Source organism: Sphingomonas metalli, from assembly GCF_014641735.1.
GTDB classification, from domain to species: Bacteria; Pseudomonadota; Alphaproteobacteria; order Sphingomonadales; family Sphingomonadaceae; genus Sphingomonas; species Sphingomonas metalli.
This window is the reverse complement of sequence record NZ_BMIH01000002.1, coordinates 790617-848088: the sequence shown is the minus strand read 5'-3', so window position 1 is coordinate 848088 and position 57472 is coordinate 790617. Positions and strand designations below refer to the sequence as shown.

Here is a 57472-nt window from a genome sequence, read left to right as displayed (position 1 = left end):
GTCCGCGGGCGGAACTCTTGGGGAGACGCCCCACCCCAACCCCTCCCCTGAAGGGGAGGGGCTTAGATGGAGGTTGCTATGGCGCACTGGCTGGCGCGGGCGCGGGGCGGGCAGGAGGCGGGGTTCGTCTCGCGGTTCGATCCGACGCTGTGGACGGTCAATTTTCCGCGGCCGATGATGGCGGCGGTCACGACGACGGCAGCGGATGCGCTGCGGGTGGATGGCGTCTTCTACCGGCGCGACGATCTGGCGGGGCTGATCTGGGAGTCGGCGGACCGGTTCGACCATGTCCTGCTCGCCTATGAGACGGCGCGGGACTATCGCGATTGCCGGCTGCGGTTCCGCTGGCGCTCGCACGGGATCGTGCCGCTCGACGCGGTGAACGGCCCGGTGCTGACGATCGAGGGGCGCGACGCCGGCGGGCAGCCGCGCGCCTGGTATGTGCGGCTTTGGAACTATGCGAGCGGCAGTCCCGAGGACGCGCTGATCGCACTCGACTTCGCCGATCTGGCGGGCGGCTTCCTGCACCCGGCCGAGGCGGATCCGGTCTGGGCGGGCGATGTCGACCGGATGTTCGTGTCGCTGGTGCCGCCCGGCCACGATGCGGGCGGCGGTGCGCTGCCGGCGCCGGTCGAGGGCTGGGCGGAGATGAGCGGCATCGCGTGCGAGGGGCCGGGCAGCGTGCTCGAGCGGGGCGATGTGGTGGTGCCCGCGCATCCGCTGGGGATCGCGGGCGGCTATGACGACAGCTATCACCTGACGCCGGCGCGGCTGCTGCGCAACGCGCTGCAGCTCGGCTATCGCGGGCCGATCGTCCATTATGTCGGGATGAGCCATTACTTCCGGCTCGATGCCGCCGGCCTCGCGACGGTGACGGGCGGGGCGCTCAACATCGCCTGCGCGGCGTGGCACCGGGACTTTGCGGCGCGGGCGAAGATGCTGGGCTATGACCTGATCTGGTCGCTGTCCTACGAGCTGTTCGATGCGCATTGCCCGGCGGCGTGGAAGCAGCGTCGGGCGGACGGCGCGGCGGCGCTGACCGGCTGGTCGCCGCCCTCGACCCTGCTGAGCCCCGCCAATGGCGAGGCGATGGCCTATCTGGCGGCGGTGGCGCGGGCGCTGCTGGCGATCGGGACGGCGGCAGGGCTGGCCCCGCGCTTCCAGATCGGCGAGCCGTGGTGGTGGATCGATCCGGCCAGCCAGGCGCCATGCCTGTATGACGCCGCGGCGGTGCAGGCCTTTGCGCCCGTTCCGATTTCCAGCATCCGCGCGGTCGAGAGCGACGCCCAGCGGGCGACGCTCGACCGGGCGGGGGCGTGTTTGGCCGCCTCCACCGCGGCGCTGACGGCGGCGGTGCGCGCGGCGGCCCCGGGCTGTGTCGTGCATCTGCTGGCCTATTTGCCCACGGTCCTCGATCCGCTTGCGCCCGAGGCGCGGCGGGCGAACCTGCCGGTCGGCTGGGCGAGCCCCGCCTTCGACGTGCTGCAGGTCGAGGATTATGACTGGGCCGCCGCGGGCGACCGGGCGGCGACCGCGGCCGGCGTGGCGGCGGTGACGGCGCGGCTCGGCTATCCGGCCGACAGGCAGCATTATCTCAGCGGCTTCGTGCTGCGCGCCGAGGATGCCGGGCAATGGGCCGCGATCGACCGGGCGGCGGCGGATGCGCGGAGGCGGGGCGTGGCGGCGACGATCCTGTGGGCGCTGCCCCAGGTGATGCGCGACGGCTTCGTGCATTTCGATACGGACGAGGAGGAGGCGATGCAGGCGTTCGACGACGTGGCCTTTCCGCTGGCGCTGGGCCGCGAGGCGGAGGTGGCGCCGGGCTTCTCGACCCAGATCGTCACCGCGGCGAGCGGGGCGGAGCAGCGCAATGCGAGCTGGGCCGAGGCGCGCTGCCGCTATGACGTCGGGCCGGGCGTGCGGTCGGAGGCGGATATCGCGACGCTGCTGGCCTTCTTCCGGGCACGGATGGGGCCGGCGCGCGGGTTTCGCCTGCGCGATCCCTTCGACTGGCAGGGGATCGACGAGCATCTGGGCACCGGCGACGGGCAGACCCGGCGCTTCGCGCTGGTCCGCCGCTATGGCGAGGCGGTGCGGCGGGTGACGCGGCCGGTGGCGGGCAGCGTGAGCGTCGCGGTCGACGGGGTCGCGGCGGCCTTCGCGGTCGCGCCGGGCGGGTGGGTGACGCTGGACCGCGCGCCCGCGGCCGGAACGACGGTGACGGCGAGCTTCGCCTTCGACGTGCCGGTGCGCTTCGCCGAGGACAGGCTGACGGTCAGCCGGTCGACCTTCCAGGCGGGGGTCGCCGCGTCGGTGCCGCTGATCGAACTGCGCGAGGCGGCTCCATGACCTGGCTGGAGAGCGAGGCGACCACGATCGCGCTGTGCTGGCGGATCGAACGGCGCGACGGGGTGACGATCGGGCTGACCGCGCACGATCACGACCTGACGGTCGACGGGCTGGTCCATCGCGCGGTGCCGGGCATGACCCCCTCCGCCGCGACGCGCGGCACGGGGCTGGACGCGGATACGATGGAGGTCGCCGGGGCGGTGTCGGCGGCGGCGATCGCCGGCGCGGACCTGCTGGCGGGGCGCTTCGACGGCGCGCGGGTGCAGCTGTTCGCGATCGACTGGAGCGGCGCGAGCGATGGTCGGGTGGCGCTGGGCGAGGGGACGATCGGCACGGTCGAGATGCATGACGGGCGATTCTCGGCCGAATTGCAGGGACCGGGCGCGCTGCTGGGGCGGAGCGTGTGCGAGGAGACCTCGCCCGGCTGCCGCGCGAGCCTGGGCGACAGGCGCTGCCGGGTGCCGATGGCGGGACGGCGGCGGTTCGCGCGGGTGACGGCGGCGGCGGGAGCGGTGCTGACGCTCGACAGCGCAGAGCCGGTAGCGGGCGCCTATGGCGGGGGGAGCGTGCGATGGATGGACGGCGGCAATGGCGGGCTGCGCCAGACGATCGCGGTGTCCGCGGGCGCGACGGTGACGCTCGAGGCGGCGCCGGTCGCGCCGGTGATGCCGGGCGCGCTGGTCGAACTGATCGAGGGCTGCGACCGGACGCTGGCGACCTGCGCGGCGCGGTTCGGCAATGCGGCGAACTTCCGCGGCGAGCCGCATCTGCCGGGGATGGACCTGATCACCCGCTGGATCTGAGTTCCGCGATCGTCGCGCGGGCGCGGGGAGCGATCGGGGTGCCGTTCCGGCTGCACGGCCGCGACCGGGCGGGGCTCGACTGTGTGGGGCTGGCGGCGCTGGCGTTGGACCTGCGCCCGGTGCCGACCGGCTATCCGCTGCGCGGGCATGGCGGGGCGGCGGCGTGGCTGGATGCCCGACTGACCGGCGTGGCGGCGGCCGCGGCGGGCGATGTGCTGCTGCTGTCGACCGGGCCGGGCCAGCTGCATCTGGGGATCTGGACGGGCGGCGGGCTGGTCCATGCCGATCTGGGATTGGGACGGGTGGTCGAGCGGTCGGGCGCGCCGCCCTGGCCGATCCTCGGCACATGGCGGAGGGAGCGATAGATGGCGACGCTGGTGCTGACCGCGGTGGGAAGCGCGCTGGGCGGGCCGGTCGGCGGTGCGATCGGCGGGCTGATCGGGAACGGGCTGGACCACCGGCTGCTCGGCCGCCGGCGCGACGGGCCGCGCCTGACCGAACTGGCGGTGCAGACCTCGTCCTACGGTACGGCGATCCCGCTGGTCTTCGGGACGATGCGGGTCGCCGGGACGGTGATCTGGTCGACCGATCTGAAGGAGGCGCGGAGCGGCGGCGGCAAGGGGCAGGGGACGCGCTACGGCTATTCCGCCTCGTTCGCGGTGCTGCTGTCGGGGCGGCCGATACGGCGGATCGGGCGGATCTGGGCGGACGGCCGGCTGGTGCGCGGCGCGGCGGGCGACCTGAAGGTGAAGGCGGGCCTGTGCCTTCATGCCGGCGGCGAGGACCAGCCGGTCGACCCGCTGATCGCGAGCGCGCGAGGCACGACGCCCGCCTATCGCGGCATGGCCTATCTGGTGTGGGAAGATCTGCCGCTGGCCGATTTCGGCAACCGGATTCCGCAGATGACGGTGGAGGTGATCGCCGACGATGCGGCTGTCGCGGCGGGCGCGATCGCGCGGGCGGTGGCGGCCGAGGTGACGGCCGGCGAGGGGATGGCGCTGGCCGGCTTCGCCGCGACGGGCAGCGTGCGCGGCGTGCTGGAGGTGCTGGCCCAGGCGGCCGGCGGCTGGTGGTCGCCGGCAGGCGGCGGCCTGGCCCTGTGCCTCGATGCCGGCGCGCCGGGCGTGGTGACCGATGACGGCGTCGCGACCCAGGGCGTGAGCGGCGCCGCGCGGAGCCGGCGGACCGCCCCGATCGAGACGGTGCCGCGCGCGATCGCGGTCAGCCACTACGACCCGGCGCGCGACTATCAGGCGGGCGTGCAACGCGCCGCCCGCATCGGGCCCGGAACCGGCGAGGAGCGGATCGAGATGCCCGCCGCCCTGTCGGCCGGCGCCGCACGGAGCCTGGCCGCGCAGCTGCTGGCGCAGGCGGCGGCGGCGCGCGTACGGCGGACGGTGACGCTGGGCTTCGCCGGCATGACGGTGGCGGCGGGGCGGGTGGTGCGGATCGGCGAGGAGCCAGGCCGCTGGCGGGTCGCCGAGGCGAGCGTCGAGGGCCTCGCCACCCGGCTGACGCTCGAGCCGCTGGCGGGGGCGGTCGCGGTGCCGGCAGGGGCGTCGAGCGGCAGCGTGGCGGCCGCGCCGGACGTGCCGCTCGGCACCACCGTGCTGCGTGCCGCGGAGATTCCGGCGCTCGACGACGATCTCGCCGGCACGCCGCGGCTGACGGTGGTGGCGAACGGGACCGGCGCAGGCTGGCGGCGCGCGACGCTGCTGTGGAGCGCCGACGACGGCGCGAGCTGGACCGACGCGGGGGAAACCGGGGCGCCGGGCGTGGTCGGCTCGGTCGAGGCGGTGACCGATTTCGCCACCGCCTGCCTGTTCGATCTGGCCGGATCGCTGACGGTGCGGCTGGCGCGGGGCGACATGATGCTGGCGGATGCCGACGATGCGGCGCTCGATCGCGGGGCGAACCTGGCGATGGCGGCGGGCGAACTGATCCAGTTCGGCCGGGCCGAGATGCTGGGGGCGGGACGCTGGCGGCTGACGCGGCTGCTGCGCGGACGGCGCGGAACCGAGGCGGTGCCGGCGCGGGCGGGCGACGGCTTCGCGCTGCTCTCCGCCGACAGCGTGCGGACGATCGCGCTGCCGCTGGCGCTGCTCGGGCGCGAGATTCGCGTCGCGGCCGCGGGCGCCGGAGACGCGGCGCCGGTCGAGGTGCGGGTGCTGCTGGACGGCGCCTCGGTCCGTCCGCCCGCGCCGGCGGCGCTGATCCGGAGCGGCGCGGGCCTCGTCTGGACGCGGCGGAGCCGGGCGGGCTGGGGCTGGCGCGACGGCGGCGACGCGCCGCTGGGCGAGGAGGCGGAACGCTACCGCCTGACGCTGACCGCGGCCGACGGTTCGTCGACGACGGTCGAGACGGAGGCGCCCGCCTGGCCCGGGCCGGTCGCGCCGGGGACGCGTGTGGCCCTGCGCCAGCGCGGGACCTGGGCCGATTCGCTGCCGCTGACGGCGGATGTGTAGGGAGGGAGACGAACATGGCGAACAGGACGGCGCGGCTGGGGCTGCCGCTGATCGAACCCGATCAGGCGCAGAAGGAGTTGACGCACAACGAGGCGCTGGTGATCCTCGACACGGTCACCTGCCTGGCCGTCGGGGGCGCACCCCGCGACGAGCCGCCGGGCGACCCGGCCGCCGGCCAGTGCTGGATCGTCGGCCCGGCGCCGCGCGGCGCCTGGGCGGGCCGCACCGACCAGGTCGCGGCCTGGACGAGCGGCGGGTGGCGGTTCGTCGCACCGCAGGAAGCGATGGTCGCATGGGACGTGCAGAACAGGATTATACTGCGTTATCAGTCCGGTGCGTGGAAGGCTCCGGCGTCCGTGACGATCCCGGCGGCGACCGGCGGCGGTGACGGCGAAGCGCGGCAGGCGATCGCGGGGCTGGCGGGCGCCCTCCGCGCCCAGGGCCTGCTGGCCGGATAAAAGCGTTGCATCCGCGCAACACCGATCAAGTTTGTCGACTTGCCTGGAAACCAACCCCTCTATAGTGGGTTTGCGCTGTCCGTAGTGACAACCAGGAAAGGGGACTATTATGCGGAAGCTTGCCGTCGTTCTGGCACTTGCCTCCACCGCTCTGGCCTCGCCCTCGCTCGCCCGTGACAAGGCGTGGTATGTGGGCGTCGAGGGTGGCGCGATGATCGTCGAGGACATCGACTGGAACATCAAGAACGCTGCCGGGACGTCGATCGGCACCTCCACCACCGACCATGACTATGGCTACGATGTCGATGGCATCGTGGGCTATGACTTCGGTGGGTTCCGGGTCGAGACCGAGGTCGGCTATCGCCGCGCGACCGTCGACGGCTTCTCGTCGACCGCCGCCACCCCGACCGGCATCGGTTCGGGCACGGTCGCTGCCAATTCGTACGACTATGCCGGCGGCTCTTCGTCGGCGCTCAGCTTCATGCTGAACGGCCTGCTCGACTTCGGTCCGGACGATGGCGTCCAGGGCTTCGTCGGCGGCGGTGTCGGCGTGGCGCGCGTCAAGGCGAACTACAAGCTGAACAACACGGCGTCGTTCCTCGACGACAGCGACACGGGCTTCGCGTGGCAGGTGCTGGCGGGGATCCGCGCGCCGCTGACCGAGAATCTCGACGTCAGCGTCAAGTATCGCTTCTTCAACGCCGAAGACGTGAAGCTGGTCAACGTCGCCAACCAGACGCTGGACGGGCGCTATCGCTCGCACAGCATCCTCGGTGGCCTGATCTACAACTTCGGCGAGCCGGCCGCTCCGCCGCCGCCGCCGCCCCCGCCGCCGCCGCCTCCCCCGCCGCCCCCGCCGCCGCCCCCGGCTCCGGAGCCGGTGGTCTGCTCGCCGGGACCGTTCATCGTGTTCTTCGAGTGGGACAAGTCGGACATCACGCCGGAGGCCGCGTCGATCCTCGACAACGCCGTCACCCAGTACCAGAACTGCGGCAATGCGCAGGTCATGCTGGGCGGCTACACCGACACCTCGGGTACCGCGAAGTACAACCAGGGTCTGTCGCAGCGTCGCGCGGATGCGGTGAAGGCCTATATGACCTCGCGTTCGATCCCGGATGCGAACATCACCACCCAGGCGTTCGGCGAGACGAACCTGCGCGTGCAGACTGCCGACGGCGTCCGCGAAGTGCAGAACCGTCGCGTGGAGATCACCTACGGCCCGGGTTCGGGTCAGTAATCTCCCACGCCTCGGCGCTGAAAAAAGAGGGAGGTCGGCGAAAGCCGGCCTCCTTTTTTGTGCGTCGGGGGGGGAGCCATCAGCGCTCCTCGTCCGGAGCCCTGAGCGCTTCCACGAGGGGGATGTCACCCCGGACCTGTTCCGGGGGCTACCGTGCCGCGAGAGCAACGGCCTGAACATAGGCGGATCCGTGGTCGCCGGAGCGGGTCCGGCATGACGGAAGGGTTGTAGGTGGCGACCGCGACCAACCGGCGGCGACCGCAACCTTGCCCGAATCAGTCTATCGCGAGTGCGTCCTCGAGCCAGTCCGGTCGCAGCGCATCGCCCAGCGCCTCGACGCGGCGGTGTTCGATCATCAGGCCGAGCTCCGGATAGGCCGCGCGCGTCCGCTCGCCCGGCTCGCCGAGCGGAACCACCACCAGCCGGCGGTTGACCTTGCTGCGGTGGTGCATCCGCGCGGTATTCTCCTGCCCGACATAGCAGCCCTTGGTGTAGCTGACGCCGTCGAGCTCGCCGGCATTGCACTCGAGCCAGAGGGTCTCGCCATCGCCGAGCTCCGCCACCCCCTCTGTCACGCCCAGCCGCAGGCGATGCGACAGCCATGCGGCATCGACCGCCGCGCCATCGCCGAGGGCGAGCCAGCGCCAGCCCAGCGTGGCGAGGCGCGGATCGGGCGTCGCGCCGTCGACCGGATCGGGCGACCAGTGGACCGCAAGCCCCTCCGCCGGCGCGAGCGCGATCGCGCGGCGCAGCCGGTAGAGGGTGAGCCGCTTCGCCAGCGCCTCGGCGCGCCCGGCCTCGACGTCGAGCAGCACGTCCTCGCCCGCCGGCCAGACGATCAGGTCGAACAACGCCTTGCCCTGCGGGGTCAGCAATCCGGCCCAGACCGGTCCGGTGCGCGCCGCCGCGCCCGCGACGTCGTTCGTCAGCAATCCCTGGAGGAAGCCGCGCACATCCTCGCCCGAGAGGCGGATCAGCGCGCGATGGGCCAGCATCGTCATGCCCGGAAGCTAGGGTCGCGCCCCGGCCATCGCAATGGCGCGCGATTTCGCTTAAGCGCCACCGCCATGACCCAGCGCCTCACCATCCGCCGCCCCGACGACTGGCATGTCCACCTGCGCGACGGCGCGATGCTGGAAGCGGTGGCGGGCTATACGGCCCGGCAGTTCGCGCGGGCGATCGTGATGCCAAACCTGACCCCGCCGGTGACGAGCGTCGCCGCCGCACGCGACTATCGCGCGCGGATCCTGGCGGCGCTGGGCGAGGGTGCGCGCTTTGAGCCGCTGATGACCTGCTATCTCACCGATCAGGCCGATCCCGATACGATCGCCGCCGGCCATGAGGAGGGCGTGTTCACCGCCTGCAAGCTCTACCCCGCCCATGCCACCACCAACAGCGCGCACGGGGTGACCGACATCGCCGCCATCGCGCCGGTGCTGGAGCGGATGCAGCGGATCGGCATGCCGCTGCTGATCCATGGCGAGGTGACCGACCGCAGCATCGACATCTTCGATCGCGAGGCGGTGTTCCTCGACCGCGTGCTGACGCCGCTGATCCGCGACTTTCCCGCCCTGCGCATCGTGCTCGAACATATCACGACGGCGGAGGCGGCGGTCTTCGTCGCCGAGGCGGCGCACCCGATCGCGGCGACAATCACGCCCCAGCACCTGATCATCAACCGCAACGCGATCTTCGACGGGGGCCTCAGGCCGCACGCCTATTGCCTGCCCGTCGCCAAGCGCGAGGCGCACCGGCTCGCGGTGCGCCGGGCGGCGGTGTCGGGCTCGCCGCGCTTCTTCCTGGGCACGGACAGCGCGCCGCATGTCGTGGGGGCCAAGGAATCGGCCTGTGGCTGCGCGGGCATCTTCAACGCGCCCTTCGCGCTGGAGACCTATCTGCGCGTGTTCGACGAGGAGGACGCGATCGATCGCTTCGAGGGCTTTGCCAGCGAGCACGGCGCCCGCTTCTACGGACTGCCGCTCAACCCGGGCACGATCACCCTCGAGCGGGTGCCGGTGACGGTGCCCGCCACGACCGGAGAGGGGGCGACCGCAGTGGTGCCGTTCCTCGCCGGCGAGACGCTGGCATGGCGGCTCGCCGGCTGATCGGCCGCGCGCGTCAGAAGGGCAGCCAGCGGCTCTTGTGGGTGAAGTTCATGTAGCCGACATTCACCCCGGCCCGCCAGCCGACGCCCAGCCGGATCGGGATCAGCACAACATTGCCGCGCCGCAGATAGGTCGCGGCGAACCCGCCGACGAGGTAGAGCCGCCCCTCGGCGCCCGGGAAGCGATGGAACAGCTCCTCGGTGTCGTAGAGGTTGTAGACGAGGACGAAGACCTTGTTGGCGTCGCCGCCGATGTCGAAGCCGACCGACGGACCGGTCCAGTAGACAGGCTGCTGCCCCTCCACCTTGTGCGTCATGATCCCCGAACCGTAGCGCACGCCGACCACCAGCGCACCCGACGCCTCGCGCCCGGCGATATAGGCATTGGGCCGCCCCTGATCCTTGAGGATCTTCTCGATGATGCCGGCGAGCCCCTCGGCGCCCTTGCCGAACACGCCCTCGCCCGCGGCGAGCAGGTCGTCGCGCTCATAGGTGTCGGCGGCCGCAGTGGTCCGCTCGGCGCGGGTGGCGGCGTCGGCCGCGGGCGGCGCTGGCTGGACGGGAGCCGGCTGGGCCGGCGCCGGGTCGGCAGGTGGCGGGTCGTAGCGTGGCGCGGGCGGGGTCGAGGCGGGGGGCGGACCCGCAAGATCGCCGTCGATCGCCCGGTCCGGATCGATCGTGCGCACCTGCGCCGCCACCGGCGCGGCGGTGAGCACCGCCGCCATCACCCAGCCCAAACCGATGCCGCGCATGCCTGAAACCCACTTCCTGCCCCGAACCGGGCGATTAGACCGCCCGCAGCCTTGCCCGGCGCTGAACAAGGACGCAACCGAACGGTTGATCGCCGCCGCCACGCTGGTTATACGCTGCGGCCTGCCGATCCGGAGACGTGGGTGAGCGGCTGAAACCAACGCTTTGCTAAAGCGTCATACGGGAAACCGTATCGAGGGTTCGAATCCCTCCGTCTCCGCCAATTTCGGTAAAATCGTCAGTACCTTGAATGGTTTAATGGGGGATGCGCAGCGTCGCCCAAAATTTCGGCCTACATAGTCATCGCATTTGGTTTCAGTTGCCGTGGACAGCGTAGCCGGTTTGGGTAAGAAACGAGCGTAGGGGGGCTCGCGTTGGGGGATAGACGGCAGAAACCGTTTTTGAAGTGGGCGGGCGGCAAGCGATGGCTGGCTCCCAAACTGGAAATGCTGTTCGCCGTCCCAGGCAATACCTATTTCGAGCCCTTCCTTGGTTCAGGTGCAGTTTTCTTCCATAATACACCTTCGAATGCGCGATTATCCGACGCGAACGAAGACCTCATCGCCTGTTATCAAGCAATCCGGGATCGACCTCAAGAGGTGATCGATTACCTTGAAGCGCTATCGCGGCACCATCCAGACGAACATTATTATATCATACGTGATTCTAGCCCATCTGGTCCGATTGAAAAGGCCGGTAGATTTCTATATCTGAACCGTACTTGCTGGAACGGTCTCTACCGTGTGAACAGGAGGGGCCGTTTCAATGTTCCGCGGGGAACTAAGACCGCGATTGTCTTACCTGACGACGACTTTCACGGAGTGGCTCAGCTGTTGAAGGGCGTGGAACTCGACGCCAGGGACTTCGAAGAGAGCATCGACGAGGCCAACGCGGGCGACGTCGTATTTTGTGATCCGCCGTACACGGTCGCTCACAACATGAACGGCTTTGTCAAATACAATCAAACTATGTTTTCTTGGGAAGATCAGCGGCGGCTGGCTAGCGCTCTTCGACGCGCAGACAAGCGCGACGTGGCTGTTGTCATGACTAACGCCGACCACCACGATCTCAGGTGCCTGTACAGCGACTTCGCAAACATGGTAGCTGTCGGTCGAGCAAGTGTAATAGCGGGAGCCGTAGCGGGGAGACGCCAGACTACGGAACTATTGGTGACTAACGACGTAGCTCAGCGTAGGCTGGAGGCGAGTAATTGTGAGTAGTCTACCCATAGTAAAAACCCTCTCAGTGTGTACCGCCGCTGGAAAGCGTAGCGCTAGGCATGAGCTGCTGTGGAACATCGGCTTCGCGTTTTTACAGGTAATTGTGATTGCTCTTATCGTTCTTTTCTCCCGCTCTATATATGAAATGCCATCTCGGGTTTGGGCCGTAATCAGCGGAGGCGAGCTGATGGTCTATGCCGCGTCCGTTTGTGGATCCGTCTTGTACAGCCTACGGCATAACTTCGATGGGCCGATACCCGACGCACTAAAAGAAAGCGCAACTCCCCTCGGAGTGTTCTGGGTTTCTGCTGGCGGTTGTATGTTTGTAGCTGTTATAGCCTATATTATCAGAAGACTAGGCCAGCTCAATAACTTTCCGGTGAACATAGGCGTGATTGACACAGTCTCTGTGATATTGTTCATATTCTCGATAATCATTGCATACGTTGTTTTTTCGTTGAAGCATTCACTGGCAAGCGGCATGACACCAGCGACGACTGAGCAGACTGCAAGTTTCCGTGAGCAGTGGGAGGCGCGTCGTGACGCTTGATCTGGACCTGCCGCCCGATCCCAGTAAGGTCGAAATAGAAATTGACGTCTTGCGGAGTCGTCAGCCTATTGGCGACTTGTACTTGGCATCGCTTGATGCTGACATACTGACGCGGATCACAGATTTCGATGTCCGTCGCCTTGTCAGTGAGGAAAGAGACGTTGAGCAGTACCTAGGTATACAAAGGCCCTTGGACAAAAAAAGGGTCAATGACCTAATAAAGTATGTGAACTTCGCCGACGCAACCTTTCCGACAGCGTGCATCCTTGCAGTGGATTCCGACTATGCTGCCTATGACGAGGACGCGCGCAAACTCACCATCCGGAACTATAAGTACGGCGATGAACAACCTAGCCGCAATATTCGATACATTGCCCGAGTCCTTGACGGACAACATAGAATCGCCGGTCTCGGGAAGTTTGCGGGAGAGACATTCCAAACGCCCGTAGTTTTTTTCGTTGGCGCAGACCTCGCTGAACAGGCAAGTATATTTTCTACGGTCAATTTAGAGCAAAATAAAGTCGGTAAAAGCTTAGCATACGATCTGTATGCATTAGCCAAGACTCGTAGCCCGCAAAGGCTCGGTCATGAAATTGCGGTCGCTTTCGACCAGGATCCAAAGAGCCCTTTTTACAAGCGCATCAAGCGACTGGGTGTAGCAACCCCTGGTCGGTACCGAGAAACCATCTCGCAGGCCCAATTTGTGCAGGGGATTATAGATCAACTCAGCCGCGAACCTAAGCTTGACCGTGACATTCTTCTGCGTGGACGTCATTTAGGTCTACCGGACGCTGATGAGGCGAAACGCTTCGTTTTCAGGATCGCATTTGTCCAAGGACGTGACTTGGATATCGCGCAGTCTCTCGACGCTTACTTTCGAGCGGTAAAGGATCGATGGCCAGTCGCTTGGGATGAGTTTGGGCAGGGGTTTGTGCTCAATAAGACAAACGGATTTAGAGCATTGATGCGCCTGTTGCGTGTGATCTTTAACGATCGGTATGGTCCCGGGAATAACATCAAATATGATGACGTGAAAAAGATTTTGGACCGGTCGAGCCTGCTTGATGAGGACTTTAATACCGAGCGATTCCCGCCTGGAACTTCAGGAGAGGGAGCGCTTTTCAGGGCACTTGTGGAAACGTGCGGCCTAAATACATGATTTGTTTCGATTGGTGGCCCCGGCTGTGAGCGTAAGTCGGCATTTCCGTATTGGGGCTTTCCATTAGCGATCTAAGCTTAGGGGGTGGCCCAATTTCTACTACTGGCGCGGACTTTTCGTGTGCGCAAGCCACGCGTGGCTTGCGCAGATTTGGGTATACCCGTGCGAGACGATCGGGTGAGACGCGAAAGCCGTCTCAACCGCGGTATCGGCCGCGGCTCGGAACAGGCTGGTTCAGGGGCTTAAACGAACGCCGCTGTCGCAATGTGGTCATAAACCCGGAGCAAGGGCCCGGTGCATGCGAGCCGGCGCATCGATCGCGAGCCGGCCGTCAGGGGGCAGACATCATTATGACGTACCGTAAACTCGCAGCGACGCTGCTGGTCGGCGCAGCGACTGCTGCGACCGTGCCGTTCGCTCAGGCGCAGACCGCAGCGGAGACGCCGGTCGCGGATAGCACGGAGGCCGGAGACGAGATCATCGTGACCGCGAACCGGCGGTCCGAGAACGCCGTCGATGTTCCGATCGCCGTATCGGTCATCCGGCCGGAAGCGCTCCGCGACTATCAGGCGGCGGGCGCCGACACGCTGCTGTCGCTCTCCGGCCGGGTGCCGGGCCTGTACGTCGAGTCGACCACCGGGCGCATCTTTCCGCGCTTCTACATCCGCGGGCTCGGCAATATCGACTTCTACCTCGGCGCGTCGCAGCCGGTCTCGATCATCCAGGACGATGTCGTGAAGGAGCATGTCGTCCTGAAGTCGAACCCGGCGTTCGACGTCGCCCAGGTCGAGGTGCTGAAGGGGCCGCAAGGGTCGCTGTTCGGGCGCAACACCACCGCCGGTATCGTCAAGTTCGACAGCGCCCAGCCGACCGAGACCTGGCAGGGTCGCGGCTCGGTGAGCTATGGCACCTTCAACAGCGTCAACGCCGATGTCGGCATCGGCGGACCGCTGACGCGCGATGGCAGCGTCAGCTTCCGCGTGTCGGGCCTGTACCAGCATCGCGACGACTGGATCAGCAACACCTATACCGGTCCGTCCGACGACGGGACCGTGCCCGGCCGGAACGTGATGGGCGGCTTCGACGAAAAGGACGTGCGCGTCCAGATCCTCGCCCGGCCCAGCGACCGGGCCAGCCTGCGCCTGTCGGGGCATATCCGCGACTATGACGGGACCGCATCGATCTTCTATCGCGGGTCGATCAGGGTGGGGACCAACGCCGTTCCCGCCGCCTTCGACCGCCGCGTGGTCGCCTATGACGAAGCGCGCAACAATCCGCAGGCGTACAAGAACCAGGGCCTGTCGCTGAAGGCCGATTACGATTTCGGCGGCGCCACGCTGACCTCCATCACCGCATGGGAACATGCGGCCGGCTATAGCCGCGGCGATACCGATGGCGGTGCGGCGGCGAACTTCGGCGGCGTCGCGCCCAATATCTGTGCGGCCGGGTGCGGCCAGTCGCAGGGCAGGCTGCGCGGGCTCGACCAGTGGACGCAGGAATTGAGGCTGGCCAGCCCGGATACCGGCCGTTTCAAGTGGCAGGTCGGCGGCATCTATTTCGATGCGCGCGACCGGACGGAGTTCGCCCAGCGCTCCTTCTTCCTGACGAGCAACGCCCTCGGCACCGCGCCGAACCCGCGCAACTTCATCCTGCTGCGCAACGTCAACACCAGCTGGGCGGCGTTCGGCCAGGCCAGCTATGCGCTGACCGACGCACTGACCCTGACCGGCGGCCTGCGCATCACCAACGATGTCCGCAACACGCGGCTGCTGCGCAACCCGAACTTCACGGCGCTGACCGTCCCGGCGACCGCCCCCACCTCGTCCTACGCCTGCGGTGCGGCGACCTCTTGCCGGCTCGCCGACACCCAGCCCAGCTGGGATATCAGCCTGCTCTACAAGCTGGCCCCCGACGTCAGCATCTATGCGCGCCAGGCCCGGGGTTTCCGCGGTCCCACCGTGCAGGGCCGGTCGGCCGTCTTCGCCTCGGCCTATTCGACCGCCGGGTCGGAGAAGAATACCAGCTATGAAGGCGGTATGAAGGCGGCCTTCGCCGATGGCCGGATCAACGTGAACATCGCGGGCTTCTACTACGAGGTCGACAATATCCAGCTGAACGGCAATGACAGCAACGGCAACGGCGTGCTGTTCAACGGCAGCAAGGGCAAGGGCTACGGCAGCGAGTTCGAGATCGAGGCCCGGCCGGTCGACAGTTTCCGCATCAGCGCCGGCCTCAGCCTTCTCCATACGGAGATCAATGCGCCCAACGTCTTCGCCCAGGTCGGCGCGGCCGGCGGCGTGGTGTCGCAGACGGTGCTCAACCCGACGGTGCGGATCGGCAACAACTATTATGCCAATATCGACGGCAATCCCTTTCCGAATGCGCCCGACTACAACCTCAACATCAACGCGCGGTACGACCTGCCGCTCGGCAACGACAGCAAGCTGTTCATCTCCAGCGACTTCACCATGCAGGGCAAGACCAATTTCGTCCTGTACCGCTCGGTGGAATATCGTGCCGACGGCAATTACGAACTGGGTGGCCGGATCGGCTATGCCTTCGGCCAATACGAGATCGCCGGTTTCGTGCGCAACCTGACCAAGCGCACCAATCTGATCGGCGTGATCGACACGTCGAACTACCGGGCCGGTATCTACAATGATCCCCGCGTGTTCGGTGTCATGTTGAGCGGCGCGTTCCGCTGAGCGACGGGCTGGAGGGGGCACCGGTGTCCGCCGCCTCCAGCCGTTCGACGCCCGGGCTCCGCCCCATCATCGGATCACGCCGAACCGCATGCGCGCGGTGAGATCGAGGATCACGATACCGTCCCACAGCGCTGCATTGCCGAGCACGCCATCGGTCGGCACCGGCCAGTCCGCGAAACTCTCCGGCGCGTCGGGGTTGGTGAACACGGAAATCGTCCCGAGTGGCAGCTCGCCGACCATCACGGGTGTCGCGGCCGGCGCGCCCGCGAGGGTGAAGGGCTTGCCCCATGCCGTCCCCTGGATCGTGGCCGGGGCTCCGGCCGTGGCCGCGCGCCCGGTGATGCGTTTCCAGGCGGCGAGATCGACGTGGAGCGGCATCTCGCTCGATCCGGTGTCGAAGACGATCGTGTCGCTTGTGAACGCCCCCGTCCGGATCGGGACGTGGAACTTGGCGTTGCGGAGCATCGCGCGGACGTATCTCGCCTGCTGGATCGGGGCGGGAAGGTCGGGTTCGGCAAAGAGGCAGAAACGCTGCTCCGGATAGTCGATGACGGCGATGCGACCCATCAGCGCCGGCAGCCCGAGCGTGCCGCGCAAGGTGGCGTCTTCCTCCATGTCGGGGTTGAGATAGACCTGCGCGCGGTCGAGCGTCGTACCCGCCAGCTCGAACGTCCTTGCGCGGAACGTCTCGCTGCCCTTCGCCGCCCAGCCGGCCGTGATCGGGAAGCCGCCGTAGAGGCTGGTCACATTGGCGCCGGTGTCGAGTTGCAGCGGGAGGTCCCGTCCGTTGATGCGGACCGGCACGCTGATTCCACCACGTGGCGACCCCTTCTCGTTGGGCAGCCAGGTGAATGCGACGCATTGCGGTCTACCGGCCAGGCTGGCGGACGCTGCGGCCAGCGTTACGGCAGCGGGTGGCGATGGTGCGGGAGTGGAACCGGTGGCCAGCATCAGCGCGACGGCGACGGCAGTGTTGAGCATGTGTTCTGCGAAGACCCTGTGCACGGAAGGAAGCCGATCGGCCTCCCGCGTTTTAGCGACCGGTCAGGTCCGCGTCTAACAGGCGAAGACTATATGGGTCGGGGATCATGGGTCTGGACTTTGGTGCGGCGCGTGCCGCCCTCGCCCTGAGCGCAGTCGAGGGGCGTGAGACTCACCTGTGCTTCGACGTCGCTCGGCACCAACGGGTCGATGTGAGGTCATCCAGCTCCAGACGGCCCGTATCCGCGAAGCCCGGGAGGCAGCGGACGCGCATTCGACGCCAGCGGCGGCGGACCATCAATTCCTGGTCGGATCGCCGGCGATCGCTGCAAGCAGCGCGAACGTCGCCAGCCAGTGCGATCCCATATAGTCGTCGTCGAGATGCGGCAGGCTCGAGGCGAGATGACGATCGGCGGCATCCCTCATCGCGGCGGTACAGGGGTGCGAGGCGTCCAGCGCCTCGACGATCCCGCGCCAGCACCAGGCGCGGCTGAGATTGAGGCCGTCCAGGTGCGCGATCTTGCCATCGCTGCGGTCAGATACGGCGGCGGGCGTGAACAGCGTCGCCGGCTCGCGCCGGGCGAGAGCGGGGAGGAAGGTGTCGAACCAGCCGGCATAGTCCGCCTGAGGCAGCACCCGGCTCATGAGCAACGCCTCGATCAGGGTCGGCGACAGGAAGTCGTCGCCCGAAGGCTCCCATGCCTGGCAGCCGTGATCGCCGCCGAACCATTCGCGTGCGCGCGCATCGATCTGCACGGCGAGCATCGGGTCGTGTTCGATCGCCCAGTCGCGGGTGAGGACGAGCGCGAAGGCGGTGTTGCTGTGGACGCCGGTACGCACAGGGTAGGTCAATTTGGGGAGGTAGGCGGCGAAGCGGCTCGCGAAAGCGGCGGCGAGCGGCGCGAGCGCCTCGCCCCACGGCGCGGCGTGGCGCGCCGCCTCGGCGTGGAGCGCGAGCAGCCAGGCCCAGCCGTACGGCCGCTCGAACCCGGCGGTCATCGGTCGGTCGAGATAGGCGAGCTCGCCCGCGACCCGCGCCGGGGTCAGCATGGCACCGGCGCGCGCCGTGATCGCGGCCGCCTCCGGCAGGTCGGGGCAGAGGCGGGCGATCGTCAGCAGCTGCCACCAGCCGTGAACGCAGCTGTGCCAGTCGAAGCTGCCGTGGAAGATCGGGTGGAGTGCGGCAGGCGCCAGCAGGTCGCCGGGTCCGGTCAGGATCTGGTCGAGCTTATAGGGGTATTCGCGACCGATATGATCGAGCGTGATCCGCGCGAAGCGGGCGGCGAGGTCGGGGGTCAGCGTCGTCATCGTACAACCCACCAGAGGAGCAGGATGTTGAACAGGAGGAGCGGCAGCGCCGTCGCCACCTGCGCCCGGATCACGCCGTAGCGGTCCTCGAGCTCGAGCAGGGCGGCGGGGACGATGTTGAAGTTCGCCGCCATCGGCGTCAGCAGCGTTCCGCAGAAGCCCGCGAGCATCCCGATCGCCGCGACCGGTGCGGGGTCGCCTCCATATTGCCGGACGAGGAGCGGGATGCCGACCGCCGCCGCCATCACCGGGAAGGCGGCGAACGCGTTTCCCATCACGATCGTGAACAGCGCCATGCCAAGCCCGTAGGCGATCGCCGCACCGAGCACGCTGCCCGCCGGGATCGCCTGGCCGACCAGCCCGCCGACGACCTCGCCGACCCCCGCCAGCGCGAACACCGCGCCGAGGCTGGCGAGGAGCTGCGGCATCACCGCCGCCCAGCCGATCTCGTCGAGCAGCCGTCGGCCGGCGCGAACGCCTTCGAGGGGCGTCCGGCGCAGCACCGCCCAGCAGAGCGCGAGCGCGAGGAGCACGCCCGTGGCGAGCGCGATGAGCGTCGCCTGCCTGGAGTCGACCAGCGCCGGCATCTGCTTGAAGAGGAAGGTGCCCCCGAGCGCCACGGCGGGGATGACCAGCGCCAGTGCGAGAAGCGGGCCGTGCGGTGCCGCCGCCTCGGCCGTCTCGCCGCGCCGCATCCGCCCGGAGGTGGCGATCGCGACCAGCGCCAGCACCAGCACGCCGTTGCTGAGGTCGCCGATCCGGTCGCCTGCGAAGAAGGAGGTGGCGAGCAGGCCGTGGAACAGCGTGTTGGCCCAGCGCCGGTCGGCCAGACCGAGGATCGCGCAGGTCGCGAAGAAGCTGCCCGCGACGCAGTAGACGAAGCCGATCCCGATCATCGCGCCGCCCGTGCCCGCCGCCGGTCGAGCCGCCAGAGCCGGAAGCCGTGGATCAGGAAGGCCGCGATCGCGGTCGGAATCGCCCATACCGACAGGTGGAACGGTTCGATATGGATGCCGTAGCCGTCGAGCACGCCCTTCATCAGCAGGATCGATCCGATCGCGATGAAGATGTCCTCGCCGAAGAACAGCCCGACATTGTCGGTGGCGGCGGCCAGCGCGCGGACGCGCTCGGCATCGCCCCTGTCCTGAACGTCGGCGGCGGCCTCGGCCATCGGCGCGACGAGCGGACGGACGGTCTGCGCGGGACCGGCGATGGCGGTGAGGCCGAGCGCGGCGGAGAGCTGCCGGAAGAGCAGGTAGCCCGTCAGGAACCGCCCGGCCGTCAGTCCCTTCAACCCCGCCACGAGTGATCGCGCCCGCGCCTGCAGCCCGGCGCGTTCGAGCAGTCCGATCACCGGCAGCACCATGTAGATCGCCGTGACGTAGCGGGTCTCGTTGAACGCGTGCCCGAAGCGCGCCAGCACGGCGAGCGGATCGAGCCCCGCCGCGAGCCCCGTCACCAGCGCCGCGACGACGATCACGAGCAGCGGGTTGAACCGCAACAGGAAGCCGAGCGCGATGATCGCGACGCCGGACAGGACGAGCATCAGCGCGCAACTCCGTAGCCGCCGCCGCCCGGCGTCTCGATCACGAAGACGTCGCCGGGGGCCATGTCGGCCGAGGCGACCGCTCCCAGGGGCTCGACACGGCCGTCGGCGCGCTCGATCCGGTTGGCCCCCACCGCGCCGTCGCCGCCGCCCGCCAGCCCGAACGGCGCGACGCGGCGGTGATTCGACAGGATGTTGGCGCGCATCGGCGCGAGGAAGCGGACCCGCCGCGTCGCGCCGTCGCCGCCGGTCCACGCGCCGGCGCCACCCGACCCGCGGCGGATCGAGAATTCCTCGAGCAGGACGGGGAAGCGCGTCTCCAGGATCTCGGGATCGGTCAGGCGGCTGTTGGTCATGTGCGTCTGCACCGCGCTCGCGCCCGCGAAGCCGTCGCCAGCGCCCGCGCCGCCGGCAATCGTCTCGTAATATTGGCGTCGCGGATCGCCGAACGTGAAGTTGTTCATCGTTCCCTGGCTTGCGGCCATCGCGCCGAGCGCGCCCATCAACGCGTCGGTGACGACCTGGCTGGTCTCGACATTGCCGGCGACCACCGCGGCGGGGAAGCGCGGGTTGAGCATCGACCCTTTGGGCACGATCAGCGTCACCGGACGCAGGAAGCCGTCGTTCAGCGGCGTGTCCTCGCCCACCAGCGTGCGGAGCACGTAGAGCACGGCAGCGCGGGTGACGGCGAGCGGTGCGTTGGTGTTGCCGGGGCGCTGATCGCTGGTGCCGGTGAAGTCGACGGTCATCGCTCCCGCGTCGCGATCGACGTGCACCGCGACGCGGACGGTCGCGCCGTCGTCGGTCGGATAGGCGAAAGCGCCGTCGCCGAGCGAGCGGACGACGCGGCGCGCGAGCGTTTCGGCGTGCGCCTGGACGTGCTCCATATAGGCAGAGACGACGTCCGCCCCCTGCTCGGCGATCAGCCGCTCCAGTCCTGCCGCGCCGCGCGCGCAGGCGGCGAGCTGCGCGGCGAGGTCGGCCATGTTCTGCTCGACATTGCGCGCCGGATGGGGGCCGCCGGCGAAGAGCGCGCGCAGTTCGGCATTGCGCAACCGCCCCTCCGCCAGGACCAGCACGTCGTCGAGGACGATCCCCTCGTCGTGGAGGGTGCGGCTATCGGCCGGCATCGAGCCGGGGCTGGTCCCGCCGATGTCGGCGTGGTGGCCGCGCGCGGCGACGAAGAAGGCGGGCGCGTCGCCGTGCTCCGCGAATACCGGCTGGACGACGGTGATGTCGGGCAGATGGGTGCCGCCGCGATACGGGTCGTTGACCGCATAGGCGTCGCCCGGTCGCATCCCGCGCCCGTCGGCGGAGCGACTCGCGATCAGGTGGCGGACGCAGTCGCCCATCGAGCCGAGATGGACCGGAATGTGCGGCGCGTTGGCGATGAGGTGGCCGGCCGCATCGAAGATCGCGCACGAGAAGTCGAGCCGCTCGCGGATATTGACCGACATGGCGCTCCGTTGGAGCGCCGAACCCATCTCCTCGGCCAGCCCCATGAAGAGCCCGGCGAAGATCGCGAGGCGCACGGGATCGACCGACGCGTCCGCCGCGCCCGTCGCGGCGCGCGGGATCGTGCGGACGATCCGCAGCGTCCCGTCGGCGAGGACGGTTGCCGACCAGCCCGGTTCCACCGCGACGGTCGTGGTCGCGTCGACGATCAAGGCCGGTCCTTCGATGCGGACGCCCGGCGCGAGCGCCGCGCGGCGATGAAGCGGTGCGTCGTGGCGGACGCCGGCCATCGCCATCTCGACCATTTCGGCAGCCCCGGATGCGGCCGTCACCGCGGCGGGGGCGAGCGGCCGGGTGGCGAGCACCGCCTCGACCTGCAACCGCTCCACCATCAGCGTGTCGTCGCTCTCGAAGCCGAACCGTTCGCGGTGCGCCGCCGCGAACGCCGCCGCCATCGCCGCGGGCTCGGCGACGGCGACGTCGATCCCCTGGTCGGTGCGCGCGTAACGCAGCGTCGCGGTCGCCTCGATCGCTGCCGCCGCACCCAGATCGCCGCGCGCCTCGGCTACGAGCTCGTCGAGCGCGGTGTGCCAGTGTCCGTCATCCAGCGGGGCGCCCACGCTGCGCTGGCGTACCGCGCGCCGGTCGGCGAGCGCGATCCCCCATGCGGACAGGACGCCCGAGAGAGGGTCGACCAGCACCTCGGTCATGCCGAGCGCGTCGGCGACGAGGCAGGCATGCTGTCCGCCCGCGCCGCCGAAGCTCATCAGCGCATAGGTCGCGGGATCGTGGCCGCGCGCGACCGATACCGCCTTGATCGCGTTCGCCATTCCCGCGACCGCGATCGCGATCAGCCCCTCCGCCGCCGCGAGCGGATCGGGGCGGATGCCGGTCGCCGCCTCCACCTCGTCGAGGAGGGCGTCGAGCCGAACCCGCGCCGCGTCGCGGTCGAGCGGCCGGTCGCGATCGGGACCGAACACCGCGGGAAAATGGCCGGGGACGATCTTGCCGAGCAGCAGGTTGCAGTCGGTCACCGTCAGCGGCCCGCCGCGCCGGTAGCAGGCGGGGCCCGGGTCGGCTCCGGCCGACTCCGGTCCGACGACGAACCGCCCGCCGTCGAAGCGGCAGATCGAGCCGCCGCCGGCCGCTACCGTGTCGATCCGGAGCATCGGCGCCGACACGCGCGTGCCGCCGATCACCGCCTCCTGCCGCCGCTCGAAGCCGCCCGCCCATAGCGACACGTCGGTCGAGGTGCCCCCCATGTCGAAGCCGATGACCCGCCCGACACCCGCATTCGTCGCGGCGGCGGCCATGCCGACGATGCCGCCGGCGGGACCGGAGAGCAGCGCGTCCTTGCCGCTGACCGCGCGCGCCACGGCGAGTCCGCCCGACGACTGCATGAACAACGGCGCGCCGCCGAACGCCGCCTCCAGCCCGTCGACATAGCGGCGGAGCACCGGCGACAGATACGCGTCCGCCGTTGTCGTGTCGCCACGTGCGACGAAGCGAACGAGCGGCGAGACGCGGTGGCTGGCGGAGACCTGGGTGAAGCCGACCGCCACCGCGAGGTCGGCGAGCGCCGCCTCGTGCGCGGTGTGTCGCCAGCCGTGCATCAGGACGATGGCGACGCTGCGCAAGCCGGCATCGTAGGCGGCGCGGAAGCGGGCCTCCGCTGCCGCCAGGTCGAGTGGCCGCAGCACGGTGCCGTCGACGTCGACGCGCTCGTCGATCTCGACCACCTGCGCGGGCAGCGGCGGGGACTTGCGGATCGCGCGCGCGAAGATGTCGGGCCGATCCTGGTATCCGATCGCCAGCGCGTCGCCGAAGCCGCGGGTGATCGCCAGCAGCGTCGGCTCGCCGCGCCGTTCGAGCAGCGCGTTGGTCGCCACCGTTGTGCCGATGCGGACGTCGATCGGGGGCAGCGTTCCGTCGCCCACGCCCGACAGCCGCCGTACCGCCTCGACCGCGGCATCGTCATAGCGTCCGGGATCGACCGAGAGCAGCTTGACGACCTCGACCGTGCCGTCGGCCCGCTCGGCCACCACGTCGGTGAAGGTCCCTCCCCGGTCGATCGCGATGCGTCGAAGCGGAGACGGACGGGGCGCGGGCGAGGCCATGGTCGTCGGTATCGCAGCGCTTCCCGCGGTTGTCGATCGATACGGCTCCGCCACGCCATCCGGTCACCTCGTGGCGGCAACGCGAGACGCGTCCGCTAGGAATGGAATGCCCCGCCAGAAAAACAGTGCACAGACCAGTTCCACGTGTCGACGCGGGGCGAGGATGCGAACGCGCTGGCACGGTGTTGCCGATGCCGCGACGAGCCCGGTGCCAGCGGCGTTGCCGGCGCGAGCATTCAGGCGTGCGGCACGGACCCGGTACCGTGCGCGTCGTCGCCGGTCGGGCCCGCCCAGGCGACGATGCCGTCGGGGCGAACGAGCAGCGCGTCGATCCCGGGATCGAGGCGGGACCCGGCGATGACGTAGTCGATACGGGTGGACGGGCGGGCGGTCGCCGCCAGCGGACCGGCGGGATCGAAGTCGACCAGCAGGGCCCGGCCGCTGCGCAGCGCCTCATCGAGCCTCCGGCCGTCCGCGAGCATCATGTCGGGGGCGCTCCGGCCGGCGAGAGGATGGATGGCGGCGAGCGTCCCGTAGCGCAGCCCGGCCCCCCATACGCGTCCGGCAAAGTAGGTCGCGCCGTCGCGCGTGTTCAGCAGATCGCGCACCACGTTCCGCAACGCCGCCGCGCCGGGATCCGGGCGCAGCAGCGCGACCTGCGCGCGCGACCAGTCGAGCACCTGCTCCGCCACGGGGCGGCGTTCCTGCTCGTAGCTGTCGAGCAGCGACGGCGGCTCTTCGCCGCGAAGGACGGCGGCGAGTTTCCATCCCAGGTTCATCGCATCGCCGATGCCCAGGTTGAGGCCCTGTCCGCCGAGCGGTGCGTGGACGTGCGCGGCGTCGCCGGCAAGAAGCACGCGCCCCTGGCGGTAGCGGGCCGCGAGAAACGCACGGTCGGTCCATGTCGTGGCGAGGTCCACCGCCTCCACCACGACGTCGGTGCCGGAGACACGCCGCAGCACTGCCTGCACGGGATCGCGCGTCAGCGGCGCCTTGCGGTGGTTCGCGCCGCCATCGAAGTCGACCAGGGTGACGATGCCCGGCGGCGCGTAGGTATACATGCCCGCGGCGCCATGCTGGCGGCCGGGGTGCAGCGGATTGGGTTCGCCGAGGCGCAGCGCCATCGAGTAGCCGGTGAATTCCGGCTCGGTGCCGGCGAAGCCGATCCCTGCCGCCTTGCGCACGGTGCTGCGACCGCCGTCGCAGCCGACCAGCCAGCCCGCCTGGTGCGTCACGCCACCGGCCTCGACTTGGACGCCGTCGAGCGACACCGCCACGCGAGCGACGCCGCAGCCGTGGCGGATCGTGACGCCCAGCTGGCGCGCGCGCACCGCCAGGACGTGCTCGAGATCCGCCATGGTGACGGCGAGCATCTCGGTCGCGCCCCCCGCGCGCCATGGCCACGCATCCTCGTCCACCATGTCGCGGAAGAACTGGAGGCCGGCGAAATGCCCGGCGGGACGCCGCGCGCCGGCCACCCAGGGCGCGCTGGCCGCCACATCGCTTGCTTCCATGCGGGCCCGCAGCGGTGCGAGCAGGTCGCGGCGATCCAGGCTTTCCATCGTCGACAGGTTCAGCCCGCGCAGCCCGAACGGCAGCTGCTTCAGCGAGGAGGCCTCGGCATCGCCTTGCTCAAGTACCAGCACACGGCGGCCGGCCTGTCCGAGTTCGCACGCGAGGAAGAGGCCGACCGGCCCGGCGCCGGCGATGATGACGTCGTAAGTGGAACGATGATCGGGTGACATGGCGAGGCTCCTTCAGTCGAATGTTCGACCGGAGCGTTCCCCATCCAGGCACCCTCGCGGACGAACGACGGGACGCCGGGATCGGCGTCCGCTGTTCGTCGTGGGGATCCTGGCCGAGGCCGAAGACCAGAGCTTCCGTTACCGGAAGGGCTTGGGCTGACCAGACCAAGCCTGCCTTTTCCGACGGCGCCGTCATAGCCGATGCCGAGCGCCCGGGGAATATCCTCTATGATCGGTCCGCGATGCCGCGCGGCCGATCCCGGTCGCCGGGTCCCTACAAGGACTGCTTCACGCTCTCGACCACCAGGACGAGCAGCCCGGCCACGGTCGGATAGAAGGTCAGGGCGAAGCCAAAGGCCCGCGCCTGCGCGTCCCGTGCATAGCCGATCCAGAAGAGGAGGCGCCCCGTCGCGAAGAGCGCCGCGAGCGCGAGGGTCAGCGGCACCGACGACGCGACCAGCAACGCGAGAGACATGTGGACGGGAAGGGCGAACACCACCTGCTCGAGCGTGTTCTGCAGGATCGCCCTGGCGCGCTCCACCTGCGGCGTGGCGACCCCTGCACCGCTGCCGGCGATGTCATCGGGCGAAAAGAAGCGCAACCGAGCGACGTTCGCGATCGTCGCCGCGAGCCAGACCATGACGATCACGTCCGCCTTCGCCGTGATGATCAGGCGCTCGCTCGGCGAAAGCGTCGTCGCGGCACCCCGGTACAGGCACAGCGCCGAGACCAGAAGGGTGACGCACAAGGCCGCCGCCATGCCGAACGCGACGCCGCGCTGTTCCTGGGGAAAGCTCTTCGAGGAGGGCATCCGACTTCCTTCCGACCGACGCCCCGGATGGATCGCCCGGGCGCCAGCCCCGCCGACCCGATCCCGCCACCGCTCGTGGATGGATTTGGGCGAGGCACTCCGGACGCGCCATCGTTGCAGGACCCGGTGCGACGCCGTCGTGAGGGACCGGTCTTCACCGATCCCGACGATCCAGTGTCGCCACGGCAGGAAACTTCCGACCGGCCCCGCTGGTTGCCCGCACATGATTGCCGCGGGCCGGTGCGAGCACGGCGCGCAACCAGTCGCCGGCCAGCGACACCGCTCTGGGCGAGCCCAGATTGGCCCCGAGCTTCGGCACTTCTTCCGCGCCGCCCGTCTGCGCACCCTCCTGGAACCAGTGGCTGAGCCCTTCCAGTACCACCACCTTCGCCCGGGGGTTGCCGGCCAGTGCGCGCCGGGCCTCGGGAGCCTCGTCGGATGCGATCACGAGCGGGTCTTTGGAGCCGAACACCGCGAGAACCGGTATTTGCAACGCGCGCAGATCGGAGGCGGAGCGCATCTCTTCCGCCCGCCACGCTTCCCTGACGTCGATCATCGACAGCGCCGCCTCCGCTCGGGGCCGCGAGAAGCCTGCTGCCACGAACCGGTCGGTCAACGCCGCGCGTAGCCGGGCGATCGTCTCGGCATCCTCGCCGTCCGATCGCGCCTGAAGCAATGTGCCTGCGGCGTCCACGACGGGCGCGACGACCGCTTCCGCCAGGCCGGCGGCGATCATCTGATTGTGGATCGCCCGCCGGAGATAGGGCAGACCGTCCCCGACCGATCCCGCCAGCGTGACCACCGCCTTGATCATCGGGTCGGAGGCCGCGACTGCCGGCGCGATGACGCCGCCCTGGCTGTGACCGACCAGAGCGATCCGGCGACCGTCGATCTGCGGTCGCCGGCGCATGGCGGTAACCCAGGCCCTGGCGTCGCGGGTCAGCGCGGCGATGTCCTCCTCATAGACGCCGGTCGAGGCGCCGATGCCGCGCTTGTCATACTCCAGCGTGGCGATGCCGTCCGCCAGCAGCCGGTCTGACAGGCTGCCATAGCCGCCCCGCCCGTTGGGGCCATGTCCCTGGATCAGGATCGCGAGCGCAAAGGGGCCGGTGCCGTGGCCCGTCGGCGTGCGAAGCGTGCCGGCCAGCACCACGCCCGGATCGGAGGATATCCGCACGTCGTGCGCGACGGAGCGCGCGCGGAAGCCGGCGAAGGCGTTCCGCACGGACGCTGCGTCGGGCTCGCCCGGCAGGAAGGCGACCGGACCGAGCGATACCGCCACCGCCGCCTGGCCGGTTTGCACCGTGAGGGACTGGGACCGTGCAGGCAGGTCTTTCGGCGCCAGGCCGGTGATCGTGTAGCGCCGCCAGCCGGGCGTGAGGTCGATGGGGCTGACCGTCAGCGCGGTATAGGCGGGCGCGGCGCCGTTCATGGTGGCTGTAACCCGGACCGGCCGCTCGGCGCGTGCCCAGAAGACCGCCGAGACGTGCTCGCCCGCGCGCAGGGGGTCGGGGATCACCAGCCCGGCGCCGCTAGACCAGACCTCGCCCGCTGCGCGTCGCGGTTCGATGCGCAGCGCACCGTCGCCGGGCACGCGGGCGTCCCGCTGATAGGTGGATCGTGCGCCATAGGGCTGCCAGCGCCCCACCTCGATCGCCGAGGATTGCGCGAGGACGGGCGCGGGCAGCAGGGCCAGCAGCGCGAAGAACGAGGCATGATGGTTGGCCGAGACGATCATGGACGGTTCCTTCTCGTTGAAACGTGGCGGAGGTCCGGGCGCGGCCGCCCGATCCGGCCGATGCGCCCGGCCGGGTAGTTTATGCGGAGGCGTGGCTGTCTTCGCCCGGCCGCTAGCCGTCGGGCACCTCGGCGAGCACGTCCTCGCCGGCGTGGCGGGATTCCTGCGCGAGCGCCATCACGGCGAGTGTCTCCGTCACGAGAGCCATCAGGGGCAGCAGCATCGGCCTGATGTCGAGCGCGAGCAGCGCGGTCACGCAGGCCAGGCTGGTCAGCGCGGCGGCGTTGCAGCGGCCGACGGCATGCGCGCGGGTCCAGTCGCGCTCGAGCAGGAACCAGGCGAGCGCGATCTGCCCCACCGCCAGCGCGAGCACCAGCAACGTCAGCGGCGGCGCGGCGCACCAGTTACCGGCGTTGAGCAGCGGCAGCCGCTCGCTGGTGCCTGTCACCAGCCCGCGCAGGCCCGCACGGCCGACGCCGAGATAGGGGAAGCCGTACCAGGCGCTCAGCAGCGAGACCGCCGCCGCTGGCAGGATGAAGCCGAACGCCAAGGCATGGGCGGCGAGTATGGCGCGTCCCTCGCGCTCGGCAGCGAGCGTCCGCCACGCGGCGAACAGGCAGCCGAGCGCGAAGGCCAGCGGGCGCCCGTCCTCGATCGCGGCGTCGAGTTCGCCTTCCATCGCCGCCGCCCATCCGCGCCTTCGGGAGCCGAGCGACCGAGCCGCCAGCGTCACGAGGATGCGGGACAGGGTGACGATCATGCCGGCAGTGCCTTGCTGTCCGGCATGTCCCGAGCCTCCGCGGCCGCCCTCGCCAGTGCAAGGCCGGCCGCCGTCAGACGATAGGCATGCCGTGCGGGCCGTCCGGGCTGCTCGGGCGCCCGCCACTCCGCCTCGACCAGCCCCTGATCGCTCATTCGCATCAGCAGCGGGTAGAGCGTGCCGGACAGGATCCCGGTCGACCTCATCAGATCGTAGCCGTGGCTCCACTCCGGCGCAGCGGCATGAAGCGCGCGAAGCAGCGCCAGCATCTGCTTGGACGGTCGCCGGTTACGAGCCATGAGCTCATACAACATATGTAGATTTAATGGTCAAGGGCGATGAGGCTCGTGCGCGGCGGCCGCGCGGCGGCCTTGCCTCCGATCGGGGAGGGGAACGGGTCCGGCACACCGCCCGTTGCGCCCTTTTCCATTCTGTTACCGGAACTTGCCTGTGACTGTTGCCGCTCCTGCGCGTGAATTGACGGCGCCTCTCGCACCCGCGCAGGATCTGGGCATCGGCGAGACGGCCGCGGCGCTGGCAGAGGCGCTGGCGGACGGCGACCTCGTCTTCGCGGCCGCCGACGAGGCGCGGGCGGCGGGAGTCGCGCAGGCGCTGGCCGCCGCCTGTCCGGACGCGGCGGTGCTTTATTGCCCCGGCAGCGATGCCCTGCCCGGTGACGATTCGCCCGCCTCTCCGGCGAATGTCGGCGCGCGGGTCGCCGCCCTGCGCCGGCTTCGGACGCTGCTGGGGCGCAAGGCGCGGCCCCGCATCGCGCTGGTCGTCACGGGCGAGGCGCTCGCCCGGACCTGTGCCGCGCCGGACGCCTTCGATGCCGAGCCGCCCTGCGTCGCCGCGGACGCGCCGGTCGATCTTTCCGCGCTCTTCGACCAGCTCGTCGCGATCGGCTATCTGGCGGACGAGCGGGTCGACGAGCCGGGGGAGGTCGCCCTGCGCGGCGCGGTGCTGGACGTGTTCCCGGCGGATGCCGAGCGGCCCTTGCGGATCGAGGCGAGCGAGGGCCGCGTCGCCCAGCTGCGCAGCTACGATCCCGTCACCCAGCTGACCGTCGCCGACGAGCGCCGCCGCGAGATCGGCCGCGTCGCCGAGCCGCCTGTCGAGGACGGCACGACCCTGCTCGACCATCTGCCCGGCGCCGCGCTGTCGATCACCCGGGGGGCGGAGGATCGCCGCCACCGCTTCCTCGCGCTTGCCGCCGACGCGGCGCGGCGCCGCCCCAGGCGCGCCGCGCGCGACATCGTCGATCCCTCCCGCTGGGACGAGGCGCTGGCCGGGCGGCGTCGGCTGGACCTCGCCCGCATCGGCACGCCGCCGCCCCGCTTCGTCGAGCGCCGCGCGCTCGCGCGCGCGCTGACGGCCGCCGTGCGCGAGGCCGCCGCCGCCGGGGAGCGGATCGTCCTCCTCGGGAGCGAGCGCGATCTCCGCTTCCTCGCCCGCCGCCTCGCCGCGATGCTCGGTCAGGCGGTGACGCCCGTCGCCAGCTGGGCCGCCGTGCGGGCCGGCGAGCCCGGCAGCGTCTCCGCCCTGGCCATGCCGGCCGAACGCGGCTTCCGGCGCGAGGGCGTGCTGGCGATTGCCGCGGCCGACCTGCTCGGCAGCCGTGCCGAGCGCGACGATGCGGCCCCCGGCAGCGGCGCGGCGGCCTCGTTCGGCCTGGGCGAGATCCGCATCGGCGACGTCGTCGTGCACGAGGATCATGGCATCGGCGTCGTCGCCGGGCTGGCCGCGATGCCGGCCGGCGACGCGGGCGATGGCGGCGAGGCGATCCAGCTGCGCTACGCCGGCGACACGCTGCGCCGCGTCCCCACCGCTGAGGCCGACCGGATCTGGCGCTACGGCGCGGATGCCGACGCCGTCACGCTCGACAAGCTCGACGGATCGAGCTGGCAGAAGCGCCGCGGCGAGATCGAGGCCGCGATCGCGCAGAGCGCCCGCGCCCTGACCGACCTCGCCGCCGAACGCGAGACCCGCACCGCGCCGGCGCTGGTCGCCGACACCGCCGCCTATGAGCGGTTCGCCGCCGGCTTCGCCTATACCGAGACCCCGGATCAGGCCCGCGCCATCGCGGCGGTGCGCGACGATCTCGCCGCCGGCAAGCCGATGGAGCGGCTGGTCGTCGGCGATGTCGGTTATGGCAAGACCGAGGTGGCGCTGCGGGCCGCGGCCATCGCGGCGCTCGCCGGCAGGCAGGTCGCGGTCGCGGCGCCGACCACGGTGCTCGCCCGCCAGCATATCGAGACCTTCGTGGCGCGGTTCGAGGGTACCGGCATCGCCGTCGCCGGCCTGTCGCGCCTGTCGACCCCGGCCGAGAAGAAGCGGGTCAAGGCCGGGCTGAAGGACGGCAGCATCGGCGTGGTGGTCGGCACCGCCGCGGTCGCGGGCAAGGACGTCGTCTATGCCGATCTGGGCCTGTCGATCATCGACGAGGAACAGCGCTTCGGCGCCGCCGACAAGGCGCGGCTGCGCGACCTCGGCGCCGGGCACGTGCTCACCCTGTCGGCGACGCCGATCCCGCGGACGCTCCAGCACGCGCTGGTCGGGTTGCAGCAGCTGTCCGTGATCGCGACGCCGCCCGCGCGCCGGCAGCCGATCCGCACCCAGGTCGGCGCGTTCGATCCGCAGGTGGTGCGGACCGCGCTGCTGCGCGAGAAGAGCCGCGGCGGCCAGAGCTTCGTGGTCGTGCCGCGGATCGAGGACATGGGTCCGGTCGGCGACCGGCTGCGCGCGCTCATCCCCGAACTCGCGCTGCTGGAAGCGCACGGCAAGATGCCGGCCGCCGAGATCGACAAGGCCATGGTCCGCTTCGGCGGCGGCGACGGCGACGTGCTGCTCGCGACCAATATCATCGAGGCGGGGCTGGACGTGCCCCGCGCCAACACGATGGTGATCTGGCGCGCGGATCGCTTCGGCCTCAGCCAGCTCCACCAGCTTCGCGGCCGGGTCGGGCGGGGCAGTCGGCGCGGCCAGGTGCTGTTGCTCACCGATCCCCAGCACGCGATCGCGCCGCGCACCCTGAAGCGGCTGCGAACCCTCGAGGCGTTCGACCGGCTGGGGGCCGGCTTCCAGATCGCCGGCCGCGACCTCGACCTGCGCGGTGCGGGCGACCTGCTCGGCGAGGCGCAGGCCGGGCACATGAAGCTGATCGGCGCCGACTTCTACCAGCATCTCCTCGAAAGCGCGGTGCGCGCCGCCCGCGGCCAGGATGTCGAGCGCTGGACGCCCGCGCTGCACCTCGGCGTCGAGGGGCGCCTGCCCGACGACTGGATCCCCGACGACGAGCTGCGCGTGACGCTCTACGCACGCCTCGCGCGGCTCGCCGACGGCTACGACATCGACGCCTTTGCCGGGGAGCTGGAGGATCGTTTCGGGGCACTGCCCGCGCCCGCCGCCGCGCTCGTGGCGCTGGCCCGCATCCGTGCCGATGCCCGCGCCGCCCGCATCGACAGGATCGATGCGGGTCCCGGCGCGATCGCCCTCACGCCGCGGCGCGACTTCGCGGGCGATGCGGCGGCGGCGGGGCTGGTCGAGAAGAACGGCCGCCTGCTGCTGCCCGAGCGGATCGAGGATCCGCTGTTGCGCGTCGACCGGGTGGCCGAGCTGGTCGCCGGCCTCGCCGCGAAGTGAGCGGACGCGCATCCGATCGCCGCGTCCGACGTTCACCCGGCGGACCGACCGGAAGGACAATGGAATGGCCATCTTCAACAAGGACATGATCGAGCTCGCGACCCGCAACGAGCTGTGGCAGAAGGAAGTCTATCGCGACGCCAAGGTGCAAGTGGTGCTGATGAGCATCCCGGCGGGCGAGGAAATCGGGTTCGAGACGCATCCCGCCGACCAGACCACCTTCATCGTCGCGGGCGATGCGCAGGTGACGATCGACGGCCACGGCACCAAGGCGGGGCCCAACCATATGGTGATCGTCCCCAAGGGATCGGAGCACAATATCGTCAACAAGGGCAGTGCCCCGCTCAAGCTCTTCTCGGTCTACGCGCCGCCGGCCGAGCCCGAGGGCGCGGCATTCCGCACCAAGGAAGAGGCAGAGGAGGCCGAGAAAGGCCTGCTCGGCAAGGCGGCCGACGCGATCAAGGGCGCGGTCGGCCATTGAGCCGCGGGTCGCGGCGCGGGCAGGCCCGTGCCGCGATCGCCGCCCGCCCCAGGCGGCGGGCGGTTCAGTCCTTTTCGGCCAGCACGTGCGCGACCAGCGCATTGGCGTGGCCATGGCCCAGCCCATGGTCCTGCTTGAGCATCGTCACCAGCGCCATGTGCTTTGCCGGCAGCCGCGCGCGGATCAGCGCCTGCCATTCGGCGATAGGACGGCCATAGGTCTTTTCGATTGAGGGGAAATAGGAGGCCGGGCCTTTGATGGGGGCATCGGTCACGATCGTCTCCTTCGATAGGGGGGAGTTGCAGCGGCCGGCGACCGCCCATTCCGTGCACGCGTCCCGCGTCGATCTTCAGGCTTTGCCGCCAAGATGTCGATATCGTTCGGCTTTCTGTGCCCGGACCCCAACATGCATCAGCGTCGGTACGGTTGAGAACAATGTCGGTCCCGCCCTAGATGCCCGGCCGTGCATCGATGCCCGCGCGCATCAAGGAGATCGAAATGGCCTACCCGATCCATCGCTTTCGGGCGCTGGCGGATCTGACCCCGCAGGAGGAGCAGGCGCTGCTGGCCCTCGGCAATCCGGAATCGCTGCGGCGTCGCGGCGAGACCTTCCAGCGCGAAGGCGAGCCGACCAAGGGCTTCCACCTTCTGATCAGCGGCTGGGTCGCCTCGTCGCTCACGCTGCGCAACGGCAACCGCCTGATCCAGAAGCTGCACCTGCCGGGCGACATGCTGGGCACGCCGAGCATGGTGCTGCCGACCTCGGCCGACACGCTGACCGCGTTGACCGAGGCGGTCACGGCCTTCGTTCCCTTTGCGCGCTATGGTGCGCTGTTCGCGGCGGAGCCGCGCCTTGCGGCGCTGTTCACCATGGCCATCCAGATGGAGCGGCTGGCACTGATGGACGTGCTGGCGGTGACCGGCAACGCCTCCGCCAAGGAACAGCTGGCGCGGCTCCTCCTCGACCTGCACGCGCGGCTGATGCCGATCGGCCTGGTCCGCGACGACACGTTCGACCTGCCGATCACGCAGGAGGTGATCGGCGACCTGCTCGGCCTGACGGGAGTGCATGTGAACCGCACGATCCGCAGCCTGGAGGAGGCGTGGCTGATCGCGCGCGAGGGGGCGCAGGGGCACCGGGTGCGGCTGCTCGACCTCGACGGACTGCGGCAGCTGTCGCCGCTCAAGGCGCGCCAGCCGAGCTTCCAGCCCGAGTGGCTGCCCGCCGCGCGATAGAGCTGGGTGACCTCACATTGCCCCGTTCGTGCTGAGCGACGTCAAAGCTCGGTCAGGTCTCAGGCCCTTCGACTGCGCTCAGGGCGAACGGTCGGGCGCGCGTCAAAGCGAGATCATCTTGCTCCAGCCCGCAGGCACGACGTCGTGGCGCGGCGCCGGAGCCGCCTGACCGCCTTGGCCGGCGCGGGGGCGACGGGCCGGGAAGGCGTGATCGGCCTCCGGCGACCGTCGGCAGGGCGTGGGGTTGTGCGGGCAAGCCGCTGAAAAGGATGCAGCTTCAGCCACCGGACGGGCTATGATCGGATCGGGACGACGGCCGGCGCATCGCGTCGGCCGGCCTGCGTCCCGGTGTACCCGCGTACCATCATCACGAGGGAGACAGGCCATGCCGTATATCAGCACGACCGACGGAACCGAGATCTTCTACAAGGACTGGGGGCCGCGCGATGCGCCGGTCATCCATTTCCACCATGGCTGGCCGCTCAGCGCCGACGACTGGGACGCGCAGATGATGTTCTTCCTGGGGGAAGGCTATCGCGTGGTGGCGCACGACCGGCGCGGTCATGGCCGCTCCTCCCAGTCGGCGGGCGGGCACGACATGGACAGCTATGTCGCCGACGTGATCGCGCTGACCGACGCGCTCGACCATCGCGATGCGGTCCATGTCGGTCATTCGACCGGCGGGGGCGAGGTGGCGCGCTATGTCGCCCGCGCCAGGCCGGGCCGGGTCGCCAAGGCGGTGCTGGTCAGCGCCGTCGCACCGATCATGGTCCGTACCGATGCCAATCCCGACGGGGTGCGGATCGCGGTGTTCGACGACGTCCGCCATCAGACCGCCACCAACCGCGCGCAATTCTTCTACGACTTCACCCTGCCCTTCTTCGGCTATAATCGCGACGGCGCCGAGGTGAAGGAAGGGGTCCGCCGCAACTGGTGGCGGCAGGGCATGCAGGGCAGCGTGCTGGCGCACACGCTGGGCATCAAGGCCTTTTCCGAGACCGACTTCACCGAGGACCTGAAGGCGATCGCCGTGCCGACGCTGGTGATGCACGGCGAGGACGACCAGGTCGTGCCCTTCGCCACGACGGGCAAGGTCTCGGCGACGATCGTCCGGGACGCGGTGCTGAAATCCTATCCGGGCTATCCGCACGGCATGCCGACGACCCATGCCGACCGGATCAACGCCGACCTCCTCGCCTTCATCCGCGGCTGAGCCGCGCCCGCCATGGCTCGCCGCCCTGCGCCATGGCGGGATATCGGCGGCTCCAGCCTGATCATCGCTCCATGACAGGGCGGCGGGGCGCGCCGGCGAAAACTGGATGATGCAAATCAAGTTGCTGTAAATACATGGTTTTCTTCGGAAACTTGGGTCCGGGCCGCCGTTAACCACGCCGCGGGTCCAAGGCCCGTCCTTTGCACAGGGAGGGTTTCCATCATGGTTCGAACGATCGGGCGCGCGGCACTTGCCGCGGCCATGGCTTGCGCCTGCCCCGCGGCGGCGAATGCGGCGACCTTCGTCGCCGATCTGGCACCGTCGCGCGGCGAGACGCCGCTCGGCCGGGTGACGGTCGATTACGATGCCGGTGCCAGCACCATCCGCTTCCGCATCACCGCCGCGGCCGGCGCGCTGGCCGCGGGCGACCACCAGCTCCACCTCCACGCCAATTATGCGGGCAACCTCAATATCGGCGATCCGCTCACCCAGCAGGTCCAGGCCCTCGCCCCGGCGCTGAGCGACGATCGCGACGGCGACGGCGTGATCGAGGTGTTCGAAGCGGCGCCGGTGATCGGCGAATCCTGGTGGACGATCGCCACCGTCGCCTCGGCGGCGGACGGCTCGCTCGATTTCGACAGCGGCGTGCTGGCGCTGGGACCGGGCATGATCTTCCTGCCCGATCCGATCGAGATCGGCTCGCCCGGCGTCAGCGGTCCGGACGACATCGACAACCCCTATAATGTCGACAATATCGGCTTCTACCGCTCGGCGCTGGACCGGTTCGACCTGCTCGCCTTCGACATTCACGGCGCGCTCGATCCGGTCGGGATCGGGGCGGCGCCGGGCGAGGTCGACGGATCGGACGGCTTCGAATCGCTGCGCCCCGCGCTGGCCGGTTCGTTCGCGACTGCGGTGCCCGAGCCCGGCACCTGGGCGATGATGCTGCTCGGCTTCGGCATGGTCGGCGCGGCGGCGCGCTATCGCCGTCGCAAGCTCGCGATCAGCTATTGATCGGCGCCCGCTGATCGGGGTCCGCCCTTTCCGCCGCGCGGGAAGGGTGGACCCCGGTCCCGGCGGGAAATCCAATTCCGATTCAAGTTGATGACAAAGGGCGCCGGGCGTCGGAGAGAGGCGGCGTGAGCGTGCGCCGTCACTTCGCGATCATCGCCCCGCCGGTGCCCGGACACCTCAACCCGTTGCAGGTGCTGGGCGGCGCGCTCGTCCGCCAGGGGCACCGCGCCACCATCGTCCACATCCCCGAATGCGCGCGCTACGTGACCGCGCCCGATATCGGCTTCGCGCCTTTGGCCGATGGCCCGCAGCCGTCGCTGGCGCCCTATCTCGACCGGCTCGCCGCGCCGACCGGGCTGGGCGGGCTGACCCGGATGATCGCGGCGACCGCGCGGATGACCGAGCGGCTGCTCGATGCCGCGCCCGCCACGCTCGAGCGGATCGGTGCGGATGCGGTGATCGCCGACGCGGCCGAGCCCGCCGGCCCGCTCGTCGCGCAGCGCCTGCGCCTGCCCCATGTCGTCAGCGTCACGGGCCTGCCGCTGCTGGCCGAGGCGGAGGTGCCGCCCCCGTTTCTCGGCTGGCGCTATCGTTCGGGGCCGCTGGGTCGGTTCCGCAACCGCGGGGGCTATGGCGTGTCGGCGGTGCTGATGCGCCCGATCGACCGGGTGCTGCGCGAGCGCCGGCGCCTCTGGCGGATCGCGGACGCGGGCGAGGATGCGTTGGCGCAGGTTGCGCAATGCCCCGCCGCGCTCGACTATCCCCGCCGCGCGCTGCCGGCCCGTTTCTTCTACGGCGGCCCGTGGCGCGCGGTCCCGCCGGCCGGTGCGGCGCTGCCGGTCGACGGCCGGCCGCTGGTCTTCTGCTCGCTCGGGTCGCTCCAGGGCGGGCGCAAGGCGGTGTTCGCCACCATGGCGCGCGCCTGTGCGCGGATCGGGGCGCGGGCGGTGATCGCGCATGGCGGGGGACTGACCCCGGCGGACGAGGCCGCGCTGCCGGGCGACCCGCTGGTCGCCGCCTTCTGGCCGCAGGAGACGGTGCTGCCGCAGTGCGCCGCCGCGGTGCTGCATGGCGGGTTCAACACGGTGCTCGACGCGCTGGGCGCCGGTCTGCCGATCGTCGCCGTCCCGATCGCTTTCGAGCAGCCGGGCACCGCGGCGCGGCTGGCGCGGATCGGCGCGGCGGAGGTGATCGCGCCGCGCCGCCTGACCCCGGCGCGGCTGGCCGCCGTGCTGCGGCGGGTGCTCGACCAGCCGTCCTATCGGGAGGCGGCCGGGCACGTCGCGGCCGAGATGGCCAAGGCGGGCGGGGCGGAGGCCGCCGCCGCCCGGATCAGCGCCGCGCTGGCGCCTCTGCCCTGATCCGCGGCAGCTGCCACCAGGGGGTGGCGGGGCTGAGATGATGTTCGTGGTGATAGGCGCCGAAATGGAAGCAGGTCACCAGCGAGGTCAGGCGCGACCAGTCGTTGCTGCGCGCCCGGTGACCGTCGACGAAGCCCGTGTCGTGGTGGCGGTGCGGCAGATAGGTGCCGAAGACGAACAGCTGCGCCAGCGCGAGGAGCGCCGGCACCGCCCAGAACAGGATGATGTTCGGCAACGTCGCGCCGAGCAGCAGATAGACGATCGCCGCCAGCGTGATCCGCAGGATCTGCGCATGGGTGTAATAGCCGGTGAAGAAGCGGACGAACCAGGGCAGGGCGCGCCGCGGTTCGGCGGGATGGAAATCGGGATCCTCCGCCGTGCCGGGCGCGCGGTGATGTTCATGGTGCTTGGGCAGCAGGTGCCGATAGGAGAGCCCGGCATAGGCGGCGAGGCACAGCGCGCCGACCAGGCGGTTCAGCCGCGGCCGCCCCGGCGCGAACGAGCCGTGCATGCAGTCGTGCGCGATAATGAACAACCCGGTGCTCAGCCAGGCCTGGACGAGGATCAGCAGCGCGGCGAGCGGCGCGGTCGGCAGCGACCAGCGCCAGCCGAAGATCGCGCCGAAATGGATGCCGAGCCACGCCGTCCCGATCGCCGCAGCGAGGGCGAGGCTGGCGCGCGTCTGGCGGGCGCCCGCGCGGGCCGGGACCGCGGGGCGGCGCGCGGCGGCGGGATGGATCCCGTCAGTCCCAGCCATGGATCGCCTCCGATGCCGCTACCCGGCCGGCCCCGCCGGCGACAGGTGCCGGCAGCGGCCGCGCCGGAAGGTTGCGCGTGGGCCCGCGCATAGCAAACATGCCCAGCCAAGTCTCGGACGATACGATGAAAAGCGCGGCGGGAGCCATGGCGATCCCGGCCAGCACGTCGACCCCGTAATGGCCCCCGAACACGGGCGTGGCGAGGATCGTCAGCGCCGCCCAGACCGGCGCGATGACCCGCAGCCAAGGCACGTCGCGCAGCCCCCAGGCGAGGATCAGCGGCAGCGCGGCATGATAGCTGGGGAAGGTGACGATGCCCCACAATTGGGTCAGGTCGATGCTGCGCTGGCTGCCGTCGCGCAGCCCCGCGATCAGGTCGCGCTCCAGCCATGCGACCGAGGGCCACAGCGCCGAATAGCGATCCGGATCGAAGACATTGCCCATGGCGGGGATCGCGCCGGAGATCAGGATCGTCGCCATGCCGCAGGCGATCGCGGCGGTGACGGTGGTCTGCAACGCGGCGTTGCGGCTGGTGGCGCTCAGCACCACGATGCAGACGACCATCTGCACGGGCAGGCTGTGATAGGCGATGCCGCCGATCCAGAGCAGCGCGCCCGAGCGGTCCGCCGCGGCGAACACCGCCGGCCAGTCGAACCAGAGCTGGCGGTCGAGCCGCGCCAGCGCCCCGTCCCACAGGGCGCCGCCCCGCGCCGCCAAAGCATAGGAGAGGACGACGCCGATCAGGGTAAAGAGCGTCATCAGCAGCAAGGCGCCCGCTCCCGCCCGCAGCCGCGGCCGGTCGGTGACCGCGCCGACGATCGCTGCGCCGGCGAGGAGCAGCACCGCCCCGGCCGGCAGCGCGGGATGGACGAAGCGGAAGCCGAGGCGCGCACAGGCGAGCAGCGTACACAGCGTCAACGTCGCGATCAGCGCCCAGGCCGGGGCGAAGCGTTCTGCCGTCTGGGTGCTGCATACCATGTCCGATGAACGCCGCCGGGACGGGGCGGTGCCGCGCCACGGTCAAATTCCGGAGTCGCCGACATGCGATGAACCCAAGCTAAGACAAGGCGTTATGGTAACCGCCTCATTAAGCAATTCGCAGGTCCTATGCTGTACGCCATGCTCGGTTGCGCGCTGCTCGTCGCGCTGTTCGTCCATCAGCATCAGCGCGTCCAGCGGGCCGGGCGGCGCGGGCGCGAGGCCATGATCCTGCGCCCCGTCCGGGTCCAGCGGCGGACCCGGCCGATCCCCGCCAAGCTCTATCGACACGCCCCCGACTGGACCCGGGTCGAGGCCTATGACATGGCCGAACGGCTGATCGACTGACGCGGCCTCAGCGCCGGCGTCTCGCCCGCGCCCTGGCCGGGGTCGGCGCGGCTTTGGCCGGTGCCGAGAAGCCGAGTTCGATGAGGTTGGCGACCCGGACGTCGCGCGCCGGTGCGGTCCGCGCGCCGAGCACCACCACGACCATCCGTCGCCCCCGCCGCACGGCCGAGGCGACCAGATTGTAGCCGGCGGGCACCGTATAGCCGGTCTTCATCCCGTCGACCCCGCGCACCGTGCCGAGCAGCCGGTTATGGTTGGGCCGCGTCTGCCCGCGCCAGCGGATCGACCGGGTGGCGAACAGCCGGTAGCGGGCCGGGTGGCTGCGGACGATGTAGCGGGCGAGCGTGGCCATGTCGCGCGCGGTCGTCATCCCGCCGGCCGGAGCGAGGCCGGTCGCATTGGCGAAGCGGGTATGCGCCATGCCGAGCTGCCGCGCACGCCGGTTCATCTGCGCGACGAAGCGCGGCTCGCTGCCCGCGATCCGCTCCGCCAGCATGACCGCGACATCGTTGGCGGAGATCACCGCGACGCTGCGCATCGCCTCCTGCAGGCCCATCCGGCGTCCCGGCGCCAGGCCCAGCTTCGATGGCGCCTGCGCCGCGGCGTGGCGGCTCATCCGCAGCTGCTCGCCCGCGCGCAGCGTGCCCCTGTCGAGCGCCTCGAAGGCGAGGAGCAGCGTCATCAGCTTGGTGAGCGAGGCGGGCGGGCGCACCCGGTCCGCCGCTGCGGTGTCGAGGACGCGGCCGCTGCCCGCGTCGATTACGATCTCCGACACGGGGGCGGCCGCCTGCGCGGCGGCGGGCAGGGCGAGCGCCGCGGCCGCGATCAGGCGCAGCACGGGGGCGGGCAAGAGTCGGCGGGCGGGCATCGCGGGCGCCTTAGCGGGGTCCAGCTGAACCGCAGATAGCCTGTCCGTTCGCGGTCAGTGGTCGCTCGCCTTCGCCGCGCCGATCCCGGTCTCGCTCCGCACCCGCTGGGCGAGATAGCCCGCCCGGTCCACCGCCGCCCGGCCGCTCCGGTCGAGCCGCGAGACGAGCCAGATCGTCAGGAACGCCGCCGGCATCGAGAAGAGCGCGGGCGAGCCATAGGGAAAGACGGGTGCGGCATGGCCCAGCACCGTCACCCAGATCGCCGGCGACAGGATGGTCAGGCCGAGTGCCAGCACCAGCCCCACCGCGCCCCCCGCGACCACGCCGCGCGTCGTGCAGCCCGGCCAGAGCAGCGACAGGAGCAGCACCGGGAAATTGGCCGAGGCAGCGAGCGCGAAGGCGAGCGAGACCATGAAGGCGACATTCTGCTTCTCGAACAGGATGCCGAGCCCGATCGCGACGATCGCAAGGACCAGCACGGTGATGCGCGACACGCGCAGCTCCGCCGCCTGGTCGCTCCGCCCCCGCCGCCACACGCTGGCATAGAGATCGTGGCTGACCGCCGAGGCCCCCGACAGGGTCAGCCCCGCCACCACCGCGAGGATGGTGGCGAAGGCGACCGCCGAGACGAAGCCGAGGAACAGGTCGCCGCCCACCGCATGCGCCAGATGCACCGCCGCCATGTTGCCGCCGCCGCGCAGCGCGCCGTCCGCATCGAGGTAGAAGGCGTCGGTCCCCACCAGCACGATCGCGCCGAAGCCGATGACGAAGGTGAGGAGGTAGAAATAGCCGATCCATCCCGTCGCCCACAGGACCGAAGTGCGCGCCGCCCGCGCATCGGGCACGGTGAAGAAGCGCATCAGGATATGCGGCAGCCCGGCGGTGCCGAACATCAGCGCCAGGCCCAGCGACAGGGCGGAGACGGGATCCTTGATGAACCCGCCCGGCCCCATGATCGCGCGGCCCGCGGCGGCGGCCTGGTCGGCGGCCATGCCCTTGGCGGCCGCCGCGGCGGTCTTCGCCTCGATCGCGCGGGCGAACAGCGCCTCGGGCGAGAAGCCGAAGCGCCACAGCACGGCCGCGGCCATGAAGCTCGCCGCGCCGAGCAGCAGCACCGCCTTGACGATCTGCACCCAGGTGGTCGCGAGCATCCCGCCGAACAGGACGTAGAGCGTCATCATCACGCCGACGATCGCCACGGCATAGGGATAGGGCAGGCCGAACAGCAGCCGGATCAGCTGCCCCGCGCCGACCATCTGCGCGATCAGGTAGAAGAGCACCACCATCAGCGTCGAGATCGCGGCGAGGGTGCGCACCGGCGTCTGCGCGAAGCGGAAGGAGGCGACATCGGCGAAGGTGTAGCGGCCCAGGTTGCGCAGCCGCTCGGCCATCAGGAACAGCACGATCGGCCAGCCGACGAGGAAGCCGATCGAATAGATGAGGCCGTCATAGCCGTCGGCGAAGATCTGCGCCGAGATGCCGAGGAACGAGGCGGCCGACATGAAGTCGCCGGCAATGGCGAGGCCGTTCTGGAAGCCGGTGATGCCGCCGCCCGCGGCGTAGAAATCGGCCGCGGTGCGCGTGCGCCGGGCCGCCCAGCGGGTGATGCCGAGCGTCAGCAGCACGAAGGCGGCGAACATCGCGAGTGCGGGCCATCCGGTGCCGCCGCTCATGCCCGCTCCTCCGCGACGATCGCGGCGACCTCGGCATCGAACTCGCGATTGGCGCGGCGGACGTAGAGGCCGGTGAGGAGGATGGCGAGCAGGATGACGCCGAGGCCCAGCGGAATGCCCACCGATGTCGCGCCGCCTGCGACCGGCCGCGCGAGCAGCGGCTTGTCGAAGGCGACGAGCAGGATGTAGCCGAGATAGGCGACGAGCATGATCCCGGTGAACACCGCCCCCAGCCGCCCGCGCCGCCGGACCAGCCGGCGATAGCGCGGATCGTCGGCCAGCCGCTCAAGCCTGATGCTGTCCGCCTGACGCTCCATCCGGTCCTCCCCCTTGATTTCGCGGGGATCATAGGCGGCGCGGGGGACTTGGCCAGCGGATTTGGCGGGGACTGCTCCCCTTCCTTCCGTCATCCCGGCGAAGGCCGGGATCTTCCCGTGATCGCGCGGGGCAGGAGCCGCGAAATGCCCCAGCCTGCGCTGGGGCAACGATTCTGGGTCAGCGGATCAGGCGACTGCATGGTTCCGGGGTCCGGCTTCCGGCCCGTATGGGACCTCATGCCAAGCTCCCCTCGACACCCCGGACCCGTTCCGGGGTCCACCGCGCCGCGGGAGCAGAAGCCGGGTCGTGTGCGGACCCGTAGATGCCGGAACCGGTCCGGCATGACCGAGTGCAGCACCGCGAAGGACTGAAGCAATGTTCCAGGAATGTTCCACGTGGAACATTCTCCAACAGCGCTCACACCCCTCGCGCGGCACTCCCGCCGGCGCAGCGCCGGATCGCGGCGGAGAGGACAGCCGGTGCGCTGGGCTTGGGGCAGATCTTCGCCTGCGGATAGCGGTTGCGCAACTCCATCTCGTCGGCATGGCCGGAGTGGAAGATCAGCGGCACGCCATGCGCATAGAGCCGGTCCGCCGCCGGGAAGACCGTGCCGTCCGCGAGCCGCACGTCGAGCAGGGCCGCGACCAGCCCGCGGGCGCCATGCCGGTCGATCGCATCCTGCGCCTCTTCGAGGGTCATGCACGGCCCCTCGACGCAATAGCCCGCCTCCTCGATCGTAGCCTGGAGGTCCAATGCGATGAAGAGCTCGTCCTCGACCAGCAGCACCGTCTCAGCCATCGGCGAGCACGCTCCGCGGCAGCGTGACCGCGAGGCGGAACAGCCGGTCGTCGACCTGGCGCGACACGCTGCCCCGCATCTGGCGGACGCTGGTATCGACGAGGACGGACCCGAACCCCTGTTTGGCGGAAGGCTCCGCGCTCACCGCCGTCCGTTCCTCATCCCACGCGATCTCCAGCCCCTGATCGGTGACGTGCCAGCTGACCGACAGCTTGCAGGCCCCCTCGCTGCCCAGCGCCCCGTATTTCACCGAGTTGGTGGCCCATTCGTGCAGCATCAGGGCGAGGGGAGACAGGCAGCTGCGATCCAGTGCAACATTCGGACCCGCGATCTGGATCCGTGCATGGTCGCGATAGGGGTCGATCGTCGCCTCGACGATCTCGGCCAGCCCGATCGCCTGGGGCTGGCCGGCGGGCGAGGCCAGCGAATGCGCCCGGCCGAGCGCGGCGATGCGGTTGCGCACGTCGTCGGCGAAGCGGCGCACGTCGGTGTGGCTGCGCGCGGCGATGGTGATGATGCCGGAGATCACCGCGAAGAGGTTCTTCACCCTGTGGTTCATCTCGCGCAGCATCAGGTCGCGCGTTTCGGCCAGCGCATATTCGGGCGTGACGTCGATCGACACGCCGACGAGGCGCGGCGGCACGCTGCCGGCGACGACCCGGCCGAAGCCCTTCACCCAGCGGGTGCCGCCCTGATCGAGGCGGACGCGGAAGGTCGCCTCGTAATCGCCGTCGCCCTCGATCGCGCGGCGCAGCGCCTCCTCCACCGTGGATCGGTCCTCGGCGACGATCCGGTCCATCAGCGGATCGATCCGCGCCGCGGCGGCCGCCTCGACGTCGAACAGGTCGCGGCCGGTGCCGTCGAGCATCGTCTCGCCGCTGTGCGGGCAATATTCCCACACGCCGATCCCCGCCGCCTTGATCGCGAGGTCGAGCCGCTCGCGTTCGGAGGCGAGCTGGCGTTCGAGCGCCAGCGCCTCGGTGATCTCGGTCAGCACCAGGGTCGCGCCGTCGACCTTGCCGGTCTGGGTCCGATAGGGGAGGACGCGCAGCGAATAGACGTGCGCGCCGTCCTGCGTCGTCACGCGGCGCTGCGTTCCGGGACCGCCGGCCGCGACCGCACGGGCATCTTCCATATGCTCGGAATCGCGCAGCCGGCTGGCGACGTCGGTCAGCGGCCGGCCGCGATCGGCGGGCTTGAGCGGGAAGATCGCGGTCGCGGCGTCGGTATAGCTGCGCACCCGCAATTCGGCGTCGAGCACCACCACCGCCAGATCGGTCGATTCGTAGAAGTTGCGCAGGTCGGAATTGGCGACCGTCAGCTGGTCGACCTTGCTCTTCAGCTCGTCGTTGACCGTGGACAGCTCCTCGTTGGTCGACTGGAGCTCCTCGTTCATCGACATCATTTCTTCGTTGGAGCTCTTCAGCTCCTCGTTCGCGGTCTCCAGTTCCTCGATCGCCGAGCGCAGGCGGTGGCGGGTGAGGCGCAACTCGTCCTCCAGCGCCTCCAGATGATCGCCGCCCGATTCGAGATCGCGCAGCTCGCCCTCGTCGGCGGGGCTGAACGGCCCGATGTCGCGGAAGACGAACAGCAGCGTGCCGTCGCCCAGCGGATCGCAGATCACCTCGATCGGCTGGGTGCCGTAATCGGTCTCCACCTCGACATCGCGGGCGATGACGCGACGGCGCTCGTCGCGCGTCTGGCGCAGCAGCGGGCCGATGATGTTGCGCAGCCCCGGCCGGGCGAGGTTCACCGCGCTGCTGCCGCCGGTCCGGGTGACGGGAAACTCGAAATAGCGGCTCAGCTTGCCATAGGCGGAGATGATGCCGCCGTCCTGATCGACGATCAGGCTGGGCGGCGCATAGCGCTCCACCATCCGCCGGATCGCCAGCCCCTCGCTCTGGAGCGATGGGCCGTCGCCGCGTCCGTCGCGCTCGCGCCGGGGCAGGCGCTGGCGGGTGCTGCCGGGCAGGTCGATCGGATAGTTGGGCGCGCCCGGCGCGCGCTCGAACAGGCGGGCGTGCTGGTCGATCGGCAGGAAAAGATGCTCGAAGCGGCCGACGCTCTCCGACGGGCCGAGGAACAGATAGCCGCCCGGCTTCAGCGCATAATGGAGCAGCGGCAGCACCGATTGCTGGAGCCGGTCGTCGAAATAGATCAGCAGGTTGCGGCACGACACCAGATCGATCCGCGAGAAGGGCGGATCCTTGACCAGGCTGTGGTTGGAGAAGCGGATCAGGTCGCGGATCGGGCCGGCGATCGTGAACCGCTCGGCATGCGGCACCGTATAGCGTTCGCGCATCGCCGCCGGCAGGTCGGCGAGCGCGGCGGCCGGATAGACGCCCTCGCGCGCGATCTGGAGCATCTGCTCGTCGATATCGGTCGCGAAGATCTGGACGGCGACCGGCTGGCCGCTGGTCCGCGCCGCCTCCGCGAAGAGCATCGCGATCGAATAGGCCTCCTCGCCGCTCGAACAGCCCGGGATCCAGATCCGAAGATCCTCGTCCGGCGTCCGGTCGCGCAGCAACGGCTCGATCACGCGGGTGCGCAACGTCTCGAAGGCGTCGCTGTCGCGGAAGAAGCGGGTGACGTTGATGAGGAGGTCGCGGAACAGCGCCTCGCATTCGTCGCCGTCGCTGCGGATGCGGGCGAGATAGGCGCGGCCGGTCTCGATGCCGAGCACGTGCATCCGCCGTTCGACCCGGCGCACCAGCGTCGAGCGCTTGTAGCCCGAAAAGTCGTGGCCGATCGCGGTGCGCAGCACCCGGCACAGATCGTCGACATGGTCGGCGACGACGTCCGCCTCCGCCTCGCCGCCGTCCTGGGCGCGCCGCTGGAAGAAGGCGCGGAGGCAGTCGAGGATCTCGCCGGCGGGCTTGATGAAGTCGATCAGCCCGGTGCCGACCGCGGAGAGCGGCATCCCGTCATAGCGCGCGCTTTCGGGCTGCTGGACGACGCAGACGCCGCCATTCTCCTTGATCGCGCGCAGCCCGGTCGTGCCGTCGGCGCCGGTGCCCGACAGGATGACGCAGGCGGCATTGGACTGCTGGTCGCCGGCGAGCGACAGGAAGAAATCGTCGATCGGCCGGCGCAGCCCGCGTGGCTGCTGGAAGTCGGTGAGCTCCAGCACGCCCTCGCGGATGGCGAGGCCGCGGCCGGGCGGGATGATGTAGACGGTGTCCGCCTCGATCCGCTCGCCGCCCGCGCATTGCAGCACCTCGAGCGTGGTGTTGCGGTCGAGCAGCTGGGCCAGCATGCTCTCGTGATTGGGATCGAGATGCTGGACGACGACGAAGGCGAGGCCGGTCGGCACCCGCGCCGGGGCCAGCATCTCGCGCAGGGCCTCCAGCCCCCCCGCCGACGCACCGATGCCGACGATCGGCGTCGTCACGGCGGCCTGAGGCGACGGGGACGGGGCGGCGGCCCCGACGCGGTCATGCATGGGCGACCGGTCCGTCCAGATCGGCCAGCATCATCTTCGCCTGGGCGATGGTGGCGGCGGTGTTGGCGATGGTCAGCAGCGTCCCCTCGACGACGATCCCCGCCTCGCCCGCGACCGGCGTCAGGTTGCCCAGCGTGCGGCGCAGCGCCGCGTCATAGTCGGCGAGCAGTTCGGGCTGCGAGCGGCTGACGTCGAACTGCGAGGCGAAGATGTAGCGCGCCTCGCCGTCGAGCGTGCGCAGTCGCGACATGTAGAGGAGGTTGACGAATGGCTCGCCATTCTTGCGGAAGTTGATGATCGGCGTGCGCACATTGGGCTGGCGATCGCGCGACAGGAATTCGTGGATGCGGGCGCGGGGCTCGACATTGGGCGCGTCGCGCTGGAGCATCCGGCAATTCTGCCCGACCACGTCCTCGGCCGTATAGCCGGTCAGGGCGGTGAACGCCCCGTTGACCATGAGCAGCGGATTGTCGTCCTCGGCGGACGCGATCGCCAGCGCTACCCGCGACTGCGTCAGATATTCGCTCAGTTGCGACGATAGCTCCGGTACCAGGGTCATCGATTCTCCAGGGCGACGGGGATTAGGCACATAGGTGAACGGCGACAAGGTGCCCGACCGGACCAACCGGGCATAGAGTACCTCTGGATCAATCTTCTAGGCTATCGCCGCCAGCGCCACATCCGCTTTGTCGGCAGCGGATCCGGGGAATCTGTTCCGCTGCCGGACAAAGCCGGTGCCGATCGGTGCGGTAGCGGCCTTTTCGGAGCTCGATCAGCTCCCTAAATCCTGATCCATGATGGAATCGAGCGATGTGCGGCGGCTGATCTATGCCAGCCGCGCCGTCGGGGCGAATGCGGTGCACGATCACGAACTGATCCTTGCCCAGTCGCGCCGCAACAACGGCCTGGACGGGATCAGCGGCATCCTGTCGATCCGCGACGACCAGTATCTCCAGCTGATCGAGGGGCCGGCGGACAGCGTCGGCATGGCGTTCGAGCGGATCGCGCGCGATCCCCGCCATACCGACATCCGCCTGCTCGACGACCGGATGGTCGAGGAGCGGCAGTTCGGCGACTGGTCGATGGCGAGCCTGCCGGGGGATCATCCCGAAGACGCGGCCGCCCGGCTGCGCTGGCTGCTGCGCAATGCCGACCCGGAGGTCGCCAGCTTCTTCCTCTGATCCGGGTCGGTCAGACCAGCGCGTTGCGGCGGATCAGCTCCCTGTACCAGAGCGCGCTGAGCTTGGGCGTGCGCTTCTGGGTGGCGAAGTCGACATGGTGGATGCCGAACCGCTTGCCATAGCCGTCGGCCCATTCGAAATTGTCCATCAGGCTCCACAGGAAATAGCCGTTCAGCGGATAGCCCTCGCTGGCGGCGCGGCGGAACTGGCCCAGATAGTTGCGCAGGTACATGATGCGATCGGAGTCATCGACGCGGCCGGCCGCGTTGAGCACGTCGTCGGCGGAGCAGCCATTTTCCGAGATATAGATCGCCTTGGGGTTCCACAGCTCGCTGACCGTGCGCACGCCCCAATAGCCCGCTTCCGGACCGACATAGAGCCAGGGCGAGGCCATGCGCGGCGACGAGGCGAGGTGCGGCAGCTGCGCATAGCCGCCGGGCGCGGACGCATCCGCCTTGACGAAGGTCGGCGTGTAGATGTTGAGCGCCACGAAATCGAGCGGGCTGCCGATCGCCGCCATGTCGCCCGCCTGCACCTTGGGCGCCGCGGCGCCGGCCGCTTCGAGGTAGCTGTCGATATAGCGCCCCTCCATCACCGCGGTCAGGAACATCGCATTCTCGTTGCGCATCGCCGCCTTGGCCGCGGCGATATGTTCGGGCGTCTCGATCGCGGGAACGTAGATGTTGGCATTGTCGGCGATCCCGACCCTGGCACCGCCCCTCGCATGCGCGCGGATCGCCTGGACGCCGAGCCCGTGCGCCAGCACGCCATGGTGGCGCACCTGGTTGGCGGCAGCGGGATCGAGCTTCAGGCCGGGCGCATGGATGCCCTGCACATGCCCCAGATCGGTGAAGCAGCGCAGCTCGTTGACGGTCATGAACTGATGGACGCGATCGGACAGCTTGCCCGCCATAAAGCCGGCATAATCGGCAAAGGCCTTGGCGGTGTCGCGATTCTGCCAGCCGCCGGGCAGCGCCTGGGGCAGGTCCCAGTGGAACAGGGTGACATAGGGCGTGATCCCCGCCGCCAGCAGCGCGTCGACCACGCGGTCGTAATAGGCGACGCCTTTCGGATTGGGCTTGCCCCGCCCCTCGGGAAAGATGCGCGACCAGGCGATCGACATGCGATAGGCGCCGACCCCCAGCCCCTTGAGCAGCGCGACATCCTCGGCATAGCGGTGGTAGCTGTCGCAGGCGACGTCGCCGGTGTCGCCGTTCGCGACCCGGCCGGGCGTGTGCGAGAAGGTGTCCCAGATCGACGGTCCGCGCCCGTCCTCGCGCACCGCGCCCTCGATCTGGTAGCTGGCAGTGGCGCAGCCCCAGACGAAGCCGTTCGGGAAGCGCTGGTCCTGCGGCACGCCGGCCGCCTGCGCCACGCCCGCCACCATGCCGGTGCCGCCGGCCGCCAGGGCACCGCCCGCGGCCATGCCGGTCTTCAGGAAATCGCGCCGGTCCATGTTCGTCATCCCTTGCTCGGTGGTGTCGGTTGCGTCGCCGGCATCGCCAGATCGGCGGCGAGCCAGACCAAAGGCGCGTTCCAGTTGATCGCGACCTCGTTGTCGGCATAGGCGCGGGCATCGTCGATCCAGCAGCGCTGGGGCGCGCAGCGGCCCTTCAGCGTGGCGGAGACGGGGTCGGCGAAGGCGGTGTTGTTCGCGCCGCCGCTGACCGCGCCCGGCGGCGGGCCAGGCAGGCGCGGGTCGAACTGGCTCGCCCAGAAGCGGTGGTGCGGGTGGCGCAGCGGCTGCCAGCCGAAGCCCGAGACATAGCTCTGGTCGAGCGGGTTGCGGCCGAGGACATAGTCGATCGCATCGACCGCCCCGTCGCGATAGCGGCGCGCGCCGGTGAAGCGCGCCGCCATCGCCAGGATGACGCCGCGATTGAGCACGCTGCCGTTCGATCCCCAGGCATAGCGGTCGCTGCCATAGGGCAGGTGATAGCCCGAGCGTTCGCCCTCGGCGAGGAAGCGGTCGGCGAGCGCGACCAGCCGCTGCCGCGCGGCATCGCGTTCGGCGGCGGGGACGCCCGCCGCCGTCGCCAGCGTCATCGTGCCGAGCGCGGCGACGCTGCCCCAGCTCGGTTCGCCCGCCAGCGGCCCCGTGCCGCCGGCCATGCGGTGCAGCGTCGCGGCGAGCGCCGGGCTGGGCGCGACGGCATACATCTCCGCCGTCGCCCAGTAGAATTCGTCGGACAGGTCGCCGTCGCCATAGCCGCCGCTGCCGGTAAAGCCCTGCGCGGCATAGATCTCAGGATTGCGCAGCGCGGCCCGATAGGCGCGGTGCGCCGCGACGAGGCACCGGCCGGCGAAGTCCGGATCGATCGCGCGCCAGATCCGGGCGCACTGCGCCGCGACCGCGGCGAGGTTGAGCGTCGCGGCGGTGCTGGGCGGATAGAGCAGCCGCTCCTCGCGATCCTCGGCCGGGACGGTCGGCAGCGGAGTCCAGTTGCGGTCGGCGACCTTGTGGTGGGCCATGCCGCCGGCATCGACGGGGGTCAGCGCCAGCGCGCCGCGGCCCTGTCGTCCGACCGGCAGCGCGAGCCGTTGTCCGTCGGGCACCTGCATCGCCATCAGGAAGCGCATCTCCCAGCGCGCCTCGTCGAGCAGGTCGTCGATCCGGTTGCCGGCTTCGGGCAGGGCGGTGCTGCCGTCGGGAAAGGGCGAGGCTGCCTGATGGGTCTCGTAGAGATTTTGGAGCGTCCACAGCGCGATGCCGCCGTTGACGACATATTTGCCATGGTCGCCCGCATCGTACCAGCCGCCGGTCACGTCGAGCGTGTAGCCGCAGCCCGGCCAGGTCGTGCCGGTCTCGTCCGGTCCCTTGAAGCAGCCGGCGACCTCGTGCGGGTGGCCGGCGGCCCGCGCCCAGGCCGCCCCGCCGGCGAAGCGCGCCTCGATCGGCGTGCCGGCGCGGTTCTGGTAGAAATAGTTCAGCGCGGCTTTGGCGAGCGGGCGATAGGTGTCGGCCGCGATGACCAGCGGATGCGCGGCCGCGCGGCCGCCGACCTCCAGCCGGTAGCGGCCCGGCCGGGTGACGCCCGAGACGTCGATCCAGTGGACGTGATCGCCCGACACGGGATCGTCGCCGAATACGCGGCTCTTCCCCGTCGCGACCGGCGTGCCCGACTCGTCGAGCAGCCGCCAGTCGAGCGGGCGCGTGGCGGGATCGGTGACGACGATCCGCTTCGCCGCATCGGGCAGGAAGCCGATCTGGTTGGCGTGGACCGCCGGTGCCGGCGCGTCGGGCGCCGGCGCGGCGCCGATCAGCGCGAACAGGGGAAGGAAGCGGCGAATCACAGCAACGGGCCTTTCGGGTCGTTCGGCGGGGTGGCGGCGAAGGCGTAGCCCGGGCTGCCGGTCTGTGGCGGGGCGGCCATGCCGGGTGCGAGCGGCGAGGGCGCGGCCATGCGCAGGAAGTCGCCATGGCTGGGCAGCCGGGCGGCGGTGTCGGCATAGCCCTGGCGGATCTGGTCCATCGCACCGGCGACGAGCGTCTCGTCGAGGGCGTCGGCGGCGGGCTCCCAGGTCTCGGGTACGATACCCTGGCCCAGGCACACCGCAACCCAGCTGGGATTGCTGAACAGGTCGTAGCCCTCGCGGAACAGCCGGCCCTTGCCGCGCCACAGGTCGAGCTTGCGCGACAGGCTGTCGGGCACCTCCATCGTCCGTACCTGGTTCCAGAAGGGCGAGTCGTCGCGTCGCGTGGCGTGATAGTGGAGGATGATGAAGTCGCGCACATCCTCGTACAGGTCGCGCATCTGGCGGTTGAACTCGTCGCGCTCGGCGGCGGCGAAGCGGCGGTCCGGGAACAGGGCGATCAGCCGCTGGATGCCCGCCTGCACCAGATGGATGCTGGTCGATTCGAGCGGCTCGATGAAGCCGCCGGCCAGCCCGAGCGCGACGACGTTGCGGTTCCAGCTGAGCAGCCGGCGACCGGCGGTGAAGCGCAGCCGCCGCGGCGGCGCGAGCGCCTCGCCCTCCAGGCTGGCGAGCAGCTGCGCCTCGGCATCATCGTCCGACAGGAATTTACTGCAATAGACCAGGCCGTTGCCCAGCCGGTGCTGGAGCGGGATGCGCCACTGCCAGCCGGCGGCGCGCGCCGTGGCGCGGGTAAAGGCTTCGGGTTCGCGCGGGTCGGGCAGCGCGCAGGGCACGGCGACGGCGCGGTCGCAGGGCAGCCATCGCGCATAGCTCTCATAGCCGGTGGCGAGCGCCTCCTCGATCAGCAGCCCGCGGAAACCGGAGCAGTCGACGAACAGGTCGCCCTCGACGCGGCGCCCGTCGGACAGGGTCAGCCCGGCGACGTGGCCGTTCGCCGGGTCGAGGTCGACATCGGTGATACGCCCCTCGACCCGGGTCACGCCGCCCCGCTCGGCATAGTCGCGCAGGAAGCGGGCGTAGAGCGCCGCATCGAAGTGGAAGGCGTAGAACAGCTCGCGCACCGGCGAGCGCGCATCGGCCTTGGCCCGGCCGAACCGGCCCTGCGCGGCGGCGGCCGCGCTCATCGACCAGTCGGTGATCGCCGGCAGCGCGCGACGGCTGCGCTCGCGTAGCCAGAGCTGGTGAAAATGGACGCCCTGGAGATCGTGGCCGAAGGCGCCGAAGGGATGGAAGTAGCGCTCGCCCTGCGCGCCCCAGTCGACGAATTCGATGCCCAGCTTGAAGGTGCCCGAGGTGGCGGCGAGGAACGCGTTCTCGTCGATGCCGAGCATGCGGTTGAAGCTGATGATCGGCGGGATCGTCGCCTCGCCGACGCCGACGATGCCGATCTCCTCGGACTCGACCAGCGTCACCTGCGTGTAGCCGGTGTTGAGGCTGCGCGCGAGGGCGGCGGCGGTCATCCAGCCGGCGGTGCCCCCGCCGACGATGACGATGCGGCGGATCCTGTGATCGGTCATGCTGAAACGCGTCCTGGCTGCATCGCGAAGCCGGCGGCCGGACGCGACGGTGGGGGTGGGGCGGCGATCCCGTCCGCCATCCGCGCCAGCATCGCGCGCAGCTGGTCGAGCGGCAGCGCCTCGGCCAGCGGATCGACGCGCCGCGGCAGATGGCCGCGGCCGAGCAGGATCGCGGCCCAGCCGTCGCGGGTGAAGGTCTCCTCCTCGTAGAAGGGCAGGCGACCGCGCTCGAACCACTGGGTCAGGCTGTGGGCGAGGCTCGCCGGCGGCTCCTGCTCCACCGCCTGCCGCCAGAAGCCGGTCTGCCCGCGCGCGGTGCGATAGTGCATCGCCACGAAGTCGCGCACCCGCTCCGCCTCGGCCAGCGTCTGCCGGTTGAAGTCGGCCGCCTCGATCGGTGCCATGTCGCGGTCCGGCAGCATCGTCACCAGCCGGTCGATCGCGCTGAGCGCGAGGTGCAGGTTGCACCATTCGAGCGGCTCGATCTGCGTCGCCGCATCGCCGATCGCGACGCAATTGCCCTGCCAGGGTGCGCGCCGGATGCCGGGGCGGATCGCGATCGCAGAGCCCGGCTCCGCGCCGGCGGTGCGGCGCAGCATGTCGCGCGCCGCCCCCTCGTCGCGATGGGCGGCGGCGTAGGCGAGGCCGTGCTGCGTGCCGCTGGTCCACTGCCAGCCCGCGTCCAGCGCGGTGACGGGGGTGAGGAGCGGCGGCGCGGCCCGCGGCCTATCGGCGAGCAGGACGCGGTCGCAGGGCAGCCAGGCGGACCAGTCCTCCCATGCGGCGTCGATCGCGGTGCGCAGCCGCGCGTCGGGACCGGTCGCGTCGACATAGAGGTCGGCGGCCAGCGTCTCGCCCGCGACCGTCACGCCGGCGACATGGCCGCGCGCGTCGATCGCCACCGCCTCGACCGCGCCCGGCCGCTCGCGCACGCCGATATGGAGCGCGAAGGCCCTGAGCATGCGGCATTGTTCGGCGGGGTCGATCGTGAGGCCGCAGACCGTCGGGCCGAACGCGCCGACCGGGGCGAAGCGGCCGCGCCGGCCCATCACCGCTTCGGGCGAGAAGCGGTCGAACGGGGCGACGGCGTCCGCCCTGGCGGCGCGGATCCACTGGACGTGGAAGGGCGTCGGCCCGATCGGCTGGCCGTATCGGCCGTAGGCATGGACATGTGGCTCGCCGCCCCAGCCGATGAACGCGGTGCCGAGCCGCTGGCGCGCGCCGGTCCGCCCCAGCGCATCCGCCTCGCCGATGCCGAGATCGGCATGGAAGCCGATCAGCGAGGGGAGCGCCGCGGCGATCCGGTCGGCGAGCCCGGCGGGCGCGGCGGGGCCGGCGACGATCGCGACGTCGAGGAACGGCGCGCGCCGCTTCAGCGCGGCGGCGGCGCACCAGCCGGTCAGTCCGCCGCCCGCCACCAGCACGCTGCGCATCGCACCGTCCCGCATCAGGCCGCCTCGCGCATCGGGCAGTAGCGATCGATGAAGCCGCGATGATCGGGTCGCCCGGCGACATCCGCGGCGATCGCCGCGCGCAGCTGCTCGACGCCGTCGCGCAGTGCCGCACCATCGGCGGCGTCGGCGCGCGGGTCCCACCCGGCCGGGACGATCCCCTGGCCGAGATAGACCGCGATCCAGCTGGCATCGAGGAACACGCCCTCGCGATATTTCACCACCCGCCCGCGCCGGCGCCACAGCTCCAGCTTCTCGGCCAGGCTGTCGGGGATCGCCATGGTGCGGACATAGTCCCAGAAGGGCGAGTCCGACCGGGTGGTCGCGTGATAGTGCAGGATCAGGAAGTCGCGGATCCGGTCATATTCCAGGTCGATCACGCGGTTGAACTCGTCGCGGTCGGCGGCGGCGGGCTCGCGGTCCGGGAACAGCTCGATCAGGGCGGTGATCGCCTGCTGGACCAGATAGATGCTGGTCGATTCGAGCGGCTCGAGAAAGCCGCTGGCGAGCCCTACCGCGACGCAATTGCCGACCCAGCTGCGCCGCCGCCGGCCCGCGCGAAAGCGGAGCAGCCGCGGCGCGGCGATCGCCTCTCCCTCGACCGCCGCCTCAAGCGCCGCCTGTGCCGTATCGTCGGACGTGAAGGCACTGGCATAGACATAGCCATTGCCGGTGCGATGCTGGAGCGGGATGCGCCAGCGCCAGCCGGCGGGCATGGCGATCGCGCTGGTATAGGGGGTCACCGCGGTACGCGTCGCACAGGGCATCGCCACCGCCCGGTCGGTCGGCAGCCAGCGCGACCAGTCCTCGAACGGCTCCTCCAGCGCCTCGCCGAGGAGCAGCGAGCGGAAGCCCGAACAGTCGACGAACAGGTCGCCCTCGATCCGCTCGCCGCCCTTCAGCGTGATCGCGCGGATCGACCCGGTCTCGCCGTCGCGCTCGACATCGACGACGATCCCTTCGGTCCGCTGCGCGCCCATCGCCTCGGCGAGGCTGCGCAGATAGGGCGCGAAGAGCAGCGCATCGAACTGATAGGCATAGCCGAAGGTGCCCGACAGCCCGCCCTGCCCGGCGGGGGCCGGATGGTCGAACTTGCCCGCCCGGGCGAGCGCACAGGCATAGGAGAGCGCGTCGAGATGGGGCAGGTCCGCGCCCTCGGCGAGCAGCCGCGACCAGTAATGATGGAAGTCGATCGCGCCGGTGCCGCTGCCGAACGTGCCAAAGGGGTGGACATAGCTGTCGCCGATCCGTCCCCAGTCGCGGAACTCGATGCCCAGCTTGAAGGTGGCGCGGGTCCGCGCCATGAAATCGGCCTCGGCGATGCCGAGCCGCTCGTTGAAGGCGCGGATATGGGGCAGGGTCGCTTCCCCGACGCCGACGACGCCGATCGCGTCCGATTCGACGAGACGCACCGAGCAACGGGTCGGCAGCAGCCGGGCGAGCGCCGTCGCCGTCATCCAGCCGGCGGTGCCGCCGCCGACGATCACCACCCGTAGCCGTTCCGCCTCCGCCATCGCTCTTCCTCACGCGGTTCGCCGTTAGGCGAATCCTGCAGACCTTTCTTGCTTCGCCTCGACCCGCCCGGCAACGGTGACGGGCGCCGACCGTGGCAGGAATGTCGCACTTGCTGACCGATTATGCGCGCCCCGATTTCTCCATCTTGTCGCGCGCACTCTGATAGCGCAATCATTATGTGTTCGTTCAACGATTTGCCACAAACGGCAAACATTCCGGCGCGTGCTGTACGCGTTCAGGGAGGGGATTAAAATGCGCAACTCAGCGCCGACTGCTCGCAATTCCTATCGCTTCGACCGCCTCCTGATCGGCGCGTCGGCCACCGCCCTGTGCATCGCCAGCCTGGCCGCCCCCGCCATGGCGCAGACCGGCGACCCGTCGCCGACCGGCGCGCAGGCCGGCGAAGGCACCGCGGGCTCCACCACGCCGGCGACCAGCGCCAGCACCACCCCGGCGGGCACCCAGCCGGTCGCCGGCACCGCGCCGGGCGCCGATGCCGAGACCCAGGCCGATCCCTCCACCGGCGGGGCGGACGAGATCGTCGTCACCGGCATCCGCCAGAGCCTTGCCAACGCGCAGAACATCAAGCGCAATTCGGACACGGTCGTCGACGCGATCACCGCCAGCGACATCGGCGCGTTGCCCGACCGTTCGGTGACCGAGGCGCTGCAGCGCGTGCCGGGCGTCGCGATCAGCCGCTTCGCCGGCAGCAACGACCCCGACCACTTCTCGGTCGAGGGCTCGGGCGTCAACGTGCGCGGCCTCAATTTCGTCCGCTCCGAGTTCAACGGCCGCGACACCTTCTCGGCCGGCATCGGCGGCCAGGCGATCAACTTCGGCGACGTGCCGTCCGAGCTGCTCGGCTCGGTCGAGGTCTACAAGAACGCGACCGCCGAGCTGATCGAGGGCGGGCTCGCCGGCACGGTCAACCTCAACACGCGCAAGCCCTTCGACAACAAGGGCCTGCATGTCGCGTTCAGCGGCGAGGCCAATTATGGCGACTTCCAGAAGAAATGGTCGCCGACCGGATCGCTGCTGGTCAGCGACACCTGGGACACCGGCATCGGCACCTTCGGCCTGCTCGGCAACGTCTCCTATTCGCGCATCCGCAGCCGCGCCGACGGCATCCAGGTCACCAATTTCCAGACCCGCGACAACCAGCTGGCGCTGGCGGCCAATTCGACCACCACGACCGTGTGCCGCAATCCGCTGCCGGGCTCGGGCGACAGCACGACGCTGCCGGTCTCCGGCGGTACGGCCGACACCAACGCCGCCTGCGGCGCCGCCAACCTGCCGGGCGCGGACGGCTTCGCGGATCCGGCCGACCTGCGCTATGCGCCGATCGGCGGGCAGTTCCGCACCCAGGATTTCGACCGCAAACGCGACGGCTTCGCGCTGGCCGGCCAGTGGCAGAGCACCGACGGCAAGACGGTGCTGACCGCGCAGTTCCTGCGCACCCACTCGACCAACCTGACCAACGAGCACACGTTCGAGACCGCGCCCGACCTGTCGGAGTACAGCACCTATCCGGTCGGCTGTCTCCAGAACGGCAACGGCCCGGTGTCCAACGGCAACACCACCACCCGCGCCGAATGCCCGGTCGGCGGCTTCACCAACTATACCTATACCGACGGTGGCCTGTTCCAGTCGGGCTACATCACCCAGCCCGGCAGCGGCTATCGCGCGGCGTGCAGCGGCCAGGTCACCTGCGTGATCCCGACCGGCGGCACCCAGCAGTCGCTGTCGCGCGGCCAGACCTATGACGAGAACAGCGTCAACGACTTCGGGATGAACCTGAAGACCGAGCTGAGCGAGCGGCTGTCGCTGAACCTCGACGGCGACTATACCCGCGCGCGCCACACCAATACCGACCTGCGCGTATTCGGCTCGACCTTCGCCGATTCGGAGCTCGACATCTCGGGCAAGCTGCCGGTGGTGATCCCGCACAAGCCGACGACGCTGGCGGCGAGCTGGGCGACCCCCAACCCGACCCTGGTCGGCGAGACCGACCAGCAATATTTCGCCGATCGCAACGTCC

At 70.2% G+C, this 57472-nt stretch carries 46 protein-coding genes and 1 tRNA gene (1 of these 47 running past the window's edge); 21 read left to right on the top strand and 26 right to left on the bottom strand.

Annotation, left to right across the window (positions count from 1 at the left end; all coding sequences use genetic code 11):
• Positions 1 to 78 precede the first annotated feature (78 nt).
• The 6 genes from IEX18_RS09980 (at position 79) to IEX18_RS09955 (ending at position 7312) form a co-directional block, all read left to right on the top strand.
• A complete protein-coding gene (locus IEX18_RS09980; protein WP_188658690.1) occupies positions 79 to 2349 on the top strand; it encodes a DUF2460 domain-containing protein in 2271 nt (756 codons plus the stop codon).
• Positions 2346 to 3152, top strand: coding sequence for a phage/gene transfer agent baseplate hub protein (locus IEX18_RS09975; protein ID WP_188658583.1), 807 nt, complete (start codon positions 2346 to 2348; stop codon positions 3150 to 3152). Before IEX18_RS09980 ends, IEX18_RS09975 begins: the two co-directional genes overlap by 4 nt.
• Positions 3153 to 3190: 38 nt before the next feature.
• A complete protein-coding gene (locus IEX18_RS09970) occupies positions 3191 to 3517 on the top strand; it encodes a peptidoglycan endopeptidase (protein ID WP_229664490.1) in 327 nt (108 codons plus the stop codon).
• Complete coding sequence (locus IEX18_RS09965) at positions 3518 to 5617, top strand: phage tail protein (protein WP_188658582.1); 2100 nt, start codon at positions 3518 to 3520, stop codon at positions 5615 to 5617.
• Positions 5618 to 5631: 14 nt separating this feature from the next.
• A complete protein-coding gene (locus IEX18_RS09960) occupies positions 5632 to 6075 on the top strand; it encodes a DUF2793 domain-containing protein (protein WP_188658581.1) in 444 nt (147 codons plus the stop codon).
• A 109-nt stretch (positions 6076 to 6184) separates the two neighbouring features.
• Positions 6185 to 7312: an OmpA family protein gene (locus IEX18_RS09955; RefSeq protein ID WP_188658580.1), complete on the top strand. Its 1128-nt coding sequence runs from the start codon at positions 6185 to 6187 to the stop codon at positions 7310 to 7312.
• 275 nt (positions 7313 to 7587) lie between these two features.
• On the opposite strand, the gene ygfZ is transcribed toward IEX18_RS09955, so the two are convergent.
• Positions 7588 to 8313: a CAF17-like 4Fe-4S cluster assembly/insertion protein YgfZ gene (gene ygfZ, locus IEX18_RS09950; RefSeq protein ID WP_229664489.1), complete on the bottom strand. Its 726-nt coding sequence runs from the start codon at positions 8311 to 8313 to the stop codon at positions 7588 to 7590.
• A 66-nt stretch (positions 8314 to 8379) separates the two neighbouring features.
• Between ygfZ and pyrC the strand changes: the two genes are divergently transcribed.
• Positions 8380 to 9417 (top strand): dihydroorotase, encoded by a 1038-nt coding sequence (gene pyrC, locus IEX18_RS09945; protein WP_188658579.1) that lies wholly within the window; start codon positions 8380 to 8382, stop codon positions 9415 to 9417.
• A 13-nt stretch (positions 9418 to 9430) separates the two neighbouring features.
• Here the strand turns inward: pyrC and IEX18_RS09940 are convergent, their stop codons facing one another.
• Positions 9431 to 10168 carry a DUF1134 domain-containing protein gene (locus IEX18_RS09940; protein ID WP_188658578.1) on the bottom strand — a complete coding sequence of 246 codons (738 nt, stop codon included), beginning with the start codon at positions 10166 to 10168 and terminating at the stop codon, positions 9431 to 9433.
• Between the two features lie 131 nt (positions 10169 to 10299).
• Here IEX18_RS09940 and IEX18_RS09935 point away from each other — a divergent pair.
• From IEX18_RS09935 to IEX18_RS09915, 5 genes are all read left to right on the top strand, one after another.
• Positions 10300 to 10389: transfer RNA gene (locus IEX18_RS09935), tRNA-Ser, on the top strand.
• A 178-nt stretch (positions 10390 to 10567) separates the two neighbouring features.
• The gene (locus IEX18_RS09930; protein WP_229664488.1) at positions 10568 to 11386 is read left to right on the top strand and encodes a DNA adenine methylase; all 819 of its coding nucleotides are present in this window, start codon (positions 10568 to 10570) and stop codon (positions 11384 to 11386) included.
• Positions 11387 to 11573: 187 nt separating this feature from the next.
• Positions 11574 to 11936, top strand: a complete 363-nt coding sequence (locus IEX18_RS09925; RefSeq protein WP_188658576.1) for a hypothetical protein — start codon at positions 11574 to 11576, stop codon at positions 11934 to 11936.
• Positions 11926 to 13095, top strand: a complete 1170-nt coding sequence (locus IEX18_RS09920) for a DGQHR domain-containing protein (RefSeq protein WP_229664487.1) — start codon at positions 11926 to 11928, stop codon at positions 13093 to 13095. Before IEX18_RS09925 ends, IEX18_RS09920 begins: the two co-directional genes overlap by 11 nt.
• 350 nt (positions 13096 to 13445) lie before the next feature.
• Entirely contained in the window at positions 13446 to 15800 is a 2355-nt protein-coding gene (locus tag IEX18_RS09915) for a TonB-dependent receptor (protein ID WP_188658575.1), read from the top strand.
• Positions 15801 to 15866: 66 nt separating this feature from the next.
• Here the strand turns inward: IEX18_RS09915 and IEX18_RS09910 are convergent, their stop codons facing one another.
• From IEX18_RS09910 to IEX18_RS09865, 10 genes are all read right to left on the bottom strand, one after another.
• Positions 15867 to 16781 (bottom strand): hypothetical protein, encoded by a 915-nt coding sequence (locus IEX18_RS09910; protein WP_188658574.1) that lies wholly within the window; start codon positions 16779 to 16781, stop codon positions 15867 to 15869.
• 297 nt (positions 16782 to 17078) lie between these two features.
• Positions 17079 to 18089 carry a DUF2891 domain-containing protein gene (locus IEX18_RS09905; protein ID WP_188658573.1) on the bottom strand — a complete coding sequence of 337 codons (1011 nt, stop codon included), beginning with the start codon at positions 18087 to 18089 and terminating at the stop codon, positions 17079 to 17081.
• Positions 18086 to 18985 carry a 5-oxoproline transporter, DUF979 family subunit gene (locus IEX18_RS09900; RefSeq protein WP_188658572.1) on the bottom strand — a complete coding sequence of 300 codons (900 nt, stop codon included), beginning with the start codon at positions 18983 to 18985 and terminating at the stop codon, positions 18086 to 18088. The genes IEX18_RS09905 and IEX18_RS09900 overlap by 4 nt, the downstream gene beginning before the upstream one ends.
• Complete coding sequence (locus IEX18_RS09895) at positions 18982 to 19635, bottom strand: DUF969 domain-containing protein (protein ID WP_188658571.1); 654 nt, start codon at positions 19633 to 19635, stop codon at positions 18982 to 18984. The genes IEX18_RS09900 and IEX18_RS09895 overlap by 4 nt, the downstream gene beginning before the upstream one ends.
• Positions 19635 to 23207: a hydantoinase B/oxoprolinase family protein gene (locus tag IEX18_RS09890; protein WP_188658570.1), complete on the bottom strand. Its 3573-nt coding sequence runs from the start codon at positions 23205 to 23207 to the stop codon at positions 19635 to 19637. The genes IEX18_RS09895 and IEX18_RS09890 overlap by 1 nt, the downstream gene beginning before the upstream one ends.
• 236 nt (positions 23208 to 23443) lie before the next feature.
• Positions 23444 to 24952 (bottom strand): FAD-dependent monooxygenase, encoded by a 1509-nt coding sequence (locus IEX18_RS09885; RefSeq protein ID WP_188658569.1) that lies wholly within the window; start codon positions 24950 to 24952, stop codon positions 23444 to 23446.
• Between the two features lie 274 nt (positions 24953 to 25226).
• Positions 25227 to 25763 (bottom strand): MAPEG family protein, encoded by a 537-nt coding sequence (locus IEX18_RS09880; RefSeq protein ID WP_188658568.1) that lies wholly within the window; start codon positions 25761 to 25763, stop codon positions 25227 to 25229.
• Between the two features lie 154 nt (positions 25764 to 25917).
• The gene (locus tag IEX18_RS09875) at positions 25918 to 27501 is read right to left on the bottom strand and encodes an alpha/beta hydrolase (RefSeq protein WP_188658567.1); all 1584 of its coding nucleotides are present in this window, start codon (positions 27499 to 27501) and stop codon (positions 25918 to 25920) included.
• A 112-nt stretch (positions 27502 to 27613) separates the two neighbouring features.
• Complete coding sequence (locus IEX18_RS09870) at positions 27614 to 28261, bottom strand: hypothetical protein (protein ID WP_188658566.1); 648 nt, start codon at positions 28259 to 28261, stop codon at positions 27614 to 27616.
• Positions 28258 to 28530, bottom strand: a complete 273-nt coding sequence (locus IEX18_RS09865; protein WP_188658686.1) for a PadR family transcriptional regulator — start codon at positions 28528 to 28530, stop codon at positions 28258 to 28260. Before IEX18_RS09865 ends, IEX18_RS09870 begins: the two co-directional genes overlap by 4 nt.
• Before the next feature lie 208 nt (positions 28531 to 28738).
• Here IEX18_RS09865 and IEX18_RS09860 point away from each other — a divergent pair, with 208 nt between their 5' ends.
• Positions 28739 to 31903, top strand: a complete 3165-nt coding sequence (locus IEX18_RS09860) for a TRCF domain-containing protein (RefSeq protein WP_229664486.1) — start codon at positions 28739 to 28741, stop codon at positions 31901 to 31903.
• A gap of 64 nt (positions 31904 to 31967) precedes the next feature.
• Positions 31968 to 32384 carry a cupin domain-containing protein gene (locus IEX18_RS09855; RefSeq protein WP_188658565.1) on the top strand — a complete coding sequence of 139 codons (417 nt, stop codon included), beginning with the start codon at positions 31968 to 31970 and terminating at the stop codon, positions 32382 to 32384.
• Between the two features lie 64 nt (positions 32385 to 32448).
• Here the strand turns inward: IEX18_RS09855 and IEX18_RS09850 are convergent, their stop codons facing one another.
• Positions 32449 to 32658, bottom strand: coding sequence for a DUF4287 domain-containing protein (locus tag IEX18_RS09850; RefSeq protein WP_188658564.1), 210 nt, complete (start codon positions 32656 to 32658; stop codon positions 32449 to 32451).
• Positions 32659 to 32882: 224 nt separating this feature from the next.
• Here IEX18_RS09850 and IEX18_RS09845 point away from each other — a divergent pair, with 224 nt between their 5' ends.
• From IEX18_RS09845 to IEX18_RS09830, 4 genes are all read left to right on the top strand, one after another.
• Positions 32883 to 33620 carry a Crp/Fnr family transcriptional regulator gene (locus IEX18_RS09845; protein WP_188658563.1) on the top strand — a complete coding sequence of 246 codons (738 nt, stop codon included), beginning with the start codon at positions 32883 to 32885 and terminating at the stop codon, positions 33618 to 33620.
• A 385-nt stretch (positions 33621 to 34005) separates the two neighbouring features.
• The gene (locus IEX18_RS09840; RefSeq protein ID WP_188658562.1) at positions 34006 to 34833 is read left to right on the top strand and encodes an alpha/beta fold hydrolase; all 828 of its coding nucleotides are present in this window, start codon (positions 34006 to 34008) and stop codon (positions 34831 to 34833) included.
• 222 nt (positions 34834 to 35055) lie between these two features.
• Positions 35056 to 35847 carry a PEPxxWA-CTERM sorting domain-containing protein gene (locus IEX18_RS18610; RefSeq protein WP_229664485.1) on the top strand — a complete coding sequence of 264 codons (792 nt, stop codon included), beginning with the start codon at positions 35056 to 35058 and terminating at the stop codon, positions 35845 to 35847.
• 125 nt (positions 35848 to 35972) lie between these two features.
• The gene (locus tag IEX18_RS09830; protein WP_229664484.1) at positions 35973 to 37208 is read left to right on the top strand and encodes a glycosyltransferase; all 1236 of its coding nucleotides are present in this window, start codon (positions 35973 to 35975) and stop codon (positions 37206 to 37208) included.
• Here the strand turns inward: IEX18_RS09830 and IEX18_RS09825 are convergent.
• On the bottom strand, positions 37180 to 37965 hold the full coding sequence (locus IEX18_RS09825; protein ID WP_188658561.1) for a fatty acid desaturase: 786 nt from the start codon (positions 37963 to 37965) through the stop codon (positions 37180 to 37182). The genes IEX18_RS09830 and IEX18_RS09825 overlap by 29 nt on opposite strands.
• The gene (locus IEX18_RS09820; protein WP_188658560.1) at positions 37952 to 38944 is read right to left on the bottom strand and encodes a phosphatase PAP2 family protein; all 993 of its coding nucleotides are present in this window, start codon (positions 38942 to 38944) and stop codon (positions 37952 to 37954) included. Before IEX18_RS09820 ends, IEX18_RS09825 begins: the two co-directional genes overlap by 14 nt.
• A 129-nt stretch (positions 38945 to 39073) precedes the next feature.
• Here IEX18_RS09820 and IEX18_RS09815 point away from each other — a divergent pair, with 129 nt between their 5' ends.
• Complete coding sequence (locus tag IEX18_RS09815) at positions 39074 to 39292, top strand: hypothetical protein (protein ID WP_188658559.1); 219 nt, start codon at positions 39074 to 39076, stop codon at positions 39290 to 39292.
• Between the two features lie 7 nt (positions 39293 to 39299).
• On the opposite strand, the gene IEX18_RS09810 is transcribed toward IEX18_RS09815, so the two are convergent.
• From IEX18_RS09810 to IEX18_RS09785, 6 genes are all read right to left on the bottom strand, one after another.
• Positions 39300 to 40160 (bottom strand): D-alanyl-D-alanine carboxypeptidase family protein, encoded by an 861-nt coding sequence (locus IEX18_RS09810; protein WP_188658558.1) that lies wholly within the window; start codon positions 40158 to 40160, stop codon positions 39300 to 39302.
• Between the two features lie 54 nt (positions 40161 to 40214).
• On the bottom strand, positions 40215 to 41834 hold the full coding sequence (locus IEX18_RS09805) for a cation acetate symporter (protein ID WP_188658557.1): 1620 nt from the start codon (positions 41832 to 41834) through the stop codon (positions 40215 to 40217).
• The gene (locus IEX18_RS09800; protein WP_188658556.1) at positions 41831 to 42151 is read right to left on the bottom strand and encodes a DUF485 domain-containing protein; all 321 of its coding nucleotides are present in this window, start codon (positions 42149 to 42151) and stop codon (positions 41831 to 41833) included. The genes IEX18_RS09805 and IEX18_RS09800 overlap by 4 nt, the downstream gene beginning before the upstream one ends.
• Before the next feature lie 418 nt (positions 42152 to 42569).
• Positions 42570 to 42950 carry a response regulator gene (locus IEX18_RS09795; protein WP_188658555.1) on the bottom strand — a complete coding sequence of 127 codons (381 nt, stop codon included), beginning with the start codon at positions 42948 to 42950 and terminating at the stop codon, positions 42570 to 42572.
• A complete protein-coding gene (locus tag IEX18_RS09790; protein ID WP_188658554.1) occupies positions 42943 to 46392 on the bottom strand; it encodes a CheR family methyltransferase in 3450 nt (1149 codons plus the stop codon). The genes IEX18_RS09795 and IEX18_RS09790 overlap by 8 nt, the downstream gene beginning before the upstream one ends.
• Positions 46385 to 46951, bottom strand: coding sequence for a PAS domain-containing protein (locus IEX18_RS09785; protein ID WP_188658553.1), 567 nt, complete (start codon positions 46949 to 46951; stop codon positions 46385 to 46387). Before IEX18_RS09785 ends, IEX18_RS09790 begins: the two co-directional genes overlap by 8 nt.
• Before the next feature lie 235 nt (positions 46952 to 47186).
• Here IEX18_RS09785 and IEX18_RS09780 point away from each other — a divergent pair, with 235 nt between their 5' ends.
• A complete protein-coding gene (locus tag IEX18_RS09780; protein WP_188658552.1) occupies positions 47187 to 47573 on the top strand; it encodes a BLUF domain-containing protein in 387 nt (128 codons plus the stop codon).
• A 10-nt stretch (positions 47574 to 47583) separates the two neighbouring features.
• Here IEX18_RS09780 and IEX18_RS09775 read toward each other — a convergent pair whose 3' ends face one another.
• From IEX18_RS09775 to IEX18_RS09755, 5 genes are read right to left on the bottom strand one after another with little or no spacing between them, the layout of a single operon-like run.
• The gene (locus tag IEX18_RS09775; protein ID WP_188658551.1) at positions 47584 to 49029 is read right to left on the bottom strand and encodes a GH1 family beta-glucosidase; all 1446 of its coding nucleotides are present in this window, start codon (positions 49027 to 49029) and stop codon (positions 47584 to 47586) included.
• Between the two features lie 5 nt (positions 49030 to 49034).
• On the bottom strand, positions 49035 to 50867 hold the full coding sequence (locus IEX18_RS09770; protein ID WP_188658550.1) for a glycoside hydrolase family 9 protein: 1833 nt from the start codon (positions 50865 to 50867) through the stop codon (positions 49035 to 49037).
• Complete coding sequence (locus IEX18_RS09765; RefSeq protein ID WP_188658549.1) at positions 50864 to 52468, bottom strand: tryptophan halogenase family protein; 1605 nt, start codon at positions 52466 to 52468, stop codon at positions 50864 to 50866. Before IEX18_RS09765 ends, IEX18_RS09770 begins: the two co-directional genes overlap by 4 nt.
• Complete coding sequence (locus tag IEX18_RS09760; RefSeq protein WP_188658548.1) at positions 52465 to 53916, bottom strand: tryptophan 7-halogenase; 1452 nt, start codon at positions 53914 to 53916, stop codon at positions 52465 to 52467. The genes IEX18_RS09765 and IEX18_RS09760 overlap by 4 nt, the downstream gene beginning before the upstream one ends.
• Positions 53916 to 55433 carry a tryptophan halogenase family protein gene (locus IEX18_RS09755; RefSeq protein ID WP_188658547.1) on the bottom strand — a complete coding sequence of 506 codons (1518 nt, stop codon included), beginning with the start codon at positions 55431 to 55433 and terminating at the stop codon, positions 53916 to 53918. The genes IEX18_RS09760 and IEX18_RS09755 overlap by 1 nt, the downstream gene beginning before the upstream one ends.
• A gap of 253 nt (positions 55434 to 55686) precedes the next feature.
• On the opposite strand from IEX18_RS09755, the gene IEX18_RS09750 reads away from it, so the two are divergent.
• Positions 55687 to 57472 carry the 5' portion of a TonB-dependent receptor gene (locus IEX18_RS09750; protein WP_188658546.1) on the top strand. Its footprint extends 1691 nt past the window's final position, so the window shows 1786 of its 3477 coding nt (coding positions 1-1786); the start codon lies at positions 55687 to 55689; its stop codon lies off the right edge, out of view.

Excerpts from the sequence above, each read along its gene's own strand:
- IEX18_RS09980 (WP_188658690.1), top strand. The coding sequence starts at position 79 with ATGGCGCACTGGCTGGCGCGGGCGCGGGGCGGGCAGGAGGCGGGGTTC.
- IEX18_RS09975 (WP_188658583.1), top strand. The coding sequence starts at position 2,346 with ATGACCTGGCTGGAGAGCGAGGCGACCACGATCGCGCTGTGCTGGCGG.
- IEX18_RS09965 (WP_188658582.1), top strand. The coding sequence starts at position 3,518 with ATGGCGACGCTGGTGCTGACCGCGGTGGGAAGCGCGCTGGGCGGGCCG.
- IEX18_RS09960 (WP_188658581.1), top strand. The coding sequence starts at position 5,632 with ATGGCGAACAGGACGGCGCGGCTGGGGCTGCCGCTGATCGAACCCGAT.
- IEX18_RS09955 (WP_188658580.1), top strand. The coding sequence starts at position 6,185 with ATGCGGAAGCTTGCCGTCGTTCTGGCACTTGCCTCCACCGCTCTGGCC.
- ygfZ (WP_229664489.1), bottom strand. The coding sequence starts at position 8,313 with ATGACGATGCTGGCCCATCGCGCGCTGATCCGCCTCTCGGGCGAGGAT.
- pyrC (WP_188658579.1), top strand. The coding sequence starts at position 8,380 with ATGACCCAGCGCCTCACCATCCGCCGCCCCGACGACTGGCATGTCCAC.
- IEX18_RS09940 (WP_188658578.1), bottom strand. The coding sequence starts at position 10,168 with ATGCGCGGCATCGGTTTGGGCTGGGTGATGGCGGCGGTGCTCACCGCC.
- IEX18_RS09925 (WP_188658576.1), top strand. The coding sequence starts at position 11,574 with ATGGTCTATGCCGCGTCCGTTTGTGGATCCGTCTTGTACAGCCTACGG.
- IEX18_RS09915 (WP_188658575.1), top strand. The coding sequence starts at position 13,446 with ATGACGTACCGTAAACTCGCAGCGACGCTGCTGGTCGGCGCAGCGACT.
- IEX18_RS09910 (WP_188658574.1), bottom strand. The coding sequence starts at position 16,781 with ATGCTCAACACTGCCGTCGCCGTCGCGCTGATGCTGGCCACCGGTTCC.
- IEX18_RS09905 (WP_188658573.1), bottom strand. The coding sequence starts at position 18,089 with ATGACGACGCTGACCCCCGACCTCGCCGCCCGCTTCGCGCGGATCACG.
- IEX18_RS09900 (WP_188658572.1), bottom strand. The coding sequence starts at position 18,985 with ATGATCGGGATCGGCTTCGTCTACTGCGTCGCGGGCAGCTTCTTCGCG.
- IEX18_RS09895 (WP_188658571.1), bottom strand. The coding sequence starts at position 19,635 with ATGCTCGTCCTGTCCGGCGTCGCGATCATCGCGCTCGGCTTCCTGTTG.
- IEX18_RS09890 (WP_188658570.1), bottom strand. The coding sequence starts at position 23,207 with ATGGCCTCGCCCGCGCCCCGTCCGTCTCCGCTTCGACGCATCGCGATC.
- IEX18_RS09885 (WP_188658569.1), bottom strand. The coding sequence starts at position 24,952 with ATGTCACCCGATCATCGTTCCACTTACGACGTCATCATCGCCGGCGCC.
- IEX18_RS09880 (WP_188658568.1), bottom strand. The coding sequence starts at position 25,763 with ATGCCCTCCTCGAAGAGCTTTCCCCAGGAACAGCGCGGCGTCGCGTTC.
- IEX18_RS09875 (WP_188658567.1), bottom strand. The coding sequence starts at position 27,501 with ATGATCGTCTCGGCCAACCATCATGCCTCGTTCTTCGCGCTGCTGGCC.
- IEX18_RS09870 (WP_188658566.1), bottom strand. The coding sequence starts at position 28,261 with ATGATCGTCACCCTGTCCCGCATCCTCGTGACGCTGGCGGCTCGGTCG.
- IEX18_RS09865 (WP_188658686.1), bottom strand. The coding sequence starts at position 28,530 with ATGCTGGCGCTGCTTCGCGCGCTTCATGCCGCTGCGCCGGAGTGGAGC.
- IEX18_RS09855 (WP_188658565.1), top strand. The coding sequence starts at position 31,968 with ATGGCCATCTTCAACAAGGACATGATCGAGCTCGCGACCCGCAACGAG.
- IEX18_RS09845 (WP_188658563.1), top strand. The coding sequence starts at position 32,883 with ATGGCCTACCCGATCCATCGCTTTCGGGCGCTGGCGGATCTGACCCCG.
- IEX18_RS09840 (WP_188658562.1), top strand. The coding sequence starts at position 34,006 with ATGCCGTATATCAGCACGACCGACGGAACCGAGATCTTCTACAAGGAC.
- IEX18_RS18610 (WP_229664485.1), top strand. The coding sequence starts at position 35,056 with ATGGTTCGAACGATCGGGCGCGCGGCACTTGCCGCGGCCATGGCTTGC.
- IEX18_RS09825 (WP_188658561.1), bottom strand. The coding sequence starts at position 37,965 with ATGGCTGGGACTGACGGGATCCATCCCGCCGCCGCGCGCCGCCCCGCG.
- IEX18_RS09820 (WP_188658560.1), bottom strand. The coding sequence starts at position 38,944 with ATGGTATGCAGCACCCAGACGGCAGAACGCTTCGCCCCGGCCTGGGCG.
- IEX18_RS09815 (WP_188658559.1), top strand. The coding sequence starts at position 39,074 with ATGCTGTACGCCATGCTCGGTTGCGCGCTGCTCGTCGCGCTGTTCGTC.
- IEX18_RS09810 (WP_188658558.1), bottom strand. The coding sequence starts at position 40,160 with ATGCCCGCCCGCCGACTCTTGCCCGCCCCCGTGCTGCGCCTGATCGCG.
- IEX18_RS09805 (WP_188658557.1), bottom strand. The coding sequence starts at position 41,834 with ATGAGCGGCGGCACCGGATGGCCCGCACTCGCGATGTTCGCCGCCTTC.
- IEX18_RS09800 (WP_188658556.1), bottom strand. The coding sequence starts at position 42,151 with ATGGAGCGTCAGGCGGACAGCATCAGGCTTGAGCGGCTGGCCGACGAT.
- IEX18_RS09795 (WP_188658555.1), bottom strand. The coding sequence starts at position 42,950 with ATGGCTGAGACGGTGCTGCTGGTCGAGGACGAGCTCTTCATCGCATTG.
- IEX18_RS09790 (WP_188658554.1), bottom strand. The coding sequence starts at position 46,392 with ATGCATGACCGCGTCGGGGCCGCCGCCCCGTCCCCGTCGCCTCAGGCC.
- IEX18_RS09785 (WP_188658553.1), bottom strand. The coding sequence starts at position 46,951 with ATGACCCTGGTACCGGAGCTATCGTCGCAACTGAGCGAATATCTGACG.
- IEX18_RS09780 (WP_188658552.1), top strand. The coding sequence starts at position 47,187 with ATGATGGAATCGAGCGATGTGCGGCGGCTGATCTATGCCAGCCGCGCC.
- IEX18_RS09775 (WP_188658551.1), bottom strand. The coding sequence starts at position 49,029 with ATGGACCGGCGCGATTTCCTGAAGACCGGCATGGCCGCGGGCGGTGCC.
- IEX18_RS09765 (WP_188658549.1), bottom strand. The coding sequence starts at position 52,468 with ATGACCGATCACAGGATCCGCCGCATCGTCATCGTCGGCGGGGGCACC.
- IEX18_RS09760 (WP_188658548.1), bottom strand. The coding sequence starts at position 53,916 with ATGCGGGACGGTGCGATGCGCAGCGTGCTGGTGGCGGGCGGCGGACTG.
- IEX18_RS09755 (WP_188658547.1), bottom strand. The coding sequence starts at position 55,433 with ATGGCGGAGGCGGAACGGCTACGGGTGGTGATCGTCGGCGGCGGCACC.